The sequence below is a fragment of the Frankia sp. AgB1.9 genome, from assembly GCF_016786355.1.
Lineage (GTDB): Bacteria > Actinomycetota > Actinomycetes > Frankiales > Frankiaceae > Pseudofrankia.
The window spans coordinates 7,084-64,754 of record NZ_JADWYX010000050.1 but is presented as its reverse complement, the minus strand read 5'-3'; the positions used below and the strand labels follow the sequence as shown (position 1 = coordinate 64,754).

47 protein-coding genes (1 of these 47 running past the window's edge) are annotated in these 57,671 nt (G+C 73.1%); 21 read left to right on the top strand and 26 right to left on the bottom strand.

Annotated elements, in window-relative coordinates:
- Positions 1–680, bottom strand: the 5' portion of a protein-coding gene (locus I6A60_RS20970; protein ID WP_203021543.1) for a L,D-transpeptidase. It extends 115 nt beyond the left edge of the window; 680 of the gene's 795 nt are visible here — the first part of the coding sequence; its start codon is at positions 678–680; the stop codon falls past the left edge of the window.
- A 65-nt stretch (positions 681–745) separates the two neighbouring features.
- Positions 746–1,207 carry a hypothetical protein gene (locus tag I6A60_RS20965; RefSeq protein WP_203021542.1) on the bottom strand — a complete coding sequence of 154 codons (462 nt, stop codon included), beginning with the start codon at positions 1,205–1,207 and terminating at the stop codon, positions 746–748.
- Positions 1,208–1,441: 234 nt separating this feature from the next.
- Here I6A60_RS20965 and I6A60_RS20960 point away from each other — a divergent pair, with 234 nt between their 5' ends.
- The 3 genes from I6A60_RS20960 (at position 1,442) to I6A60_RS20950 (ending at position 4,243) form a co-directional block, all read left to right on the top strand.
- Positions 1,442–1,942: a VOC family protein gene (locus I6A60_RS20960; RefSeq protein WP_203021541.1), complete on the top strand. Its 501-nt coding sequence runs from the start codon at positions 1,442–1,444 to the stop codon at positions 1,940–1,942.
- 98 nt (positions 1,943–2,040) lie between these two features.
- Positions 2,041–3,684, top strand: a complete 1,644-nt coding sequence (locus I6A60_RS20955) for a PqqD family protein (RefSeq protein WP_307873786.1) — start codon at positions 2,041–2,043, stop codon at positions 3,682–3,684.
- Positions 3,685–3,733: 49 nt separating this feature from the next.
- Positions 3,734–4,243 (top strand): hypothetical protein, encoded by a 510-nt coding sequence (locus I6A60_RS20950; RefSeq protein ID WP_203042768.1) that lies wholly within the window; start codon positions 3,734–3,736, stop codon positions 4,241–4,243.
- A gap of 116 nt (positions 4,244–4,359) precedes the next feature.
- Here the strand turns inward: I6A60_RS20950 and I6A60_RS44110 are convergent, their stop codons facing one another.
- The 5 genes from I6A60_RS44110 to I6A60_RS20925 all read right to left on the bottom strand — a co-directional run bounded on the left by I6A60_RS44110 (position 4,360) and on the right by I6A60_RS20925 (position 9,255).
- Complete coding sequence (locus tag I6A60_RS44110) at positions 4,360–4,734, bottom strand: ClpX C4-type zinc finger protein (RefSeq protein ID WP_049806831.1); 375 nt, start codon at positions 4,732–4,734, stop codon at positions 4,360–4,362.
- Positions 4,735–4,859: 125 nt separating this feature from the next.
- The gene (locus I6A60_RS20940) at positions 4,860–5,675 is read right to left on the bottom strand and encodes an SDR family oxidoreductase (RefSeq protein WP_203021539.1); all 816 of its coding nucleotides are present in this window, start codon (positions 5,673–5,675) and stop codon (positions 4,860–4,862) included.
- A gap of 34 nt (positions 5,676–5,709) precedes the next feature.
- The gene (locus tag I6A60_RS20935) at positions 5,710–6,861 is read right to left on the bottom strand and encodes an acetyl-CoA C-acetyltransferase (RefSeq protein ID WP_203021538.1); all 1,152 of its coding nucleotides are present in this window, start codon (positions 6,859–6,861) and stop codon (positions 5,710–5,712) included.
- Between the two features lie 64 nt (positions 6,862–6,925).
- A complete protein-coding gene (locus tag I6A60_RS20930) occupies positions 6,926–7,621 on the bottom strand; it encodes a response regulator (RefSeq protein WP_238435878.1) in 696 nt (231 codons plus the stop codon).
- Entirely contained in the window at positions 7,621–9,255 is a 1,635-nt protein-coding gene (locus I6A60_RS20925) for a sensor histidine kinase (protein ID WP_238435877.1), read from the bottom strand. The genes I6A60_RS20930 and I6A60_RS20925 overlap by 1 nt, the downstream gene beginning before the upstream one ends.
- A gap of 214 nt (positions 9,256–9,469) precedes the next feature.
- Between I6A60_RS20925 and I6A60_RS20920 the strand changes: the two genes are divergently transcribed.
- The 11 genes from I6A60_RS20920 to I6A60_RS20870 all read left to right on the top strand — a co-directional run bounded on the left by I6A60_RS20920 (position 9,470) and on the right by I6A60_RS20870 (position 20,399).
- Entirely contained in the window at positions 9,470–10,324 is an 855-nt protein-coding gene (locus tag I6A60_RS20920; protein ID WP_203021545.1) for an ABC transporter ATP-binding protein, read from the top strand.
- Positions 10,321–11,199, top strand: coding sequence for an ABC transporter permease (locus tag I6A60_RS41880; protein ID WP_203021535.1), 879 nt, complete (start codon positions 10,321–10,323; stop codon positions 11,197–11,199). The genes I6A60_RS20920 and I6A60_RS41880 overlap by 4 nt, the downstream gene beginning before the upstream one ends.
- A gap of 178 nt (positions 11,200–11,377) precedes the next feature.
- Positions 11,378–12,337 (top strand): ABC transporter substrate-binding protein, encoded by a 960-nt coding sequence (locus I6A60_RS20910; RefSeq protein ID WP_238435875.1) that lies wholly within the window; start codon positions 11,378–11,380, stop codon positions 12,335–12,337.
- A gap of 216 nt (positions 12,338–12,553) precedes the next feature.
- Positions 12,554–14,002 carry a 2-hydroxymuconic semialdehyde dehydrogenase gene (locus I6A60_RS20905; RefSeq protein ID WP_203021544.1) on the top strand — a complete coding sequence of 483 codons (1,449 nt, stop codon included), beginning with the start codon at positions 12,554–12,556 and terminating at the stop codon, positions 14,000–14,002.
- Positions 14,003–14,097: 95 nt separating this feature from the next.
- A complete protein-coding gene (locus I6A60_RS20900; RefSeq protein WP_203021533.1) occupies positions 14,098–14,901 on the top strand; it encodes a 2-keto-4-pentenoate hydratase in 804 nt (267 codons plus the stop codon).
- Positions 14,894–15,331 (top strand): RidA family protein, encoded by a 438-nt coding sequence (locus I6A60_RS20895; RefSeq protein ID WP_203021532.1) that lies wholly within the window; start codon positions 14,894–14,896, stop codon positions 15,329–15,331. The genes I6A60_RS20900 and I6A60_RS20895 overlap by 8 nt, the downstream gene beginning before the upstream one ends.
- On the top strand, positions 15,328–15,849 hold the full coding sequence (locus I6A60_RS20890; protein ID WP_203021531.1) for a 3-hydroxyanthranilate 3,4-dioxygenase: 522 nt from the start codon (positions 15,328–15,330) through the stop codon (positions 15,847–15,849). The genes I6A60_RS20895 and I6A60_RS20890 overlap by 4 nt, the downstream gene beginning before the upstream one ends.
- Before the next feature lie 9 nt (positions 15,850–15,858).
- The gene (locus tag I6A60_RS20885) at positions 15,859–16,941 is read left to right on the top strand and encodes an amidohydrolase family protein (RefSeq protein ID WP_203021530.1); all 1,083 of its coding nucleotides are present in this window, start codon (positions 15,859–15,861) and stop codon (positions 16,939–16,941) included.
- Positions 16,938–18,224, top strand: a complete 1,287-nt coding sequence (kynU, locus tag I6A60_RS20880; protein ID WP_203021529.1) for a kynureninase — start codon at positions 16,938–16,940, stop codon at positions 18,222–18,224. Before I6A60_RS20885 ends, kynU begins: the two co-directional genes overlap by 4 nt.
- Positions 18,217–19,611 (top strand): NAD(P)/FAD-dependent oxidoreductase, encoded by a 1,395-nt coding sequence (locus I6A60_RS20875; protein WP_203021528.1) that lies wholly within the window; start codon positions 18,217–18,219, stop codon positions 19,609–19,611. Before kynU ends, I6A60_RS20875 begins: the two co-directional genes overlap by 8 nt.
- Positions 19,608–20,399 (top strand): tryptophan 2,3-dioxygenase, encoded by a 792-nt coding sequence (locus I6A60_RS20870; RefSeq protein WP_203021527.1) that lies wholly within the window; start codon positions 19,608–19,610, stop codon positions 20,397–20,399. The genes I6A60_RS20875 and I6A60_RS20870 overlap by 4 nt, the downstream gene beginning before the upstream one ends.
- Before the next feature lie 18 nt (positions 20,400–20,417).
- Here the strand turns inward: I6A60_RS20870 and I6A60_RS20865 are convergent, their stop codons facing one another.
- Both I6A60_RS20865 and I6A60_RS20860 read right to left on the bottom strand, forming a co-directional pair.
- A complete protein-coding gene (locus tag I6A60_RS20865; protein ID WP_203021526.1) occupies positions 20,418–21,275 on the bottom strand; it encodes a patatin-like phospholipase family protein in 858 nt (285 codons plus the stop codon).
- A gap of 92 nt (positions 21,276–21,367) precedes the next feature.
- Complete coding sequence (locus tag I6A60_RS20860) at positions 21,368–22,699, bottom strand: hypothetical protein (RefSeq protein ID WP_203021525.1); 1,332 nt, start codon at positions 22,697–22,699, stop codon at positions 21,368–21,370.
- A gap of 198 nt (positions 22,700–22,897) precedes the next feature.
- Here I6A60_RS20860 and I6A60_RS20855 point away from each other — a divergent pair, with 198 nt between their 5' ends.
- Complete coding sequence (locus I6A60_RS20855; protein WP_203021524.1) at positions 22,898–23,656, top strand: S9 family peptidase; 759 nt, start codon at positions 22,898–22,900, stop codon at positions 23,654–23,656.
- 37 nt (positions 23,657–23,693) lie between these two features.
- Here I6A60_RS20855 and I6A60_RS20850 read toward each other — a convergent pair whose 3' ends face one another.
- Both I6A60_RS20850 and I6A60_RS20845 read right to left on the bottom strand, forming a co-directional pair.
- On the bottom strand, positions 23,694–24,332 hold the full coding sequence (locus I6A60_RS20850) for a LysE family translocator (protein ID WP_203021523.1): 639 nt from the start codon (positions 24,330–24,332) through the stop codon (positions 23,694–23,696).
- A gap of 2 nt (positions 24,333–24,334) precedes the next feature.
- Entirely contained in the window at positions 24,335–25,000 is a 666-nt protein-coding gene (locus I6A60_RS20845; RefSeq protein WP_203021522.1) for a TM2 domain-containing protein, read from the bottom strand.
- Positions 25,001–25,218: 218 nt separating this feature from the next.
- Here I6A60_RS20845 and I6A60_RS20840 point away from each other — a divergent pair, with 218 nt between their 5' ends.
- Entirely contained in the window at positions 25,219–26,601 is a 1,383-nt protein-coding gene (locus I6A60_RS20840; RefSeq protein WP_203021521.1) for a hypothetical protein, read from the top strand.
- A 25-nt stretch (positions 26,602–26,626) separates the two neighbouring features.
- Here I6A60_RS20840 and I6A60_RS20835 read toward each other — a convergent pair whose 3' ends face one another.
- Together I6A60_RS20835 and I6A60_RS44105 are read right to left on the bottom strand one after the other, a co-directional pair.
- Positions 26,627–27,307 carry a response regulator transcription factor gene (locus tag I6A60_RS20835; RefSeq protein ID WP_203021520.1) on the bottom strand — a complete coding sequence of 227 codons (681 nt, stop codon included), beginning with the start codon at positions 27,305–27,307 and terminating at the stop codon, positions 26,627–26,629.
- Positions 27,304–27,999 carry a sensor histidine kinase gene (locus I6A60_RS44105; protein WP_238435884.1) on the bottom strand — a complete coding sequence of 232 codons (696 nt, stop codon included), beginning with the start codon at positions 27,997–27,999 and terminating at the stop codon, positions 27,304–27,306. The genes I6A60_RS20835 and I6A60_RS44105 overlap by 4 nt, the downstream gene beginning before the upstream one ends.
- Before the next feature lie 736 nt (positions 28,000–28,735).
- Between I6A60_RS44105 and I6A60_RS20825 the strand changes: the two genes are divergently transcribed.
- Complete coding sequence (locus I6A60_RS20825) at positions 28,736–29,587, top strand: CPBP family intramembrane glutamic endopeptidase (protein WP_203021518.1); 852 nt, start codon at positions 28,736–28,738, stop codon at positions 29,585–29,587.
- Between the two features lie 38 nt (positions 29,588–29,625).
- Here the strand turns inward: I6A60_RS20825 and I6A60_RS20820 are convergent, their stop codons facing one another.
- Positions 29,626–30,744, bottom strand: a complete 1,119-nt coding sequence (locus tag I6A60_RS20820) for an acyl-CoA dehydrogenase family protein (protein ID WP_203021517.1) — start codon at positions 30,742–30,744, stop codon at positions 29,626–29,628.
- A 13-nt stretch (positions 30,745–30,757) separates the two neighbouring features.
- Positions 30,758–31,930 carry an acyl-CoA dehydrogenase family protein gene (locus I6A60_RS20815; protein WP_203021516.1) on the bottom strand — a complete coding sequence of 391 codons (1,173 nt, stop codon included), beginning with the start codon at positions 31,928–31,930 and terminating at the stop codon, positions 30,758–30,760.
- Between the two features lie 335 nt (positions 31,931–32,265).
- Between I6A60_RS20815 and I6A60_RS20810 the strand changes: the two genes are divergently transcribed.
- The 3 genes from I6A60_RS20810 to I6A60_RS20800 all read left to right on the top strand — a co-directional run bounded on the left by I6A60_RS20810 (position 32,266) and on the right by I6A60_RS20800 (position 36,552).
- Entirely contained in the window at positions 32,266–34,335 is a 2,070-nt protein-coding gene (locus tag I6A60_RS20810; RefSeq protein WP_203021515.1) for a glycerol-3-phosphate dehydrogenase/oxidase, read from the top strand.
- 136 nt (positions 34,336–34,471) lie between these two features.
- Positions 34,472–36,013: an NAD(P)/FAD-dependent oxidoreductase gene (locus I6A60_RS20805; RefSeq protein ID WP_203055672.1), complete on the top strand. Its 1,542-nt coding sequence runs from the start codon at positions 34,472–34,474 to the stop codon at positions 36,011–36,013.
- 29 nt (positions 36,014–36,042) lie between these two features.
- Positions 36,043–36,552, top strand: a complete 510-nt coding sequence (locus I6A60_RS20800; RefSeq protein ID WP_203019542.1) for an NUDIX domain-containing protein — start codon at positions 36,043–36,045, stop codon at positions 36,550–36,552.
- A gap of 114 nt (positions 36,553–36,666) precedes the next feature.
- Here the strand turns inward: I6A60_RS20800 and I6A60_RS20795 are convergent, their stop codons facing one another.
- The 3 genes from I6A60_RS20795 to I6A60_RS20785 form a co-directional block, all read right to left on the bottom strand.
- The gene (locus I6A60_RS20795) at positions 36,667–38,262 is read right to left on the bottom strand and encodes a serine/threonine-protein kinase (protein ID WP_203019540.1); all 1,596 of its coding nucleotides are present in this window, start codon (positions 38,260–38,262) and stop codon (positions 36,667–36,669) included.
- 183 nt (positions 38,263–38,445) lie between these two features.
- The gene (gene dhaL, locus I6A60_RS20790; protein ID WP_203019536.1) at positions 38,446–39,165 is read right to left on the bottom strand and encodes a dihydroxyacetone kinase subunit DhaL; all 720 of its coding nucleotides are present in this window, start codon (positions 39,163–39,165) and stop codon (positions 38,446–38,448) included.
- Positions 39,166–39,242: 77 nt separating this feature from the next.
- Complete coding sequence (locus I6A60_RS20785; RefSeq protein ID WP_203019533.1) at positions 39,243–40,289, bottom strand: dihydroxyacetone kinase subunit DhaK; 1,047 nt, start codon at positions 40,287–40,289, stop codon at positions 39,243–39,245.
- A 312-nt stretch (positions 40,290–40,601) separates the two neighbouring features.
- Between I6A60_RS20785 and gnd the strand changes: the two genes are divergently transcribed.
- Positions 40,602–41,621, top strand: coding sequence for a phosphogluconate dehydrogenase (NAD(+)-dependent, decarboxylating) (gene gnd, locus I6A60_RS20780; RefSeq protein WP_203019531.1), 1,020 nt, complete (start codon positions 40,602–40,604; stop codon positions 41,619–41,621).
- Positions 41,622–41,835: 214 nt separating this feature from the next.
- On the opposite strand, the gene I6A60_RS20775 is transcribed toward gnd, so the two are convergent.
- From I6A60_RS20775 to I6A60_RS41870, 8 genes are all read right to left on the bottom strand, one after another.
- The gene (locus tag I6A60_RS20775; RefSeq protein WP_203019546.1) at positions 41,836–43,098 is read right to left on the bottom strand and encodes an ABC transporter substrate-binding protein; all 1,263 of its coding nucleotides are present in this window, start codon (positions 43,096–43,098) and stop codon (positions 41,836–41,838) included.
- 223 nt (positions 43,099–43,321) lie between these two features.
- Complete coding sequence (locus tag I6A60_RS20770; protein WP_203019529.1) at positions 43,322–44,635, bottom strand: type IV toxin-antitoxin system AbiEi family antitoxin domain-containing protein; 1,314 nt, start codon at positions 44,633–44,635, stop codon at positions 43,322–43,324.
- 127 nt (positions 44,636–44,762) lie between these two features.
- Positions 44,763–46,643: a class I SAM-dependent methyltransferase gene (locus tag I6A60_RS20765; RefSeq protein ID WP_203019527.1), complete on the bottom strand. Its 1,881-nt coding sequence runs from the start codon at positions 46,641–46,643 to the stop codon at positions 44,763–44,765.
- A gap of 10 nt (positions 46,644–46,653) precedes the next feature.
- Entirely contained in the window at positions 46,654–47,856 is a 1,203-nt protein-coding gene (locus I6A60_RS20760; RefSeq protein WP_203019525.1) for a glycosyltransferase, read from the bottom strand.
- 46 nt (positions 47,857–47,902) lie between these two features.
- Positions 47,903–48,874 carry an alpha/beta fold hydrolase gene (locus I6A60_RS20755; protein ID WP_203019523.1) on the bottom strand — a complete coding sequence of 324 codons (972 nt, stop codon included), beginning with the start codon at positions 48,872–48,874 and terminating at the stop codon, positions 47,903–47,905.
- Between the two features lie 108 nt (positions 48,875–48,982).
- On the bottom strand, positions 48,983–49,318 hold the full coding sequence (locus tag I6A60_RS20750) for a phosphopantetheine-binding protein (RefSeq protein WP_013422409.1): 336 nt from the start codon (positions 49,316–49,318) through the stop codon (positions 48,983–48,985).
- 84 nt (positions 49,319–49,402) lie between these two features.
- Positions 49,403–54,922 carry a type I polyketide synthase gene (locus I6A60_RS20745; protein WP_203019521.1) on the bottom strand — a complete coding sequence of 1,840 codons (5,520 nt, stop codon included), beginning with the start codon at positions 54,920–54,922 and terminating at the stop codon, positions 49,403–49,405.
- Positions 54,915–57,671: SDR family NAD(P)-dependent oxidoreductase (locus I6A60_RS41870; RefSeq protein WP_238435872.1), on the bottom strand; the 2,757-nt coding region annotated here is incomplete at its 5' end. The genes I6A60_RS20745 and I6A60_RS41870, both read right to left, overlap by 8 nt.

Below are 57,671 nucleotides of genomic sequence, written 5' to 3'. Positions count from 1 at the left end.
GTGCCGATCGCCGAGTCGGCGCCGAGCGGGCCGTGGATGCCGACGATGGCGTCCCCGGAGTTGGCCCAGTCCGTGATCTTCGTCGAGTGCGCGGACGTGACGAGGATGAAGTCGCCGTACCCGGGCCCGGGCGGGGGCGCGAACAGCGCGAGGAAGAACTCGCCCGTCGGCGTCGGGTCATCCGGAGTGCCGACGCCGGCCGGGGCGTCCAGCGCGAGCCTGTCGTTCTGGTAGAGCCGCAGATGCCGGTCGCGGACGGAGACGACGATCCGGTAGGAGGTGCTCACCAGCCGCGCATCGGCCGTCCGGATCCACGCCGTCGAGAAGTTCGGGCGCTGCGCCAGCCGGACGCGGAGCCAGCCGGGCCGCAGGTCGATCACCGGCAACGCCGTCGGCGAACCCAGCCACGCCCCGGGCACCACGCCCGCCGCCTTCTTCGAGTCGGGCGTCCCGTACCGCGGGATGTCGTGGGACAGCTGCGCGATCAGCGTGACGCCCGGTGGCAGCCGGGGCTTGGCCGGTTCGGTGGCCGCCGGCGCCGGCGGGGTCGAACCGGACTGTCCCCCCACTGCGCCCACGATCAGGACGACCGCCGTGACCAGGCCCGCGACGGTCGCGAGCGCGCCGACCACCCGCCCCCACCGCCGCGCGAGCCACCGACCCAGCTCCGCCCCGCCCACGACGTTCTCCTTCTCCTACGAGCCGCGCGTCAGCACGGCGCGGGGTGAAGCGGACGGCGAGGCTGTCAGCCGAACTGGACGTCGCGCAGCACGCAGCGCAGGGTGTCCTTGCCGCGGCCGGCGGCGCCGGCGACGGAGAACGGGGCCGACGCACCCGGCTCGACGCCGGGCACCTTGACGACCCGGGTGTCGATGACGGTGCTGCCCCTGTCGGTGACGAAGTCGACGACGATCGAGTACGACCGCTTGCTCTTCGCCGTGTTGCGCACGGTGCCCGCGAGCGACCAGCCGCCGTCCTTGTCCGGGCCGCAGGTGCCGGCCGTGGCATCCGGGCGGGCGCCCTTCGCGGGGTCGTAGCTCGGCACGGAGACCGGTACCGACGGGCCCGCCGCCGCGGCCGGGCGCGCGGACCCACCCGTGGAGCAGGCGGCCAGACCACCGGTCAGCACGACGGCCAGCCCGGCCGCGACCGTAGTCCTGGCCCGCGCGGGGCGCCGCCAGGTGGCCGGTCTCGGTCTCATCACCATGTCGCGACTCCTCCAGGCCCGCGTCCGCCAGCCGATAGAGCAAGTCTCACCTAGTAGTCACCTGAACACCATTAGCGACACTCAAGGTCCCATCACGTCGGGGACGCCGCGTGTGACGGCCCTGCGCCGTGGGACCGCGACCTGGCGGAGGTGCGCCCGCGCCGGCCCACCGGGTACGAACAGCCGAGAACCCGGTGCGACCACGGCACCGGCAGCGCAGAAGGAGGGACGCCGGTGACCACCGACAGGACGCGGACACCCGCCGCTACGACGGGACCCGGCGACTCCGCGCTCAGCCAGCCCCGCTGGACTCACATCGCGCTGCCGTCCGGGGATCTGGACGCCTCGATCGCGTTCTACACGTCGATGACGCCGCTGGTCGTCGTCGCGACCCGGGAGGACCCCGACGGCCGCAACGCCTGGCTGTCCAACCCGGGCCAATGGGAGACGCCGTTCGTCCTGGTCCTGACTGCCTTCAACGCGGCGAAGGGCACGCGGCAGGGCATCCTGAAACCGTTCGCGCACCTCGGCATCGAGGTCCCGCGACGCTCGGACATCGACGCGATCGCCGCGAAGGCCCGGGTGGACGGCAGCCTGTGGTGGGAGCCCCGGGACATGCCGGACCCGGTCGGCTACATCTGCGCGGTGCATGACCCGGATGGCAACGTCGTCGAGTTCAGCCACAACCAGAAGGTGTATGCGACCGTGCGGGAGCTATGGGGGCCAGACCGCTGAGGCACCATAGCTCCCGGACCTGTGTCGACGTGATTCAGCCGACCTGCCAAAGCTGACCAGGACCGCTCGTCCACGCATCGACGGTAGGATTTCGGTTCGTGCCAGACGAACGGGGGCGGGCGCTGCCACGGCTTTGCGTGGGTATGGCGACGTACGACGACTTCGATGGGGTCTGGTTCACGATCCAGGCGATTCGGCTCTACAAGTCCGAGGTATCGGCGGAGCTGTCGTTCGTGGTCATCGACAACCACCCCGAGGGAGCCGCCGCGGAGGCCCTGCGGGCCTTGGCGGACTGGATTCCCGGCTATCGGTACGTCCCCTTCGCCGGCTATCGCGGCACGGCCGTGCGTGACCTGGTCTTTCGCGAGACCGAGGCGGACATCGTCTGCTGCGTCGATTCACACGTGCTGCTGCGGCCCGGTGCGCTCACCCACCTCGTGAACTGGTTCGACGCCCATCCCGAAAGCCGGGACCTGCTGCAGGGGCCGTTGTTGTACGACAGCCTCGGTGAGCCGGCCGCGACGCATCTGGAGCCGACCTGGGGTGCCGGCATGTTCGGGCAGTGGGGGCGCGACCCGCGGGTCGACGACCCGAGCGGTGAGCCGTTCGAGATCGCGATGCAGGGACTCGGTCTGTTCGCCTGCCGCCGGGAGGCGTGGCCCGGGCTGAATCCCAGGCTGCGCGGTTTCGGCGCGGAGGAGGGCTACCTGCACGAGAAGTTCCGGCAGCGGGGCGCACGGGTGCTCTGCCATCCCGGGCTGGGCTGGCTGCACCGCTTCCCACGGCCCGCCGGCACCGGGTACGCGAACCGGTGGGAGGACCGGATTCGCAACTACCAGGTGGCCTGGTCGGAGGTCGGCTGGGATCACGCTCCGATCGAGGAGCATTTCCGGGAGCTGCTCGGCCCGGACGTCGACGCCGACGCGGTGTTCGGGCAGGCCCGTGCCCAGTCCGAGCACCCGCTGGCCGTCTTCGACGCTGTTCTGTGCGTGGCCGGCGACGACGAGGCCTGTGCCGCCCACACGCATCCGGCCGACGTCGCCTGGCGGGTGGAACGGGTCACGGGGGACGCCGAGCCGGCGGCGGACCCGGAGTGGCGGCGGCTGTCCCGGTGGCGGGCCGCCATCACGGCGGCGGCGCGGCGCGGCTACGGCCATGTACTCGTGGTCGACGACCCGGCCGGCCCGGTGGTACCAACCTGGCCGGATCACCGGGACCAGCTCGCGGTGGTCGCGGACGAGAACTGGGACGTGTGCCTGCTACCGGCCCCCGCGCCCCGCGGCGGCGGGAGCGCGCCCGTCACCGTGGCGGTACATCAAAGGGCCTACGAACGCCTCCTGGCGGATTTTCCACACGACGCACCCGCTTTTATGGAATTCCGTAAGACCTGGGGCGACCCGCGTCGGTACCTTCGTGAACGTATTGCCGACGGGTTTCTCACCGCGGTCGACCTATCACACGACTGGTCGGATGACGACCGGCCCGTGCTCGCGCCGGGGAACGAGGTGATACAGCTCACGGATGGCTTCCTGGTCCGCCAGTTTTCTCCGCCACGCGAACACCGCCTGAACAACACCGCCGCGGTCATCCTGGAGCTCTGCGACGGCGACCGCACCGTCGCGCAGATCGCCGAGTCACTCGCTGAGGCATTCGCGCTGGCCCCGGCCCCGTCCGCCGAGGTGGCCAACTGCGTCGCGCAGCTCCGCGAAATCGAGGTTCTGGCGGAATCCGGGATCGCCTAACCTTGATGCGATATCTTGGCGCCCTCAGTGGTGATGTGTAGGGGGGACCATGGAGGAGCGCCCGCGGGACGATTCGGCGGACGGCCCGATCGACGAGGACAGCCTTCCCGGTAGCACCGGGCGGCGGTCCTTCCTCAAGCAGATGGTCGCGCTCGGTTTCAGCGTTCCCACCGTCAACACCCTCGGCAACTGGTGCGGCCCGCGGCCTGGGCACACCACTCGTCCGCCGCACACGACGCACCCACCGCGGACGACGACCAAGCCGCCGGTCACGTCGACGACGACCACCGCGCCGCCGTCCACCACCACCAGCGTGGCGCCGACGACCACACTCGTGCCCACGACGACCCTCGCACCCACCACGACGCTCGTGCCGACGACGACAGAGGCACCCACCACCACGCTGGTGCCCACGACGACGCCCGCACCGACGACGACGCTCGTGCCGACGACCACGCCGGCACCCACGACCACAATCGCGCCCACCACGACGCTGGCACCGCCCATCACCACCACCACACTCGCGCCGGCAACCACCACGACGCTGGTGCCTTTCTAAGGCTCTCGGCCGGTCCCACGGTCGCCAACCGCCGCGACGCTAGGTCGTTGAGCGGTCGCTCGACAGGGCGACCGGGCCGCCGCTGCGCGTTCCGCGGAACGCGCCGCCGCCGCGGGCTAGTCCTCGCCGGAGAAGCGCTCCCACGCTGCCTGCTTCGTCACGCCGAGGGTCTCGCCGATGCGGGTCCAGCTGATTCCTCGGCGACGCAGTGCGTCCACGTGATGGTGGACGGCGGCGTCGACCTGGGAGACCACGGCCTGAATCCGGGCCAGGCTGGCGAGTAGCTCGTCATCGGACTGTTCATCCCAGGATCCGAGCTCGGGCGCCGGGAGCGGGATGATCTGGTTGCAGAGGTCGACGCAGACGTTGCAGATGTAGACGCCAGGACCGGCGACAAGCTTGGCGACCGAGTTCTGGTCCTTGCCGCAGAACGAGCAGCGGGCGAGCGCCGGCTCGCTGGTCGTCACTGTGGACGCTCCCGAAGTAGCCATGCCGTCAAGGTAGCCCTGACGCCTAAGGCCGTCAAGAACACCTTGACGCACCCCGGCGGGGCGGCAGGCGGCGGGACAGAGCGCGGCGACGGGTCATCGGGCCGCAGCCACGAGACCGGCCGGCGTCAGGCGTTCTTGTTGGTGGCCACGTAGAAGCCGGGGAGCTCGCCGCCGCCGTGAACCTCCAGGTCGGCGCCGGTGACGTAGCCGGCGAGCGGGGAGGCCAGGTAGAGGCAGGCGGCGGCGACGTCGGCGGGCAGGGCGGCCCGGCCCATCGGGACGACGGCGTCGATCGCGGCGGTCGCCTCGCCGTAGAAGCCGCCGGCGTCGACGGCGGTGTTCGCGAGCCCGACCGTCACGTGGTTGACCCGCACCTTCGGCGCCCACTCCAGCGCGAGGGACGAGGTGAGCGCGACCAGGCCGGCCTTGGCCGCCGCGTAGGCGGCCGAGCCCGGCGCCGGTCGGCGGCCGGAGACGCTGCCGATGTTCACGATCGCGCCGCCGCCGGACTGGGTCTGCATGACCGCGTTGGCGGGCTGGCTGACGTAGAAGGCGGCGTGCAGGTTGAGGGCGACGACCCGTTCGAAGAACCGGGGCGAGGCCGTCGCCGCGTCGGCGACCGGGCCGCCACCGGCGTTGTTCACCAGGACGTCGAGGCGGCCGAACCGGTCAGCCGCCGCGGTGACGAGCCCCTTCGCCTCGGCCGCGTCCCGGATGTCGGCGGCGACGAAGCTGGCCTCCCGGCCGGCGACGGCCGGCAGTGTCTCCGGTCGTGACCGGCCGCAGACGAGCACGTCGGCGCCGGCCGCGAGGAACGCCAGGGCGATCGACCGGCCGATCCCCCGGGTCCCGCCCGTCACGATCACCGCCTGGCCGTCGTACCGGGCGGCGTTGCCGGCCACGGCGACCGCCGCCGCGATCTCGCCCTCGCCCTGTGTCATCAGACCGACCCCGCTCCCGCGCCTCGTCGCCGGCTCAGCCCAGCCGTTCCAGGATGGTGACGTTGGCCTGGCCGCCGCCCTCGCACATGGTCTGCAGGCCGAAACGGCCGCCGGTGCGCTCCAGCTCGTGCAGCAGGGTGGTCATCAGGCGGGCGCCGGTGGCACCGAGCGGGTGGCCCAGCGCGATCGCGCCGCCGTTGACGTTCACCTTCTCCGGATCGGCGCCGGTCTCGGCGGCCCAGGCGAGCACCACGGAGGCGAAGGCCTCGTTGATCTCGACGAGGTCGATGTCGTCGAGCGTGCGGCCGGCCTTCGCCAGCGCGTGCGCGGTCGCCGGGATCGGCGCGGTGAGCATCCAGACCGGGTCCGCGCCGCGGACCGAGATGTGGTCGATGCGGGCGCGGGGCGTCAGTCCGTGGGTCCGGACCGCGGCCTCGCTGGCGATCAGCAGCGCGGCCGAGCCGTCCGAGATCTGGCTGGCGGTGGCCGCCGTGACCCGGCCGCCGGGCGTCAACGTCGGCAGAGAGCGGATCTTCGCCCAGTTCGGCTCGCGCGGGCCCTCGTCGGCGGCGAGGCCGAACGCGGGCACGATCTCCCGGTCGAACCGGCCCTCGGCGCGGGCCGCGATCGCCCGCTCGTGCGAGTGGACCGCGAACTGCTCCATCACGTCCCGGCTCAGCGACCACTTCTCGGCGATCATCTCGGCCGAGCGGAACTGGGAGACCTCGCCGTCGCCGTACCGCGCCCGCCAGCCCGGCGAGCCGGAGAACGGGTCGGCGAAGCCGAGCGCCTGGCCGGCGGTCATGGCGTAGGAGATCGGGATCGCGCTCATGTTCTGCACGCCGCCGGCGACGACCAGGTCGGCCGTGCCGGAGAGCACCGCCTGCGCAGCGAAGTGCACGGCCTGTTGGGAGGAGCCGCACTGCCGGTCGACGGTGGTGCCCGGCACGTGGTCGGGCAGTCCGGCCACCAGCCAGCAGGTGCGGGCGATGTCACCGGCCTGCGGGCCGACCGCGTCGACGCACCCGAAGATGACGTCCTCGACCGCGCCCGGGTCGACGCCCGAACGCTCCATCAGGGCGTTGATCGCGGCAGCCCCCAGGTCGGCGGGATGTACCCCCGACAGCGCGCCGCCGCGCCGACCAACCGGAGTCCGGACCGCTTCAACGATGTAGGCCGCTGGCACGACAGGTCACGCTACCAAGCGTTTGCTTGGTACACCACCGATTCCGGTCGCCAGAGGCTCAACCTCAGGTGGCGGGGAAGTAGCGGTGCTCGGGGCGTCCGGTCGCGCCGTACCGCAGCTGTAGACGAAGGAGGCCATGGTCGGCCAGGTAGCGCAGGTAGCGCTGCGCGGTGGCGCGGCTGATTCCGACCGCGGCGGCGACGTCGACAGCCGAGACCTCGCCGGGCGCGGCCGCGACGGCGTTGCGGACCAGCTCCAGGGTGGGCGCCGAATGTCCCTTCGCCGGTACCGGGATCTTCGGGACAGTCCGGCGACGCAGCATTCCGAACAGCTCGTCGACGTCCTCCTGCCTGGCGTCTCCGATCTCGAGGGTGGCGATCCGCCGGCGCAGGTCAGCGTAGGAGAGCAGGCGGTCGCGCAGGTCGGCGAAACGGAATGGCTTGACCAGATAGTGGACAGCACCGAGCTGCATGGCCGTACGCACGGTACTCACGTCGCGGGCCGCGGTGATGGCGATGAAGTCGGGCGGGTCGCTCCGCTCGGCGAGGGCGCGCATGAGGGAGAGGCCGTCGCGATCTGGCAGGTATACGTCCAGAAGGATCACGTCGGGCCGCAGCCTGTTGACCAGGTCCAGCGCGGTCGCGGCGCTGTTCGCGGCGCCGATCGCGACGAATCCGTCCACCCTGCCGACAAACGCGGCGTGAATCCCGGCAACGCGGTAGTCGTCATCGACGATCAGCACCCGGATGGGACCGTTCATCACGCCACGAGCACCCCTCCCGCGGACATGGCCTCGCCGGACCTCGGGAGCCGGACGTCGAAGGTCGCGCCAGGGCCCTCGGATACGTCGATGTGTCCACCGACGCGCTGGACCAGGCGGTGGACGAGCGCGAGCCCGAGTCCACGGCGAAGGCTTCCCCGCGCGGGCTTGGTAGAGAAACCGTCGAGGAAGACCGACCGGCCGATGCCCTCGGGTATCCCCGGCCCATTGTCGACCACCCGTACCCGCACGTCGTCCTCGTCCTCGAACAGGTCCACCGTGACCCCTGGGCCGACAACCGCCGGGTCCGCGCTGGACAACGCCTCGAACGCGTTGTCGATCAGGTTTCCGATGATCGTTACCAGCGGGTCACCAAGGTCCGGCACCTCGCCGAGCCAGGTCTCCTCACCGATCGACAGGGCGATGCCCCGTTCGCTGGCCTGGGCGGCCTTCCCGACGAGCAGCCCGACGATCAGTGGTGAGCCGATGCGAGCTGCCAGGGCGTCCCCGAACCGGCTCTCGCGGGCATGCAGCTCCGTGAGGTAGCCGAGAGCCTCGTCGGCATGGCCCAGTTCCAGCAGCCCGGCGACGGTGTGCATGCGGTTGGAGAACTCGTGCTGCTGGGCGCGCAGGGACTCGGTCAGGCCACGGACGTTGTCGAGCTCCCGCAGCAGCCCCGCCATCTCGGTGCGGTCCCGCAACGTGACCACCGCGCCGTGTGGCCGGCCGTAAAGGGTGACGGGCATCCGGTTGACCGTGAGGCAGTAGTCGTCCGTCAGCACCACCTCGTCGGGACCGGCGATCTGACCGGTCAGCACGGCGGCCAACCGCCCCGGCTCGACCAGCTCGTCGAGACGTCTGCCCACGCCGGCGGTTCCGATGCCGAGCAGCCGCCTGGCCTCATCGTTGATCATCGAGACCCGCCCAGCCGGGTCGAGCGCGATCATGCCCTCTCGGATGCCGTGCAGGGTCGCCTCTCGCTCCTGGAGCAGCAGCGAGATCTCCTCCAGCTCCAGGCCGAACGTCTGACGCTTCAGGCGCCGCGCAAGCAGCCATGAGGCGACCGCGCCGCACGCGAGCGCCACGGCGAACCAGAGTGCATAGACCGGCAGCGACCGCCACAGCGCCAGCGAGACAGAGCTCTCGCGAATGCCGGCCGACACCTCGCCGACCAGCTGCCCCCGACCGCCGGAGATCGGCGCCTTGCCGTTGGCGGAACGCCCGGTGCTCCCGTTGTCGATGCCGGTGTGCGTCTGGCCGTCCGTCGTCGCGATCGGCTCACTGACCTGCTGACCGATCAGGGCGGCAATCGGGTGCGAATGCCGGACGCGGTTCATGTCGATGACGACGACGTACGAGGCCCCCGTCTCTCGACGGATCCGCTCCGCGATCATCTCCACCCGTGTCGAGCAGGCCGGCTTCGGGGCCTCCAGGCACCCGATGACGTCGGGCACGCCCGCGGTGGTCTGCGCGATGGCCGCGGCGCGCTGCTCGTACTGCCCGTCCAGCTGGCCACGCTCGACGCGAGCGAACAGCACGAAACCGATGAGAACCGTCGCGCCGAGAATCATCAACTGGTTGATCAGGATTCGGGTGGACAGCTTCCGGTTCATCCCGCGCGACACGGACGTCATTGTGCGGTGGATCACAGGGTCCGGCAAGTTGACCGACGGACCCATTCATGAGCAGAACGCGCAAAACCCCGAGATGCGCGCGAAACCGTGACGTCACCGTGGTGTCACTTTACGTTCGGCCAACCACAGCTTCCGACCGTGTCCGACGACACGGCGACCGAGGAGGTGAGCCGACACGATGGCCAGCAAACCGACCATGGCCAGCCAACCCAACATGGCCAGCCAACCCAACGCCACCGCGGGCGTCACGCCCGCGGCCCTCGGAGGGGCCGGGATCGAACTCGACGGGGTGACCAAGCGGTTCCTCGACCCCGCGGGACGCGCGTTCACCGCGATCAGAGGCGTGACGTTCCGGGTCGAGCCCGGGCGTTTCTGCGCCGTCGTCGGACCCACCGGTTGCGGTAAGTCCACCACCCTCGGCCTGGTCAGCGGGCTGGAGAAGCCCAGCGACGGCACGATCACCGTCGACGGCCGTCCGGTACGCGGGCTGACCGACGGCGTCAGCTTCATGTTCCAGGCGGATGCCCTCCTGCCGTGGAAGACCGTACTTGGCAACGTCGCGCTCGGGCCGGTCCTCAACGGCCGCGGCCGGCGGCAGGCCGAGGCCACGGCGCGCGACTGGCTGCGCCGGGTCGGCCTGAGTGGCTTCGAGGACCACCACCCGCACCAGCTCTCCGGCGGCATGCGCAAACGGGTCGCCATGGCCGCGGCGCTGATCAATGAGCCCCGCATCCTGCTGATGGACGAGCCGTTCGGCGCGCTGGACGTCCAGACCAAGGCGATCATGCAGACCGAGCTGATCACTCTGTGGGAGCAGTTGCGGCCCACCGTCGTGTTCATCACGCACGACCTGGACGAGGCCGTCGCTCTGGCCGACCAGGTCGTCGTCATGACGTCGGGCCCCGGCTCGGTCAAGACCTCCTACGACGTCGACCTGCCGCGCCCGCGTGGCGCCGTCCAGGACCTCCGGTTCGACCGGCAGTTCCTGGACGTTCAGCAGCAGATCTGGAGCTCGCTGCGGGACGAGGTCGAGGCCGCGTACGCGCGCACCGCGGCGGCGAGCGCGTGAGCACCATCGCCACATCCGCCGCGGCCGTCCCCGCCGACGCCACGGTGGACCGAGCCTCGGCCCTGGCCCGCCGGGCACGTCGGCGCCGCCGGCTGGCCGTGTGGGGCGCGCGCCTGCTCTTCGCCGTGATCGTCCTCGGTGGCTGGCAGCTGTTCACCAGCCTGAAGATCGTTGACCCGTTCTTCTACGGCCAGCCGACCGGGATCTGGCGGCGGACGCTCGACCTGTTCGAGCACGGCACGGAGTTCGGGTCGTTCTGGACGGACATCGCCACCACGCTCAAGGAGGCCGTGTTCGGCTTCGTGATCGGCGCCCTCGCCGGGATCGTCCTCGGCGTCAGCCTCGGGCAGAACCATTTCCTGGCCGACGTCCTCGGGCCCTATATCAAGGTCGTCAACGCGATCCCGCGCATCGTCCTCGGTTCGATCTTCATCGTCGCGTTCGGTGTTGGGACGACCCCCAAGGTGCTGCTCGCGGCCGTGCTGGTCTTCTTCGTGGTCTTCTTCAACGCCTTCCAGGGCGTGCGCGAGGTCGACCGGACCATCCTGTCCAACGTCCGGGTGCTCGGCGCGTCGACATTGCAGATCGTCCGCCACGTGACGCTCCCGTCCGCGCTGACGTGGATCATCGCGAGCCTTCACACGGCCTTCGGCTTCGCGATCGTCGGGGCGCTCGTCGGCGAGGTGCTGGGCGCCCAGCACGGTGTCGGCCTGGTGATCCGCACCTCCCAGGGCAACCTCGACCCGAACGGCGTCTTCGCCGGAATGCTCGTCGTCGCCGTCATCACCCTGGTCGCCGAGTACCTGATCACTCTGCTGGAGCACCGGGTCCTGTCCTGGCGCCCCCCGAGCCCGACGGAGAGCGCGGCCATCTGACCCGCCGCCCTCCGCACGTTCTCCCTGCCCATTTTCGAAAGGAAGCTGACTCGCCATGCGCAGATCCGTGGCCGCCATCGCAGTCGTCGGTGCTCTCACCTTAGGAACCGTCGCCTGTTCAGGCGGCTCAGGTTCTTCCAAATCCGGCTCGGGAACGAGCACGCCGACCGTGCGCCTCATGGTCGGTGGGATCGACAAGCAGATCTACCTGCCGTACAAGCTCGCCGACCAGCTCGGCTTCTACAAGAAGTACGGCGTGAACGTCGTGCTGAGCACCGAGTCCAACGGCGGCACCGGCGCCGAGGACGCGATGGCTTCCGGCCAGGTCGACATGGCCGGAGCCTGGTACAACCACACGATCGACTTCCAGGTGAAGGGCAAGGCCGTCGAGGACGTCGTGCAGCTGTCCGGCGCGCCCGGCGAACGCGAGATGTGCGGCACGAACAGCGGCGTGCACTCGGCGGCTGACTTCACCGGAAAGACGCTCGGAGTCACCGATCTCGGCTCCGGCACTGATTCGCTCACGAAATTCCTGGCGGCGCAGAAGGGCCTCAAGTCCGCGGACTTCCACCGTCTCGCCGTGGGCGCCGGATCCACCGCTATCGCCGCGATCAAGGGTGGCTCCGCCGCCTGTGTCATGACCACCCAGCCGACGGTCACCGCCATGCAGAAGCTGGGGATCGCCTACTCGGCGATCGACCTCGCGACGACCTCCGGCGCGACCACCGCACTCGGTGGCGCCTGGCCCGCCGCGGGTGTCATCGCCCTCACCAGCTGGGTCAACAGCCACAAGGACGCGACGCAGCGGGTCGTCGACGCACTCGTAGCGACCATGCACTGGATCAACACCCACACCGCGACCGACATCGCCAACGCCCTGCCACCGACCTACGTGCAGAACAGTGTCATCTCCAAGGCGGACTACATCAGCGCGCTGAGCCAGGACAAGGGCCAGTTCCTGCCGGACGGGATCATGCCAGCGGGCGGCCCGAAGACGGTGCTGGCGATGGAGGAGCTGATCGGGTCGGCGACGTCGTCGGTCGACCTGTCGACGACGTTCACCAACGACTTCGCGATCCAGGCGAACAAGGTGGGGGGCTTCAGCACGACCACCACGCCCGCGGGCGCCCAGGGCTGAGCCCGTCCCAGGAGACCCGCGGCGGCTCCGGATCTGATCCGGAGCCGCCGCGCGGCTGTGCGCATCGGCGTGCGGCAGCCTGCTCGGTATTTGCGGAACATATGGAGCCGCCCGACACTGGTGGGCGTGGCTTCCGCGACCGTCCCCGTCGGCCCGACGACGGCCGGGCGAGCCGCACCCCGGAGCACTGCCGGGGCAGGCGGCGCGGACCCGCCCATCTTGCGCGCCTTCGTAGCCGGTTGTCCGGTCGACGGGGGCCCGAGCTGGGACAACGTCGACCCGGTCGACGGCTCGGTCCGCTCCCGGGTGCAGGAGTCCGGCAAGGATCTCGTCGACCGGGCGGTCCTGGCGGCCCGGGCCGCGCTCGACGGTCCGTGGGGCGCGCTGTCGGTGGCCCAGCGGACCGCGCTCATGCGCGGGGTCGCGGACCGGATCGAGGCCCGGTTCGAGGAGTTCGTGCTGGCCGAGAGCGGAGACACCGGCAAGCCGCTGGCGCAGGCCCGCGAGCTGGACGTGGCCCGCGCGGTCGCGAACTTCCGGGCGTTCGCCGACATCGTCGCCGCCGCCGGGGCGCCGAGCTTCCTGACCGACCTTCCGGGCGGGAAGCAGGCGCTGAACTACGCCGTCCGCAAGCCGCTCGGGGTCGTCGCCGTGATCGTCCCGTGGAACCTGCCGCTGCTGCTGCTGACCTGGAAGGTCGCGCCGGCACTGGCCTGCGGGAACGCCGTCGTCGTCAAGCCGAGCGAGTGGACGCCGACGACGGCGACGCTGCTGGCCGAGGTGCTCGCCGAAGCGGGCGTGCCGGACGGCGTCTACAACGTGGTGCACGGCTTCGGGCCGGGGTCGGCGGGGCAGTTCCTAACCGAGCATCCTGGCGTCGACGGCGTGACGTTCACCGGCTCGTCGGCGACCGGGTCGGCGATCATGCGGACGGTCGCTCCGCGGGTGCGGCCGGTGTCGTTCGAGCTGGGCGGCAAGAACGCGGCGGTCGTGTTCGCCGACGCCGACCTGGAGCTGACGCTCGCCGGGCTGGCCCGCTCGGTGTTCGCGAACACCGGCCAGGTCTGCCTGTGCACGGAGCGGGTCTACGTCGAGCGGCCCGTCTTCGACGACGTCGTGGCCGGGCTGGTCAAACAGGCGGAGGCCCTGCGGCTCGGCCGACCGGACGACCCGGCGACCACCACCGGACCGCTGATCTCCACCGAGCACCGGGAGAAGGTGCTGAGCTACTACCGGCTCGCCGAGGAGCAGGGGGCCCGGGTGCTGGTCGGCGGCGGGGTGCCGGCGCTGGGTGACGGCCTGGACGACGGGTCGTGGATCTCCCCGACGCTGTGGACCGGGCTGACGAACGCGGACACGCCGCTGCGGGAGGAGATCTTCGGGCCGTGCGCGGCCATCGTCCCGTTCGACACCGAGGACGAGGCGGTCCGGCTCGCCAACGACACCGACTACGGGCTGGCCTCAGCGGTATGGACGACGAACCTGTCGCGCGGGCACCGGGTGGCGCAGCGGATGCGGGTCGGGCTGTCGTGGGTGAACACCTGGTTCCTGCGGGACCTGCGCTCGCCCTTCGGCGGCGTCGGCCTGTCCGGGATCGGCCGCGAGGGCGGCGAGCACTCCTTGGACTTCTACACGGAGCTGACCAACGTGTGCGTGGCCCTGTGAGCGCGGGAGCGAGTCCGCGGAGTGGTCGTCCGAGGGACGAGGACGGCCGCGGAGCGGACTCGCGACGGAGCGAACCAGAGACACAGCGCGCGCCTTTGGGTCACCAGCCGATCGAACCCACGGCCGAGTACCTCGACGGCGCGCGGCTGCGGGTCACGGCGGTGCCCCAGCTGCCGGCGGGGCTGGGACTGGCGGACGCCTACGCGATCCAGCGAGCCGTCGTCGGGCGGCGGCTGGCGCGTGGTGAGCGGCTGGTCGGCACGAAGCTCGGGATGACGAGCCGGGCGAAGATGGAGCAGATGGGGATCTCCGAGATCATCTGCGGCCAGCTCACCGACGCGATGGCGGTCCCCGACGGCGGCGCGGTGGATCTGACGAAGCTGATCCATCCGAGGGTGGAGCCCGAGGTGGCCTTCCGGCTGGCCCGGGACGTCGACCTGAGCGACCCGGACGTGGACATCGTGGCCTGCACCGGCGGGGTCGCGGCGGCGCTGGAGATCATCGACTCGCGGTACGCGGACTTCCGGTTCAGCCTGCCGGACGTCGTCGCGGACAACACCTCGGCGGCGTTCTTCGTCCTCGGGACGTGGCGCCCGCCGATGTACGAGTCGTGGCGGCAGACGCTCGGCACGCTGCCGGTCCAGCTGTTCGCCGACGGCGAGATCGTCGAGGCGGGGTCCACGAGGGAGATCCTCGGACATCCGCTGAACGCGTTGCGGGCGCTGGTCCCGCTCGCCCGTCAGCACGGGCTCCCGCTGCGTGCCGGGCAGGTGATCCTCGCCGGCGCGGCGACGGCGGCCGTGCCGTTGCGGCCCGGCCCGGTGCGGGTCGAGATCTTCGGCCTCGGCACCGCGAGCGTGCGGGCCGAGGCCGGCGGCGGGGCCGGCGCCGATGGCTGAGACCTCCGGCTCGGCCAGGGTGGTCCCCGGGAAGGCGGCGCCACGCGGGCGGTTCCCGCACGTGAAGCTGGCGGGCGACTTCGTCTACCTGTCCGGGACGTCCTCGCGGCGGCCCGACAACACGTTCGTCGGCGCGGCGGTCGACCCGCAGGGAACGACGTCGCTGGACATCCGGGCCCAGACCAGAGCCGTGATCGAGAACCTGGGCGCGCTGCTCGCCGACGTCGGGGCCGGACTGGCCGATCTCGTGGACGTCACGGCCTACCTGGTCAGCATGAACGACTTCGGCGGCTACAACGAGGTCTGGGCCGAGTTCTTCGACGAGACCGGGCCGACCCGGACGACCGTCGCCGTCCACCAGCTCCCGCACCCGCTGTTGCTGATCGAGATGCAGGCCGTCGCGTACGTCCCGAGAAAGGCCGAGCCATGAGCCTCTCCCAGCCGATCAACCTCGGCGCCTGGATCGAGGAGAACCAGCACCTGCTCAAGCCGCCGGTCGGCAACAAGACGCTGGTGGTCGGGGACGACTACATCGTCCAGGTCGTCGGTGGGCCGAACGCCCGCACCGACTACCACGTCGACCCGTACGAGGAGTGGTTCCACCAGCTGCGGGGCTCGATGCACGTCAACGTCATCGACGAGGACGGCAGCCCGCGGCGCATCGACATCCGGGCCGGCGAGACCTGGCTGCTGCCCCGAGGCGTCCCGCACTCGCCGCAGCGGCCGGAGGCGGGCTCCGTCGGGCTGGTCGTCGAGCGGATCCGGGAGGAGGGACTGCTGGAGAAGTTCCAGTGGTACTGCCCGGAATGCGCGGCCCTGGTGCACGAGACGGAGCTGCAGGTGCGCGACATCGTCAAGGATCTGCCACCGGTGTTCAGCGCCTTCTACGCCGACGAAACCGCTCGGACCTGCCCCAAGTGCGGCACCGTGCACCCGGGCAGGGGCTGACGCCGGCCCATGCGACCCGCCGAGTCCCCGGCCCCGGGCGTCGAGGTGATCGACGTCCACACCCACTACGTGCCGCACGGCTGGCCGGACCTCGGCCCGGACACGCCGACCGCCCGGTTCGAGACCGAGGCCGAGGTCATGATCATGCTGGGCGGCCGGGAGTTCCGCCGGGTCGCCTCGGACTGCTGGGACGCTGAGATCCGGCTGGCCGACATGGACGCCGACGGGGTGGCACAGCAGGTCGTCTCCCCCACCCCGGTCTTCTTCTCCTACGCCCACGACGTCGCCCAGGCCACGAAGATCGCGCACATCCTCAACGACCTGGCGCTGGAGATCTGCGCGCCGGCGCCAGGTCGGCTGCTGCCGATGTGCCAGGTCCCGCTGCAGGACCCGGACGCGGCCTGCGCCGAGCTGGAGCGCTGCCTGGCCGCCGGCCACGTCGGCGTCGAGATCGGCAACCACGTCGGCGACCACGACCTCGACAACGAGGGTGTCGTGACGTTCCTGCAGCACGCCGCGGCGCTCGGCGCGCCGGTCTTCGTGCACCCGTGGGACATGCCGACCTCGCCGCGGCTCGACCGGTGGATGGCGCAGTGGCTGGTCGGGATGCCGTCCGAGACGCACCTGTCGATCCTGGCGATGATCCTCGGCGGGGTGTTCGACCGGGTCGACGAGGGCTTGCGGATCTGCTTCGCCCACGGCGGCGGCTCGTTCGCCTTCTGGCTCGGCCGCCTCGGCAACGCCTGGCACCGGCGGGGCGACGTGATCGGCACGTCCGAGCTGCACCCCGAGCGTTACCTCGGCCGGTTCTACGTCGACTCGGTGGTCTTCGACGCCGGCGCGCTGCGGCTGCTCGTCGACACGATCGGCGCCGACCGGGTCGTCGTCGGCAGCGACTACCCCTACCCGCTCGGCGAGCGCCCCGCCGGCTCCGTCGTCCACGGGGCCGACTTCCTCGACCCCGCCACCCGCGCCAGGCTGCTCGCCGGCAACGCGCGCGGCTTCCTGGGGCTCGCCGCACCCACCGCCACGCCACTCGCCGCACCCGCCGCCGCGGTCGTGGTCGCGGGCCGGGTTGAGGGGCTCGGGTGACGGGCCCGCTCGCGCTGGTCGGCCGGGAACGCCACGCGTTGGAGCTCGACGCGGACGATCCGCTGCCGACCCGCCGGGACGAGTTCCACCTGCCGCCCCACGCGGGCGGGGCGGCGGCCTACTTCGCCGGGAACTCGCTCGGGCTGCAGCCGAAGGCGCTGCGGGCCCGGCTCGGCGAGGAGCTGGACGACTGGGCGCGGCTCGGCGTCGAGGGGCATCTGGAGGCCCGCCGGCCGTGGCTGCCCTACCACGAGCTGGCCCGGGACCCGGCCGCGCGCCTGGTCGGGGCGCTGCCGCGCGAGGTCGTCGTGATGAACTCGCTGACCGTCAACCTGCACCTGCTCATGGTCAGCTTCTACCGGCCAACCCCAGAGCGGCACCGGATCGTCATCGAGGACAGCGCGTTCCCGTCGGACAGCTACGCGGTCCGGTCGCAGGCCGCGTTCCACGGCCACGACCCGGACGAGGCGATCGTCCGGCTGGCACCGCGGACCGGCGAGGCGGCGCTGCGCTCGGAGGACGTCGTCGCCTACCTGGCCGAGCAGGGGGCGGGCGTCGCGCTCGTGCTGCTCGGTGCCGTCAACTACTACAGCGGCGAGCTCCTCGACGTCGCCGCGATCTCCGCCGCCGCCCACGCGGCGGGCGCCGTCGCCGGCTGGGACCTCGCGCATGCCGCCGGCAACGTCGAGCTGCGGCTGCACGACGCGGGCGCAGACTGGGCCGCCTGGTGCTCGTACAAGTACCTCAACGCGGGGCCTGGCTCGCTCGCCGGCGCCTTCGTCCACGAGCGGCACCTGGCCGACCGGTCACTGCCGAAGCTCGCTGGCTGGTGGTCGACCGACCCCGCGAGTCGTTTCCAGATGGCGCCGACGGTCACGCCCGTGGACTCGGCCGACTCCTGGCAGCTGTCCAACCCGCCGATCCTCGCGCTGGCCCCGGTGCTGCTCTCACTCGAGATGTTCGACCAGACCGGCCTGCCTGCGCTGCGGGCCAAGAGCGTGCGGCTGACGGCCTACCTGGAGTCGCTGCTCGACGAGGTCTGCGCGTCGCGGGACGCCGAGATCATCACCCCGCGCGAGCCGGAACGCCGGGGCGCCCAGCTCTCGGTCCGCGTCCACGGCCACGACGTCGGCCCGCTGACCGAGCGGCTGCGCCACGACCACGGCGTCCTGGCCGACGCCCGGCGCCCCGACGTGATCCGGCTGGCCCCCGCGCCGCTGTACTGCACCTTCCACGACTGCTGGCGGGCCGCCGGCGCGCTCGCGGCGGTGCTCGATGCCTGAGTGGGCCCGCTCCGACGAGCCGGCGGACCAGCGGCGCGTCGTGATCATCGGAGCCGGCCTGGCCGGCTGCCTGCTGGCGACCCTGCTCGGTCGCCGCGGCCTCGATGTGATCGTCTACGAGCGGCGTGAGGATCCCCGCACCGCGCCACCGGAACGCGGGCGCTCGATCAACCTGGCCATCTCCGCGCGCGGGCTGGCCGCGCTCGACCACGTCGGGCTACGGGAGCAGGCCCTGTCCCGGGCGCTGCCCATGCACGGGCGGATGGTGCACGACCCGGCCGGCGGGCGCAGCTTCCGCCCGTACAGCGCCGACGGCCGACGGGCGATCAACTCGATCAGCCGCGCCGAGCTGAACCTCGCGCTGCTCGACGTCGCGGCGAAGACCCCCGGGGTGAACGTGTCGTTCGGCTGCCGGCTCACCCACCTGGACCTCGACACCGGCGAGCTGCGGTTCGAGACCGACGAGGGGCCGCGGCTGGCTCGGGCGGACCTCGTGCTGGCCTGCGACGGCGCCTTCAGCGCGGCCCGGCGCGCGGTCACGTTCCGCGCCGGCTTCACGTTCGGCCAGGACTATCTCGACCATCGGTACAAGGAGCTGACGATCCCGGCCCGGGACGGCGAGTTCGCGCTGGACCCGGACGCGCTGCATATCTGGCCGCGTGGGGAGTCGATGATGATCGCCCTGCCGAACCTGGACCGGTCCTTCACCTGCACCCTGTTCTGGACAGCGGATCAGTTCGCGGCGCTGCGGACCCGCGCGCAGATCGTCAGCCACTTCCGCGCGCACTATCCCGACGTCGTCGGGCTGGCACCGGACCTGGTCGAGGACTACCTGCGCAACCCGCTCGGCTCGCTGGCGACGATCCGCGCCTGGCCGTGGGTGCACCGCGGTTCGAGCGTGGGCGCGGGTACGAGCGTGGGCGCGGGCACGGCCACGACGCTCGCACTCGTCGGCGACGCCGCGCACGCCATCGTGCCGTTCTTCGGCCAGGGCGCGAACTGCGCGTTCGAGGACTGCGTCGAGATCGACCGCTGCCTGGCCGAGTCCGGCGACGACTGGCCCGCGGCGCTGGCCGCGTACGAACGCCGCCGCAAGGCGAACTGCGACGCGATCGCCGAGATGGCCCTGGACAACTTCGTCGAGATGCGCGACCGGGTGAGCTCGAGGACGTTCCAGGCGCGGGTCGCCGCCGAGCACTGGCTGGAACGCCGGCTGCCCGGCCGGTTCGTCTCCCGCTACGAGCTGGTCAGCTTCACCACGATGCCCTACGCCGAGATCCCGGACCGGATGCGCCGCCAGACGCGGCTCACGGCGCTCGCCGCCGCCGGAATCGCGGGCCTGGGGGCCGCCGCCGTCGCCGGCGCCACCCGCGGCGGGCGCCGATGACCGGGCCGGGCGTGTCCAGCCAGGAGGCGGACGAGCTCACCTACGGCACCTACCTGCACCTCGACGAGCTGCTCGCGGCCCAGCACCCGCGGACCGAGGAACACGACGAGCTGCTGTTCGTGGTGATCCACCAGGTGTACGAGCTGTGGTTCAAGCAGATCCTGCACGAGCTGGCCCTGCTGCAGCGCCGGTTGGAAGCCGGCGACGGCGTCGGCTCGATGCACACCGCCGGGCGCGTCGCGAAGATCCTCAAGACGGTCGTCGGGCAGCTGGACGTCCTGGAGACGATGACCCCACGCCAGTTCGCCAGCTTCCGCCCCGAGCTCGGCTCGTCCAGTGGGTTCCAGTCGTCCCAGTTCCGCTGGATCGAGGCGACGCTCGGCCGCCGCGACTTCCCCCACCCCAGCGGTGACGCCACCCTCGACGCGATCGTGGGCCGCCGGTCGGTCTTCGACTCGCTGCTGCGCTACCTGGCCACCGCCGGCTGGCAGCTCCCCGCGGAGATCCTGGACCGGGATCCGGCCGAGGCCTGGCCGGGCGACGACGCGGTCCAGGCCGCGCTCCTGGAGGTCTACCAGGACGAACGCGCCGCCCCCGCCGGTGTCTGCGAGGCCCTCGTCGACATCGACGAGGGAATCCAGGAATGGCGCTACCGCCACGTCAAGATGGTCGAACGGATCATCGGCGCCCGGGCCGGCACCGGCGGCTCGGCCGGCAGCGCGTACCTGCGCTCGACCCTCTTTCGCCCCAGCTTCCCCGACCTGTGGCAGGTCCGGTCCCGGCCCTGACCGGCTACACGTCGCCGACTACGGAGCAGTGTCGGCCCAGAAGGCGCGGACGGTGGAGGCGAGGTAGCGGCCCTGGCGGCGCCCGGCGCGGGCCGAGGCCGGGCGGACGCTCGGGTCCAGCGGGTTCACGCCGAAGGCGGACTGGGCCGCGTCGTCGGTGCTGATCACCATCACCCGGCTGCCGGCCGACTCCAGCTCGTGCACCTCGTCGTCGATGCCGAGGAACGGGCCCCGGGCCGGCATCGTCATCGCCGCGACGACGAGGACGACGTCGTGGCCGGCGGCGAGCGTCGCGTTCGTCGGCGAGCCGGAGCCGCCGTCGATGTAGCGCCGGCCGCCGATCGTCACCGGCGGCCAGACCCCGGGAACGGCGCAGCTGGCCGCCACGGCGTCGACCAGGGGCACGCCCGAGTCCTTGTCGAAGACGAGCAGCGCGCCGCGCTCGGCGTCGATCGCAGTGACGAGCAGCCGGGCCGCGGGCCAGGCGTGGCTGGGCAGCCGGGACTCGATGACCCGACGGCGCTCGGCCTCGGCGACGGTCGGCGTGGCCAGCGCCATCGCGCCGATCCGGGACAGCGCGGACTCCAGGTCACGGGCGCCGCTGACCGCCTCGCCGAACATGGTCCACAGCAGCTCCGGGTCGAGCTTGACCGACAGCTCGGTTCCCGCCTCGTGCGCCGCCAGCTGGAAGGCGAGCGACGGCTGGAGGCTCGGCTCGGTCCGCAGCAGCGCGCCGGCCACCGAGCCGGCCGACGATCCGATCACCGTGTCGGCCGCGGCCAGGTCCGAGCCGCCGCTGGCCAGCTCGGCAAGCAGCCCGATCTCCCACGCCAACCCGGCGAGCCCGCCGCCACCGAGCACCAGCGCCCGCGACATGCGCCCCAGCCCTCCTGCCCCGGCCTACCGACTCCTACGCCGGCCTACCGGCCTTGTCCGCGTCGAACACTGCCACGACTGCGTGCCACGGGCTAGACCAGCTGGTCGCGCAGGGTGGCGGCCGCGGCGCGCACCTCGTCGTCGAACGCGTGCCGCAGCTGCTCGCGCCGGATGCGGCGGGCCGCGGCGACGGTCTCGGCGGTCGGCGCCACGGCGCTCGCGGCGGCCGGCTCCGGCGGGCGCGGGACCGTGGGCGGATCGGCGAACTCGCGGTACAGCAGCCAGCAGCCGTGGATCCCGGCGAGCAGGTCCTCGAGCAGGTCGACGGCCGGGCGGCGCGGGTCCAGCGGAGTGAGCCGGTCCGGCAGCACGACGGTCTCGCCGATCTCCTCGTCGTCGTCGTCATCGTCGGCGAGGCCGAGCGGGTCGTCGGAGTGGTCGTCGTCGGAGCCGTCGTCGAGACCGCCGCGGATCTGGATCGCCAGGCCGTCGACCGGCGTCGGCGGACGGGTCAGCAGCCGCGGCAGCGGGCCGTCGTCGTCGCCGTCGGCGTCCCGAGGGCCGCCGTCCTCGACGATCTCGGCGACCCATTCGAAGATGTCGTCCAGGTCCGGGTTACGCCCCTCCGCGACGACCATCGCGTGCGAGATCAGGTCGAGCACGGCCTCGCGGGGCGAGTCGCCCGCCTCCACCTGGTGTAGCACCAGGGTCGGTGTCCGGTGCGGCAGCGGCTCGATCGCGTCCGCCTCGGCGACGACCTGGGTGACGTCGAGGTCGGCGTGCTGGGCGGCGACGATCGCAGCCGCGTGCAGCCAGTGCGCGGCGGCGATCGCGGCGGCGGTCGGCTCGACGTCGGTGAACAGCGCCCGCGAGCCCAACGGGTCGCCCCGTAGCAGCAGGTCGGCCGCGGCGATCTGCAGCGGCGAGGCGTCGGCCCGGCTCAACGTGACCGCCTGGCGGGCCCGGCCGGACAGCTCACCCAGCTCGGCGCTCTCGACGGCGGCCAGCTCGGCGCGCACGTCGGCGGCGACCTGGTTGGTCAGCTCGGTGTCGGCGATCGTGTGCAGCGCCCGGCCGACCCGGTGCGCGGCCTCCTCCACGACGACCACGGCCTGCTGGATCAGCCCCTCGCGCGGCAGGTGCGGGCTCTCGATCGCCGCGACCACCTTGCCGAACACCTCGCGGCCGCGGCCGCTGAGGTTGTCGTCCCCGGTCGGCAGCGCCTGCAGCGCGGCCTCCTCGGGGTGCGTATACGTGCGCCAGGCCGCCGCGGACAGGAACGTCAGCGTGCGGGCCAGCTGAAGGGCGTCCGACTCGTCCACCGTGGTCGGGAAATGGGCGACCCGCGCGGCCACGTCGCCGAGCCCGGTGTCCCAGGACACCACCAGCGCGTGGTCGTGGACGTCCACCGCATACCGGCTCATCGGCGACCACCTCCCCGTGCGCCCGGGCACGGCCTGAGGGCATGATGCCCTCCAGACGCGGACGGAAGCGTGATCACGCCCCGTCCCCTGGGGGGCGCAGCACGTCCCCCGTGATCAGGCTACGTCGAGTGGCGCCCGCCGGCAGGGCCAGTCGACGGCTGCGCGGAAATGTTCTCTCTGTACCGGCGGGAGTGGGCCGTGCGACCGACCGTGCACCGGTATGGCCGGGATGGCGACCAGTTCGGCGAGCTGTGGCTGCCGGCCGACGGGACGGGAGCCGCGCGCGGCACCGTGGTCCTGCTCCACGGCGGGTTCTGGCGGGCCCGGTACAGCTCGACGCTGGCCAGGCCGCTGGCCCGCGACCTGGCCGGGCGTGGCTACGCGGCCTGGAACCTGGAGTACCGGCGGGTCGGGCGCGGTGGCGGCTGGCCGGCCACGTTCGCCGACGTCGCCGCGGGGATCGACCTGCTGGCGACGCTGCCGGTCGACACCGCCCGGCTCGTCGCCGTCGGGCACAGCGCGGGCGGGCACCTCGCCGTCTGGGCCGCCGGGCGCTCCAGGCTGCCCGCGGGCGCGCCCGGCGCCCGACCGGGCGTCGAGCTGACCGGCGTCGTCTCCCAGGCCGGCGCGGTGTGGCTGGCGGACTGCGCCCGCGACGGCGTCGGCGGCACGGCGGCCGTCGACCTCATGGGCGGGACCCCGGCGGGGCTTCCGGAGGCCTATCGCCTGGCGGATCCGGGCGCGGCGATCCCGCTCGACGTTCCGGTGCTGTGCGCGCACGCCCGCGCCGACGACGAGGTCCCGTTCGCCCAGAGCGTCCGCTACGTCGAGGTCGCCACCGCCGCCGGCGCCCCCGCGCGCCTGCTGGAGACCCCGGGCGATCACTACACGCTGATCGACCCGGCCGCCCCGGACTGGGAGCTGATCGTCGACGCCCTCCCTGAGCTGCTCGGCTGACGCCCGCGGGGCAGGCGTGGCTCGGGCCGCGCCGGGCTCAGCCGCGGCGGCCGGTGAGGGCGACGGTCAGGCCGACGCCGATCATCGCCAGGCCACCCGCGCCGCCGACGGCCGCGAGCCGGCGGGTGTCGTGGGTGAACCACGACCGGACCGCGCTCGCGGTCATCGCCCACACGCTGTCCGAGACCAGGCCGATGCAGATCGCGACCAGCGACATCAGCAGCATCTGGGCTGGAACGTGCCCCGCGTCCCGGCTGACGAACGGCGGGAGCACCGCGCCGAACATGATCAGCGCCTTGGGGTTGGTGAGGCCGACGACGAAGCCCTGCCGCGCCGTCCGCCACCGGGACGTCGCCGCGACCCGGGTCTGGGCCACCTCGGCCAGCGCCCGCCGATGGCGGAACGCCTGGACCCCCAGCCAGACGAGGTACAGCCCGCCCACCAGCTTGATGACCAGGAACGCGAGCTCGGAACGCTCCACCAGCGTGCCGAGCCCGAAGGCGACCAGCACCGCGACGACGTAGTTGCCCAGCGCGCTGCCGACGACGCTCGCGATCGCGGCGCCCCGCCCCAGCGACAGCGCCCGCCCCACCACGAACAGCACGCTCGGGCCTGGAATCACGATCAGCACGAACGCCGCGACGGCGAAGCCCGCCAGCTGCTCCCCGGAGATCATGATCAGTCCCGCAGGGGGCGGCCCTGCTTGTCCCGGACGCTGCCCGTCAACATCATGATGCCGTCGATCAACGACCAGATGTGCAGGCCACCGCAGGTGAGCAGCTGGGCGGTCGCGATGCCGTAGTCGCCCAGGTACCACCGGCCGGCGCCACACCAGCCGAGGAAGATCTCCAGCAGGCCGGCGGTCAGCTTGTCCTTGTCGGAGAGCGGCTCACCCGTCATCTGGTGCCGCCCGAACGGCGCCGCCGGGTCCGCGCCCCAGACGGCGGGCAGGCCGTAGCCGGGCTGTGGGTAGCCGGGCTGTGGGTAGCCGAAGCCCGGGTCGCCGGGCGCCGGGGTGTAGCCCGGGCCGGGCGGGTAACCCGGGCCAGGCGGGTAGCCGGGCTGGCCGTAGTAGGGCGCGTTCGGGTCGCCGGCCGGCGGGTAGCCGCCGCCTGGCGGGGTGCCGTACTGGGCGTTCGGGTCCCCGGGCGGGTAGCCGCCGGGCGGGTAGCCGTACCCGGCGTTCGGGTCACCGGCGCCAGGCGCGTAGCCCCCGGAGTACGGCGCGGCCGGGTCACCGTAAGGCCCGGGAGCCGGTGGGTAGGCCGGCCCGCCGGGCGGGGTCTGCTGCGGCCCGGGCTTGGCGAACGGGTCCGGCGACTGGCCAGGAGCTGGGGTCGACATGGCGGCACTCCAAGGGTCTGAATCGGGCCGAAACGTACCAGCAGCGATCCAGGAGGTAGGCGCGCTCGTCCCCGACCCGACACCGTGCTGCCGGCAGGCTAGCGGCATCTGTCGGGACACAGGAGGCCCACAGGTGCACCCGGCGCGTCTCCGTGCGGGAACTCGACTTGGAGTGACATCTTCACCACGAAGAGGGGTCGACACCCGGGAGTTCACACATGGACAACCTCTCGGTGGTGACGACCACGCGGGACGACGCCAGCCCACCGGCTCCGGTCGACCCGCCGCCCCCTGAGCCCCCGACGACGCCGACGGTCGCCGAAACGACCCCGCCGGGCTCGACGGTCGCTGGTGCTCGGACGGCTGCGCTGTACCGGACGCCCGCCGAGCGGCGCCCGGCACGGGCTGGTCTCGCGCGGATTCCCGGTATGCGCGCGGCCTCATGGGCCAGGTGGATCGCCCGCGCGGCCCTTCAGACGGCCCGCGCGGCGGCCTGGATCATGCGAGTGACGGCGACGCACACCGGTCTGGCCCTGCGCTGGTCGGTACGTCGCCTGGTCCGGCTGGCCGGCCTCGTGACGGCAGGCGTCGCCGGTCCGGCCCGGCTCGCGCGGCGCCGCACCCGGGTGACACGAACCGCACTGGCTCGAATCGGCCGCCGGATCGAACGCGGTCTCGACCGCCGGCTCGGCGTCACGCTGCGGTCGCCCGGGCTTGGTGGGCGGATCTTCCTGACCACGACGGGCGGCGCCGTCCTGCTGATCGCGTTCGGCTCGGTGGTGCTCGGCGTGATGGGCGGCGGGCCGGCGGCCCTGCGTCCGCTGTTGCCCACCCCCAGCGCCTCCCCGGTGGTCGTGGCCGCGACCACCCCGGCCCCGCCCCCGGTCACCGAGTTCCCCGGCGTCCCGATCGCGGCGACCCGGACGTTCCTGCTGAGCGCGTTCGCGGCCGGCAGCGGCCACCCGACCGCGGTCACCACCGCCTCGGGCGGGCTTCCGGTCGGCCGGATGTACCGGCACGTGCCGCGCCGCGGCGACGACCACCTGCTCACCGGTGAGCTCGTCTTCCCGCTGCTACCCGCGCCGCTGGCCTGCGTGGCCCAGGTTCAGCTGCGGCTGACCATGCTGGCGGCCGAGGGCACGGTCGGCGACGAGGGCCCCTACCCGCTCGGCGTCTATCCGTCGGCGCTGACGGGCCTGGCCCGCGGCCTGATGCCGGCCAGGGTGCCCACGCTCGACCTGGTGGCGAACCGGCCGCGCGGCGACTTCGACTGGACGCCGTACAGCCCGCCGAACCCCGCCGGCGACGGCGACTCCGTCGCGCTCGCCGCCGCGGGCCAGCCCGGCGCCGCCGGCCAGCCGGCCGCGACGGCGACCACGCCTCGCGAGATCACCGCCGACGTCACCGACCTCTACACGCGCTGGGTCGAGGGCATGCCGACGGCGAAGGGCCGGCCCGGCATCCGCCCCGACACTCCCCTGGTGCTCGCCGTCCGCCCCGAGCAGACGAACGCCATCGGCAACTGGCAGCACACCTACGGCGGCAGCGACACCGCAACCCCGCCGGTCCTGCTCTGGACCCGGCGCGTGCACTGCCGCTGACCTCGCGGGCTGGTCAGCGGGCCGGTCAGCGGGTGACGTCCGCCCCATGACCTGGACGAACCACCCCTGTCTCATAGGCGAGAATCGTCAGCTGGACGCGGTCTCGCGCACCGAGTTTCTCGAGCAGGTGGCTGACGTGGGTCTTCGTCGTCGCCATGCTGATGAACAGCTGCTGGGAGATCTCGGCGTTCGACAGGCCCTGGGCCACGGCGACGAGCAGCTCCCGTTCCCGGGGCGTGAGCCGGGATACGAGCTCAAGACTGCCCGCGGACGGCACCGGCGTCTCGGTGAAGTGGGCGATGAGCCGGCGGGTGATGCGTGGCGCCAGCAGCGCCTCGCCGGCCGCGACGACGTGCACCGCCGTCAGCAGATCGGCCGCGGTGACGTCCTTGAGCAGGAACCCGCTCGCGCCCGCCCGCAGCGCGTCGTGCACGTAACGATCGGCGTCGAAGGTGGTCAGGATCAGCACGCGGGTCCGTGCGGTCACCGGTTCCGCGACGATGCGTCGGGTCGCTTCCACGCCGTCGAGGTGGGGCATCCGAATGTCCATGAGTAGCACGTCAGGCCGGTACCGGCGGGCAAGGTCCACTCCCGCCAGCCCGTCGGCCGCCTCGGCCACGACCTCGATGTCGTCGGCGGAGTTCAACAGGGCGACGAAGCCGCTGCGGACCAGTTCCTGGTCCTCGGCTATACCGACCCTGATCACTGAGGCTCCCCGTCGGGCAGTTCGGCGCGGACCTGGAAGCCACCGCCGGCACGCGGAGCCGCGGCGAAGGTACCGCCGAACAGGGTGGTGCGTTCCCGCATCCCGGTGATTCCATGACCCGCGCGCGGCGGCGCGACCGTCTTGCCATCGCCGTCATCCGTGACGGTCAGGACGAGGGCATCGGGCTGGTAGGCGAGGACCACCTCAGCCGTCGCGTCCCGGGCGTGCCTGATGACGTTGGTGAGGGCTTCCTGAAGAATCCGGTACGCGCAGACCTCGGCCGCCGACGACAACGCCCGAGGTATTCCCTCGGTACGGAACCGCACCGTCAGTCCCGAATCCTCGACTCGGCGGATGAGTTGTTCCACGTCGGCCAGCGTGTGCGCGGGGACGGTCGCCTCAGGGTCCGGATTCCCCTCGTCGCGTAGGACCGCGAGCAGCCGACGCAGCTCCCCGAGCGCGCCGCGACTGGTCGCTCCGATGATTCCCAGGGAACGGCGGGCGGCGGCCGGGTCGGTCTGGGCGAGATGATCGCCGACGGTTGCCTGCACGGCGATGACGCTGACGGTGTGGGAGAGGATGTCGTGCAGCTCCCGCGCGATCCGCAGCTTTTCCGCCGACACCAGGAGAGCCACCCGGTCCGCCTCGGCGGCCGCGCGTTGTTCGGCGGTCTCGGCTCGGGCCACCAGCATTGCCCGCCGGTCCCGCAGCAGCCGGCCAGTCAGGTAGGACGCCCCGATGATGCCGAACGTCCAGCCGACGTTGTCGCGGCCCAGACCCGGTGGATGGCACAGCACGACGATCGTGAAGCCGACCACGGCGACGCCGAGACCAGCCGCCGAGAACCGCGGGGCACGGTGGTAGGCGAGCGACAGCAGCAGGGCGCACGCGACGAACGGCAAGGCATCAGTGACGTCGTTTCCCCGCGCCGTAATGATCACGATGGCCGTCGTGCAGACCGTGACCGCGATCAGCGGAAACGTCCGCCGCCACGCCATCATCGAGGTCGCCGCGACCGAGAGCGCGACCGTCAGGGCGTCGGGCTTGCCGAAACCGGTCTGGCGCCAGGCCACGTGCGCGACCGCATAAGCAATCAGCACGGTGACGACGACCGCGATCGGTCCGTCCCATCCGCGCGGGCGAAGCGACCTGAGCGCCGCCCCGGCTCTCGCGCGGGTCGTGGACACCCCCGAGTCGGCCCGCACCCGGACGGGTTCCACAACAGTCGGTACGGCCACGGCCGGAGCGTATGCGCGGGTACCCACCGGCCGAATCGTTCGCGAGGATGATGTCGCCGCCACGGAGGTCATCCCACGGGTGACCGAGCGGGCGACCCGCGCCCGATGTGCCGGGTGGGCCGGGACGGTGATCCTTTGGGCAGTCGGTCGACGCCTGATCCTCAGGTCGACCCCGAGCCCGGAGAGAATCATGATTCCCCGCTCCGTCGCGGCCCGTCAGGCCGCGCTCTTCACAGGTCTCGTCTTCGCCGCCGAAGTAGTCCTCGCGCTGCTGTTCCCGGGTCGGGACGGGCCGGCGCCACTACTGTCGATCCTCGTTCCGACCCTCGCGGTGGTTGTGATCACCTTCGGGTTCACGCGGCGCGGCCACCGACGCGAGATCTGGGCCGGCGTCGGCTTCAACCGGCCAGGCTGGCGGTTGTGGCCGGCGGCCCTCGCGCTCCCCGCCGCCGTCGTCCTGATCCCCTACCTGGTCGCCTGGGCCGCGGGACTGGTCAGGTTCCACGAACTCGCCCTCACACTGCCCGATCTGTTCCTCGAGGCTGTCGTGTTCACCGTCGTCATCCTCGGTGAGGAGATCGGCTGGCGCGGGTTCCTGCTGCCGCGGTTGCAGTCCCTGCTGCCGCGCCGGCGAGCCGCCCTGGCCACCGGGTTCCTGCACGGCCTCTTCCACGTCCCGATCCTGACCCTCACCGCCAGCTACGACACCGACGGCAGCCGTTGGGTGGTCACTCCGGTCGTCGTACTCGCGATCACCTTCGCCGGCGTGTTCTACGCGTGGCTGCGGGACGCCAGCGCGAGCATCTGGCCGGTCGCGGTCGCCCACAACATGGTCAACACCGCTCTCGACTATCTGTCGACCACGGCCGTGACCGCGTCACCGGTCGCGCTCGCGTACATCGCCGGCGAGTCCGGTCTCGTCACCCTCGCGGCCATCGCCGCCGTCGCCGCCTGGCTCCTGGTCGGCCCCTATCGCCGCAAGGCGACCGCCACCACCGTGCCGCGCGCCGTCGAGCCGACCGGGCAGGTCCTCACGGCCTGAAGACCGACTCGGCCCTCGCGGGCGGCTCCGCTCGGCTCCTAGGCCTCTGCCGCCCCATCGAGGCTGAGCGCGGCGACGCGATCCAGGTGCTGGCCCGTGTCGCCGAAGGTGCCGACGAGGCGCTTGGCCCGCTTGTAGAAGAAGTGGGCCTCGTGCTCCCAGGTGAAGCCGATGCCGCCGTGGTACTGGATCATCGCGGCGGTCGCGGTGCTGGCGGCGTCGTTGGCCTTGGCCTTGGCGACCGCGACCGCGAGCTCGGCGTCGGGCAGGGCCTCGTCGAGCGCGTGCGCGGCGTACAGCGAGGCGTGCTCGGCCATCAGGACCGCGACGTGCAGGTCGGCAAGGGTGTGCTTGATCGCCTGGAAGCTACCGACCGCCTTGCCGAACTGGACCCGGGTCTTGTCGTACTCCACGGTCCGGGTGATCGCGGCCCGCGCGGACCCGACGAGGTCGGCGGCGGTGAGCACCGCGCCGCGCCGGTTCAGGTCGGCGAGCACCTCGGCGCTGGAGCCCGCCAGCCGCTCGCCGGCGGCCGCGGCGAACGTCAGGCCGCCGAGCCTCGTCGTGGCGTCGTAGCTGGCGTGCGGGGCGACGGTCACCCCCGGCGCGGTCGGTTCTACGAGGTAGAGGCCGACCCCACCGTCAGGCTCCGTGGCCGCGACGACCGCGAGGCGCGCGACCGCCGGGTACTCGACCGGCGAGGCCGTCCCGGTCAGCCGCCCGTCGGCGTCGGCGGTGACGCCCACACCGGACACGTCGAACGCCCTGCCGGGAGCGCGCAGCGCGACCGTCGCGACCAGTTCACCGGCGGCGAGCGGGCCGAGCAGGGCGGCGCGCTGCTCGGCGGAGCCGGCGAGCCGGACCGCCTCGCCGGCGAGCACAGTCGCCAGCCACGGCCCGGGCACCGCGCCGGCCCCGAGCGCGCGGGCGATGACCTGCGCGTCCAGCAGGCCGAGGCCCAGCCCGTCGTTCTCCTCGGGCACGAGCACCGCGAGCCAGCCCTGCTCGCCGAACGCCTTCCACAGGTCGGCCGGGTGGCCGTCACCGGCGGCGTCCTCGAAGACGGCCCGGACGGCCGTCAGGTCGAACCGGTCCGCGAGGTAGTCGCGGACGGTCTCGGCGAGCGCCCGCTGCTCATCGGTCAGCGCGAAGAACACGGTGACACTCCCCTTACCGCGGCAGGCCGAGCACGCGCTCGGCGACGATGTTGCGCTGGACCTGCGACGAGCCACCCCAGATCGTCACCGACCGGGTCCAGAACGCCTCGTGCTGTAGGGCGCTCAGGTCCAGGCCCTCGACCGGCGAGGTGAGGACGCCGTCGACGCCGAGCAGACGGTCGAACGTCTCGAACAGCTTCTGGTAGGTCTCCGACCACTGCAGCTTGGTGATCGAGGACTCGGAGCCGAGGTCATGGCCCTGCTCGACCTGGGTGAGCACGTGCATCGCGTGGTAGCGCAGGCACTCCAGCTCGACGAGCCGGCTGGCGAGCTCGCGGCGCAGCGTCGGGTCGGTGTCCCGGCCGAGCACACGGGCGGCGGCGACGATCTCGTCGTAGCCGCGCCGGAACTGGGCGTACTGGGAGATGCCGGAGGCGCCGCGCTCGAAGGAAAGCAGCATCATCGCGGTCTTCCAGCCGTTGCCGACTCCGCCGACGCAGTCGGACACCTTGACCCGGGCGTCGGTGAAGAACACCTCGCCGAACTCGGATGCCCCGCTGATCTGCTTGAGCGGACGAGCCTCGACACCCTCCTGGTGCATGTCGATGAGCAGCATCGAGATGCCACGGTGGGACTGGCTACCGGGCTCGGTCCGCACCAGGGTGAACAGCTTGTCGCCGTGCATGGCGTTGGTGGTCCAGATCTTCTGGCCGTTGACGACGAACTCGTCGCCCTCCAGCCGGCCGGAGGTGCGCAGCGCGGCAAGGTCCGAGCCGGCGCCCGGCTCGGAGAAGCCCTGGCACCAGATCACCTCGTTGCGCAGCATCGGGCCGATGATGTCCCGCTTCTGCTCATCGGAGCCGACCGCCATGACCGTCGGCGCGAGGAACGTCAGGCCCAGCGCGTTGGCCGACTCCGGCGCGCTGGCGAGCGCCATCTCCTCGTCGTAGATCGCCTTCATCCCGGGCGTGCCACCGCGGCCGCCGTACTCGGTGGGCCAGGCGATGCCGGCGAACCCGGCCGCGGCCTTGCGCCGCTCCCAGTCACGGCGCAGCTCGAAGCCCTCGTCCGCGGGGATCCGCTCCCAGAAGACGGGTTCGCGCCACTCCGGAGGAATGTTGGCCTCGAGCCAGCTCCGCAGCTCCGAACGGAACTGCTCCTCCTGCGGGGTGAACGTCAGATCCATGGGTGCTCGCTCCCGGGTGCGCGGCACCGCCGCCGGGCGGTGCCGGGGCGTCGGCCGGCGGGTCATAGGTTACCCATAAGTAACAGATGACGCGACGGCTGGCTGGCCGACACCGCGATCATCCACCGGAAGGGCGCAAGATGCAGGCGCTGAAGGGCTCGGTTCGGCCGGTTGGTTACCAGGTCCGGGACACCAGCCCAACAGCGGCGTACATCACCGCGTCTCCGATCCGCCGCGGGGGCAGTTGTCACACCCGCCCGGCACGATGGTGGCTGGCGGGGACCACGCCCCGAACCCGCTCTCGGCCGCACAGGTATCCGTAGGAGGTACCCCCGATGCCCGGCACGGACCCTTCGGACGGCTTCGTCCCCGACGCCGCCGCCGTCCCGCCGATCGCCACGGCCGGCGGTCGGCTCGGGCCGGCGCAGCGCGCCGAGGCGCTGCGGCGCCTCGCCACCGAGACGTTCGACGTGCTCGTCATCGGCGGCGGCGTCACCGGCGCCGGCACCGCGCTGGACGCGGCGGCCCGCGGCCTGTCCGTCGCCCTCGTCGAGGCCCGCGACCTCGCGGCGGGCACGTCCAGCCGGTCCAGCAAGCTGATCCACGGCGGGCTGCGCTACCTGGAGCAGCTCAACGGCGCGCTGGTCCGCGAGGCGTTGCGGGAGCGGACCCTGCTGCTGGAGACGCTGGCCCCGCACCTGGTCCGCCCGGTGCCGTTCCTGCTGCCGCTGACGCACCACGGCTGGGAGCGGGCCTACATCGGCAGCGGCGTGCTGCTCTACGACACCCTGGGCCAGGGCCTTGCCCGGATCAGCCCAGCTCCCGGCACACAGCACTCCGGCGGCCTGCCGATGCACCGGCATCTGACCCGCAAGGCGGCGTTGCGCGAGTTCCCGGCGCTGCGGTCGGACGCCCTGGTCGGCGCGATCCAGTACTGGGACGGGCAGGTCGACGACGCCCGGCACACGATGTTCGTCGGCCGCACCGCGGCCAGGTACGGCGCCGCGGTCGTGACGTCCGCGCCGGTCGTCGGGCTGCTGCGGGAGGAGGACCGGGTGACCGGCGCGGTCGTGCGCGACCTGGAGTCGCCGGACGGCGCCGAGATCCGGGTCAGGGCCCGCCAGACGATCGGCGCCACCGGGGTCTGGACCGACGACCTGCACGCGCTGCTCGGCGGCGGCCGGGGCGCCCGGGGAACGGTCTCCGTGCGAGCGTCGAAGGGCGTGCACCTGGTCGTCCCGCGCGACCGGCTGCAGGGCACCACCGGGCTGATCCTGCGGACCGAGCGCAGCGTGCTGTTCGTCATCCCCTGGGGCACCCACTGGATCATCGGCACCACCGACACCGACTGGGAGCTCGACCTCGCCCACCCGGCGGCGACCCGGGCCGACATCGACTATCTGCTCGACCAGCTCAACCGGGTGCTGCGCAGCCCGCTCACCCGGGACGACATCGTCGGCGTCTACGCCGGCCTGCGCCCGCTGCTGGCCGGCGAGTCCGAGGACACCGCGCAGCTGTCCCGCGAGCACGCCGTCATCGCCGCCGCGCCGGGGCTGACGACGGTCGCCGGCGGGAAGTACACGACGTACCGGGTGATGGCCGAGGACGCGGTGGACGCGGCGGTCGCCGGGCTGACCCGGGTGGTGCCGCCGTCGTGCACCGACAAGACCCCGCTGCTCGGCGCCGACGGGTACCAGGCGCTGTGGAACGCCCGCGAGCGGCTCGCGGAGCGCGCCGGCCTGCACGTCGCCCGGATCGAGCACCTGCTGCGCCGGTACGGGACGCTGACCGAGGAGCTCGTCGACCTGGTCGTCGCCGAGCCGAGCCTCGGCGCGGCGCTGCCCGGCGCGGAGGCGTACCTCGCCGTCGAGGCGCTGTACGCGGTGACGCACGAGGGCGCGCTGCGGCTGGAGGACGTGCTGACCCGCCGCACCCGCATCTCCTTCGAGGCGGCGGACCGGGGCCTGGCCGCCGCCGGCCCGGTCGCGGAGCTGGTCGCCCCGGTGCTCGGCTGGGACGAGGCGCGAATCCGCGCCGAGATCGAGCTGTACGAGGCCCGCGTCGCCGCCGAGCGCGCGTCCCAGGAGGAAGCCGACGACGCCACGGCGGACGTGACCCGGCGCGCGGCGCCGGATGCCCGCCGGCTGCCGTCCGTGCGCGCCACCGCCCGCCCGCAGCCGGCGACGCCCGTTCCCGCCGACGTCGACCTGGACGACACGGTTCCCATCACCGGCGTCACCGTCGCCTCGGCCGCGACCTCGGCGGCGGCCACCGCCGCGGCGAGCCTGCGCGCCGCCCGCCGCGCCGTCGTCAGCTCGATCACCCGGGTGTCCAGCAACGGCGCCGCCGGCCCGTCCCACCCCGACGGCGCCGCACCAGGCACCATGACCGACCTGGCCTCCTGACCGGGCGGCCAGCCGGACGGTCGTCGCGCCACCTGACGAGGCTCCGGGCAGCCTGCGCCGCCGCGGCGCGCCCAGGCCTTACGGTCACGGTCGTGGAACGGTCGATCTCGGCAACAGCCAGGGCGAACGGGGTGACATGAGCGCAGTCGCGAACGGGCCAGACCCGGAGGTCTTCGACCTCATCGTGATCGGGGCCGGGCCGGCGGGTGAGGTGGTCGCCGGCCGCGCGGCCGAGGCCGGGCTGTCGGTGGCCGTCGTCGAGCGGGAGCGCGTCGGCGGTGAGTGCTCCTACTGGGGGTGCATCCCGAGCAAGACGCTGCTGCGGCCGGGAGACGTGATCGCGGCGGCGCGCCGGGTGCCCGGCGCCGCGAGCGCGGTGACCGGCGAGATCGACACCCCGGCCGCGTTCGCCAGGCGGGACGAGATGGTCGGCGGCTACTCGGACGAGGGCGCGGTGCCGTGGCTGCTCGACCGCGGAGTCACGCTGGTGCGCGGCCGCGGCCGGCTGGCCGGCCCGCTGCGGGTGGACGTCGACACCGCCGACGTGATCCAGCCGGACGAGGGCGCGCCGGCCGGGACGATCCGGCGGCTCGCGGCCCGCAAGGCGGTAGTGCTGGCGACCGGGACGAAGGCGTTCATGCCGCCGATTCCCGGCCTCGCCGACGTCGAGCCGTGGGACAACCGGAGTGCCACCGGGGCGACCATCGTTCCGCGCCGGCTGGTGGTGCTGGGCGGTGGGGCGGTCGGTACCGAGCTCGCTCAGGGGTTCCGCCGGCTCGGTACGGCCGAGGTGAGCATCATCGAGGGCCAGCCCCGGCTGCTCGCGCGTGAGGAGCCGTTCGCCGGCGACGAGGTCGGCGCCGCGTTCGAGGCCGAAGGCATCACCGTGCGCACCGGCTGCCGCGTCACCGCCGTCCGGCGGGCCGATGCCGCCGGGTCGGGGGCCGCCTCTTCCAGCGAGCATCGGCGGCCGCCCGTCGTGGTGACCCTCGACAACGGCGACGAGCTGACGGCCGACGAGATCCTGGTCGCCGTCGGCCGCCGGCCCGCCACCGAGGATCTGGGCCTGGAGACCGTCGGCCTGACTCCCGGCCGCCCGGTCACCGTCGACAACAGCCTGCGCGCGGTCGGCGCGCAGCCGGCCACCGACGCGGACGGCCCGACAGAACAGGGCGGCCAGAGCTGGCTGTACGCGATCGGCGACGTGAACGGCCGGGCGCTGCTGACCCATATGGGCAAGTACCAGGGCCGGCTGGTCGCCGACCTCGTCGCCGGCCGCCGGGACGCGGCGGGCGCCGTGCCCGTCGAGGTCGCGGGCGAGCGCCTCATCCCTCGCGTCACGTTCACCGACCCGCAGGTCGCGGCCGTCGGGCTGACCGAGCAGGCCGCCCGCGAGGCCGGCCTGCCGGTCCGGGCCGTCTCGGTGCCGACCAGCGGCGTCGCCGGTTCCTCGGTCCGGGGGGTCGGCCTGGTCGGCACCTCCCAGCTGGTCGTCGACGAGGAACGCCGCGTGCTCGTCGGCGCCACCTTCACCGGTCAGGACGTCCAGGAGCTCCTGCACTCGGCGACGATCGCGATCGTGGGCGAGGTGCCGCTGGAGCGGCTCTGGCACGCCGTCCCCTCGTTCCCCACGGTCAGCGAGGTCTGGCTTCGACTGCTGGAGACCTACGGCCTGTGAGCGAAGCGACGGAGCGAACCAGAGACTCTGTGAGCGGCGGTGGGGCCGGCAGGGGTCGGGTTGTCAGCGCCGGGCTGCTGCTGTTCCGGGTTGTCGACGGTGGCCCGGAGGTGCTGATCGGCCACATGGGTGGGCCGTTCTGGGCGCGCAAGGACGCGGGGGCCTGGTCGATCCCGAAGGGCGAGACCGAGCCCGGCGAGGACCTGCGGCTGGCCGCCGCGCGGGAGTTCGCCGAGGAGCTCGGCTCGCCGCCACCGGCGGGTGCGTGGCTGGAGCTCGGTGAGGCCCGCCAGTCCACCGGCAAGATCGTGACGGCGTTCGCGGTGCGCGGCGAGTTCGACCCGGCGACGGCCGTCAGCAACACCTTCGAGCTGGAGTGGCCGCGCGGCTCGGGCCGGGTCCAAGCCTTTCCCGAGATCGACCGGGTCGCCTGGTTCGACGTGGCGACCGCCCGGACCAAGCTCGTCCGGGGCCAGGTCACGTTCCTCGACCGCCTGCTCGGGATGCTGAACCCCTCCGGCGAGGCCCAGCAGGCCTGACCGGCCGCCGGCCGCGCGTCAGCCAGGTCGTCTCGCGAGCCAGCCGGAAGCTCAGGCGGCCGCGACCAGCGGCGCGATCGCGAGGTCGACGGCCGTCTCCAGATAGCCGATGGGCTACCCGGCCGCCGTGATCTTGATGCCGCAGCCGGGCTCGGCCAGGTAGACCTCGGTCGGGGCGCCGGGGTCCAGCGTGACCGGGCCGTCGCCCTTGTGGGCCGTGGTGAAGTCGAGCGTCCGGCCGTCGACCGCCCGCAGGGTGAGGTCGCAGCTGTCGGCGTCGCCGAAGTCGATGGGGTCGACCGAGATCGGGCCCTGCGCCTGGAAGGACGGCGTGTCGCCCTCGTAGGCCTGCTGGGCGAAGGGCAGTGGCACGTCGCCCGCGCCCTTCTCGGGGGTCACGACGCAGGCGTCGTTGTTGACCGTCCAGTGGAACGCTCCGAGCACGGAGACCTGGTAGGTCTTGCGCCCGTAGATCCCGTCGAGCTTCCCGCGCTCCACGCCGTCGCCGTCCAGGACGGTCACCACGCAGCCCTCGGGGTCGTTGCCGTTGATCTGGTCGTCGATCGTGATCCGCCAGGGCGCGTCCGCCGTGAAGTCGGCCGAGGTGTCGGCGCTGGCCGGCGTGCCACCATCACCACCACCACCCCGGGTCGCCACGAGGCCCACGATGGTGCCGGCCGCGGCGAGCAGAAGCACGCCACCGACCACGAACGCCGCGATCAGCTTGCGCGACCGGCGCGGCCGGGGAGACCCGGGTGCACCCTGGCCCGCAGCCACGGTCGCCGACCAGGGGGGTGTCGGCGCCACGGCGACGGGGGTGGCGGGGGGCGTGTCCCCCGGCTTGGACACCAGGACCCGGGTCACCGGGAGGTTGACGTCACTCGGTACCGGGCCGATCAGGGCGGCATACAGGTCCGCGGCGGTCGGCCGGGCCGAAGGATCCCGGGCCATGGCACTGGCCACCGGCTCGCGCAGGGCCGGCGCGAGCAGCTCGCGGTCGACGATCGGTTCGGCCGCCGCGACCCGGTGCAGCACCAGCTCCGGCGTGCCGCTGCCGAACGGCGGCTTCCCGGTCGCGGCATAGCAGAGCAGTCCGCCCCAGGCGAAGATGTCCGCCGCGCCGGTGACCTCCTGGCCGGAGACCTGCTCAGGCGAGTGCCAGCCGGGCGTGCCGACGAAATGCCCGGTCGAGGTCAGACCGGCCGCGTCGGCCGCCGCGGCGATACCGAAATCAATGACCTTGGGACCGTGCGCCGTCCACAACACGTTCGACGGTTTGAAGTCACGGTGGATCAGGCCGGTGGCGTGAATCGAGAGCAACGCCTCGGCGAGCCCGGCGCCCAGCAGAAGCTGTTCGTCGGCGCTTAGCGGGCCATGCTCGCGCACGTGCTCGGCAAGATTGAGCGCGTCGACGAACTCGGTCGCGAGCCAGGGACGGGCCGCGGCCAGCTCGAAGTCGACCAGGCGGACCGTTCGCGTACCCCCGACCCGGAAACAGGCCTGGACCTCGCGCTGGAACCGGCGCCGGAAGTCCGGGTCGTCGGCGAGGTCCTCGCGGATGAGCTTGACCGCCACCTGCCCGAACGGGCCTTCGGCCAGGTAGACGACTCCCATGCCACCGGCACCGAGCCGGCCCAGGATCCGGTGGCGGCCCAGCATCTCCGGGTCGCCCGGACGCCGCTCCTGCAGGGGAACACCGGTGTCGGTCATCGTCGGTGGTGCCCCCCAGCAGTGCGGACTCACAAGATCAGGCGGCGCGGAGCGACCGCGCACGGCTGAATATGCCACGCGCCGCACGGTGCTGGACAACCGGTCAGAAAACCGACCTTCCGCCCTCGCGACCAGCCCGGGCCGGCAATTCAGCGCGGGCCCGGGAAAGGGCTAGTGCTAGGGCTAGCCGCGACAGGAGTCGAAGAACAGCGCCACGGTGAGGGCGCCCGGGTCGAGCACACCACGGGCGACATCTCCGACGTACGAGGCCCGGCCACGGCGGGCGCGCAGCGACTCGGTGGCCAGCGCGCCGCCGCGGGCGGCCTCGGCGGCGAGCGCGACGCCGTCGGGAAGATCCAGCCCGTCCGCGACGGCCGCGGCGAGCGCGCCCACGGCGGGAACCATCGCGTCGACCATGGTCTTGTCGCCGGGACGCGCCTTGCCGAGGCGCTGGACCGTCGCGGTGCCGGCCTCGACGCCGGCCGCCAGCTGCGCGAGCGTCAGCACGGGTCCGTCCGTGACCCGGCCGATGCCGCGAAACCACAGCCCGAACAGCGGGCCGGACGTACCACCGGTGTTCAGGAACCCGTGCGAGACGCCGAGGAACACAGCGCCGGGTGTCGTCGGCTGCGTCTGTTCGAGCCGGGCCCGGACCCGCCGCAGCGCGGCCAGGATGTTGTTCCCGAAGTCCCCGTCACCGGCTCGGCGGTCGAGATCGCCGAGTTCGGCGGCGTCGGCCGAGAATCGCCGGTGGAACGCCTCCACCCACGCCCACGCACTCACCACGTCCAGGCCACCGGGCTGGTCTTCGGCGCGCCGTTCATCGGCCACTGGACCTTCGCCCGTCACGCCCGTCACGCCTTGGTCTGGGCCTTCGTTCGTGTCCACCGCTGTTCCGTCCACTTCGCCTCCTCCGGCGCACCGCCTGTCACCAGCAGCGCCGCTCCGCCACCCTGGGTCCAGCGCCTGGCCGGCCGGGGTCACCAGCTCAACGCGATCGTGCGGACCGGGGCGTCCCACAGCGCGATCAGCTCGTCGTCGGCTCTCGTCAACGTCACCGAACAGCCGGCCATGTCCAGCGACGTGACGTACGGGCCGACGAGCGCCCGTTCGATCGTGATGCCGGCCGCCGCGAGGATCGTCGCGACCCGCCGATGAATGACCGCAAGCTCCAGGTTGGTCGTCGATCCCAGGCCGTTGGTGATCGCGATAACCCGGTCGCCACGACCGATCGCGAGATCGGCGACCAGCGGCCGGACCAGCAGGTCGGCCAGCTCGTCGGCCGAAGCGAAGGCGCGCCGGCCGACCCCCCGCTCCCCGTGGATCCCGACGCCGAACTCGACCTCGTCGCGCGGCAGCTCGAACGACGGCCGCGGGTCACCCGGATGGGCACCGGCCGCGAGCGCGACGGCCATCGACCGTGACGTCGCGGCGACCCGCTGCCCGAGCGCCGCGACCCGGGCCAGGTCAGCCCCAGCGGCGGCCGCCGCACCCGCGATCTTCTCTACGACCACGGTCGCGGCGGTTCCGCGCCGGCCCGGCCCGTCGCCGGTGGCGGACGTCGTCGCCAGGTCGTCGTCGACCAGCACCTGGCGCACCTCGATCCCGTCGTCGGCGGCGACCTCGGCGGCGATCTCGAAGTTCAGCACGTCGCCGGTGTAGTTCTTCACGACGTGCACCACCCCGGCCCCGCCCGCCACCGCCTGGGTGGCGGCCAGGATCTGCCCGGCCGTCGGGCTCGCGAACACCGCGCCCGGGACGGCGGCGTCGAGCATCCCCGCGCCGACCATCCCGACGTGCAGCGGCTCGTGCCCGGACCCGCCGCCCGAGAGGACTGCCACCTGCCCGGCGGGCGCCGGCGTGGCCCTGGCGACGAAGCTGGGATCACGGTTCCACCGGATCAGGCGTGGATAGGCCGCTTCCAGGCCTTCCAACGCCTCCTCCACGATGGCATCGGGATCGTTGACGAACTGCCGCCGCGGCGCCTCGACGCTTGGCTGGGCGGAGATCGAGTCCTGCGCGGTCATCGTCGGCCACACTGCCGGCCACGCTCTGGCGCTCTCATAGCCCGGGGTCTACACCCGCCCAGCCCATCGGATCAAGAACCGAGCGCCTCCGGCGGGGCCGGTTGGCGGGGTCTGGCGGTGGAGGGGCACAGTGGTGCGGGACGTGCCGAGGCTGGCACCGTTTGTCGCGGCACCATCTGTGGCAGCACAGCGTGGCAGCACGGTTTGTGGCGATCGTGACGGCAGCACCGGCTTGGAGCCGGTCGTCGGTGGTGGTAGGTCCGTAGGCGGCGGACTCGGGTGGGTACACGCGCGACGAGCGGAGAGACGAACATGCAGCTGGGGATGATCGGCCTGGGCCGGATGGGCGCCAACCTGGTGCGCCGGCTGCAGCGGGCCGGGCACGAATGCGTCGTCTACGACGTCAACAAGGACGCCGTCGCCGCGCTCGCGGCCGAGGGCGCCACCGGTACCACCACGCTGGAGGAGTTCGCCGCGGCGCTGAGCACCCCGCGGGCGGCCTGGGTGATGGTCCCGGCCGGGCTGACCGGCGACACCGTCTTCAGGCTGGCCGACCTGTTCGAGCCAGGCGACATCATCATCGACGGCGGAAACTCCTACTACCGGGACGACGTCGACCGGGCCAAGGCGCTGCACGCCAAGGGCCTGCACTACGTCGACGTCGGCACCTCGGGCGGCGTCTTCGGCCTGGAGCGCGGCTTCTGCCTGATGATCGGCGGCGAGCCCGAGGTCGTCTCGCACCTGGAGCCGCTCTTCGCGACCATCGCGCCCGGCATCGGCACCGCGGAGCGCACTCCCGGCCGGTCCGGCGAGCCGACCCCGGCCGAACAGGGCTACCTGCACTGCGGCCCGCCCGGCGCCGGCCACTTCGTGAAGATGGTCCACAACGGCATCGAGTACGGCATGATGGCCGCGTTCGCCGAGGGCCTGGGCGTGCTGAACAAGGCCAACATCGGCAAGGCGCTGGCCGGCGAGCACGACGCCGAGACCAGCCCGCTCACGCACCCCGAGTACTACCAGTACGACCTCGACCTGCCGGCGATCACCGAGGTTTGGCGGCGCGGGAGCGTCGTCGCGTCCTGGCTGCTGGACCTGACCGCCGCCGCGCTGGTCGACGACCCGGAGCTGGCCCAGTTCGGCGGCCGGGTCTCCGACTCCGGCGAGGGCCGCTGGACCGTGCTGGCCGCCGTCGAGGAGGGCGTCCCCGCCCACGTGCTGACGGCTTCTCTCTACGAACGCTTCAGCTCCCGCGGCGAGGCCCTCTACTCCGACAAGATCCTCTCGGCCATGCGCAAGCAGTTCGGCGGCCACAGCGAGAAGCCGGCCGGCTGAGCAGGCCGCGCCTCGCACGCGCTCGTTGTCGCCCAGCCGGTCCGATCGAGCCAGGCTGATCGCCAGCCTGAGTCGCGTGGTGGTTGCCCCGCCGGGCAACCACCACGCCTGGCGGGTGGACGAAGATGGGTGGCGCATCGTCCGACCAGTCAGGCGGCCCGCGGGGCCGCGCGCGTTCGCCGCTTCTGAAGTTCGGCGCTACTGAAGTTCGGCGCTACTGGAGTGGCACGCCGCACCAGTAGCCGTCGTGGTTGAGCGCGGCGGGTGGCTGTACCAGGACGAGGCTCTTGCCCGACCGGTCGACGTTGACGAAGTTCTCGCAGAGTGTCGGCAGCTTCGGTTGGGAGAGATCGATAGGCGCCATCAGGCCGCCAGCCGTGAAGTTGGTCATCTCGCGGAGGTTGCGGATGAACGCCTCGCGAGTGGGGCAGGAACCGGCACGCCGCAGGCCCTCGATCATCTCGTCGGCGATGGTGTAACCGCCGATGGCGATCTGGTCGCCCTGGTCCGTCACCTCCGGAGCGTAGGTGCTCATCACGTGCTGGTAGGCGATCATCGCCGGGCTGCCCTGCGCGGCGGTCGTGGATGGGAATGTCATTCCGGGCATGTCGCTGCCGCGGCGCGCAAGCAGGACGGGGCTGACGGCGCTGGTGTCCAGTGCGACGGTGATGTTCGCTCCGAGCGCCCTGGCCTGCGCATAGATGTCGATGAAGGCATCGGACTGGGCAGCGCCGACGAGCGTGTCCGCGCCGGATTTCTTCACCTGTTCTGCGACGCGAGCGGCGCTGCCGGCCCCCTGGGTGTAGGCCACCTGGCCGAGGACCTGGATTCCGCGACTTTGCAGACTGGCGGCGGACTGGGCGACGAGGCCCTGGGAGCTCGCGACGTTCGGGTCGACGAGGATCAGTGCCTTCGTCCCGCCCCGCGCCTTGACGAAGTCACCCAACAGGGAGGAGCCGCCGGAGTTGTATCGGTTACCGGTATGAAAAAGGTTGGAGTAGTCGCTCCAGATGGCGCTCGTGGCGAATCCGGTGATCGGAACGTTTTCCTTCGCGAGCCAGTCGGCCGACTTGTCCAGCACGATCGACGAACTGATGAGGCCGAAGACCTGCTGAGCATGGACCATGTCGCCCGCGACCAGCGAGAAGGTCGCCGGGTCAGACCGGTCGTCGCCCCACACAAGGTCGAGCTTGCGGCCGTTGACGCCACCCTGCGCATTCTGCTGGTCGACGCGGGCCTCGACACCGCTGCGGGCCGCCTTGAAGACGGAGACGATCTCGGTGGGCCCGCTGTCGGGATAGATGAACCCGACCTTGATCGAGGTAGCGGTCACGCCCGGTGTCTGTGTCGGGCAGGCATCCGCTCGATTGGAGGTCGAGCTCAACGTCCCGCAGGCCGCGACCGCGATGGGTAACCAGGCCAGCACAGCGGCGAACGCCGCGGTCCTGGCCCGCGCATGCCGACGCCGAAAAATCATGAGACCGGCCCCCCTGCTCGTGACGTTCGTCACCTACCTGATTTGTAGGCAGACCCTAGTGCGGCGGCCAACGACGAGCGCAGAGGGCCCCCTACCTGCCACGAGGCGAAGTGGCGCAGTTGCCTCGTCGATCAGGGCCAGCCATGGTGGTCAGTCGTCATGCCTGGTGGTCGCTGGCTCGGCGGAGCGGCCACCAGGCATGAGTCGCCAAGGTCATCAGGGCTTAGACGCCGGGCCCGGAACGAGGCCCGGGCACGCCGCCGAGCGACGCACCGAGGGTCGGGCCGAGGGCCTGGTCCAGGGCCGGGTCGAGGGCGTCGCCCAGCGGCGCCGCGCCCCAGGCCGCCGTGGGCCGGCGGATGGGGCGGCGCGCGGACCAGCCACGATTGCGCAGCGTGGTCGCGACGGCGATGCCAACGCGCTCGGGTTCTTCCATCAGCAACCGACTCGGGACCCGCAGCACGAGCCAGCCGGCGCGTTGGGCGGCCAGGTGAGGGCCTGCGGCGCGCGGCCACGGGCCGGCCGCCCCGAACCCGGCGTACCCGCGCGGTCCAAGACCACCGACCGACCCGGCGCCTGGCGCCGCGAGCTCCGTCGCGGTGCGGATTCCGGGTGCCGCGACGGCCCCGATCTCGACGCGGACCTGCCATGCCTCGTAGCTCAGGTCGAGCCGTCCGGAGCTGCGCGGGCCGGACCGGCCGGGTGCGGCGGGTGGCAGGCCATGGCGGGTCTCCAACCGGCGGTAGAGGAGTTCGGGAACCCAGGGCGCGTCGCCGTCGAGGTCGTCTAGGGCATCGCCGATCAGCTGCCGGCGCGCGATCGGGCCGCGCCGGGCCAGTGCGGCGCGGACCTCGTCGGACTCGACGATGCCGCTGGCCACGGCGAGGGCCAGCAGGGTGCGGGCCTCGTCGTGGCTGGCTGACCATTCGGCCATGTCGACCAGCGAGCGCGGGAGCGTGGTGCGCGGTGGCCAGCCGTCCTGATGCAGGTCCTCGTCGGCGAGCCGGGCGGTCGCGCGCAGCTTCACCCCGGGACGTGGCGTGACCCGCCGGCCGGAGGCGAGGATCACCGTCAGCCAGGGCTCCGCGCAGCCGCGCAGGCCGCCGAGCGCCGCCGCCGAGGCACCGCCGAGCAGCGCGTCCGGGCCGATCGACACCAGGGCGCACCACAGCCGCTGGATCAACGTCAGCGGGCCGGCCTGGGTGACCAGGACGTCGCCGGAGTAGAGCTGCCACCGGCCGCTGTCGACCCGACGGCGGATCTCGACCCGGGAGAAGCCGGCGGCGACCGCCTCCTTCATGGTCAGCACGCCGTCGCGCTGGGGGGCAAGCCACGCGGGTTGCTGGTCGACGGTAGCCGCGGGCTGCTGGACGGCGGCCGTCGCCGGATGGTCACCGTCACGCGGCGCGGGCACCGGCGGACCGGCGTCGTCGGGCCTGAACCCGTCGAACCCGGGCCGGCCGGGCGAGAGGAGGTCGGCGACGAGGGTCGCGCCGGACCGGGAGGCGGAACCAGGCGAGGCGGGCTGCGATCTCATGGGAATCACAATGAACGCCGCAGATCGGACATTCAATGCTCAATCGCATCACTGTGGATGAGTGACGGACAAACAACACATACCCAACCAAACTGCTGGCACCATCGGTGGCAGCGGCGGTCGGACGTCAGCCTTCCATGCGCGCCACGACACGATACGTGTTGGAGCGATCGCCCTTACGCATATACGAGACCAGCGCGGCACCGGCCGTACCGGCCAGCACCCCCGGCACGATCGACGCCGTCAGCGCCGTGCCACGAGCGATCCACCGCAGTGGCGACGACGGTGAGCCGGGCAGCCACGGCAGCGTCGGGCTCGGCGCGACCGCCTGGATCATCAGGCCCACGGCGGCGACCAGGTCGCCCGGCTGGTGGGCCGCGCCGAACTGGACCATGACGGTCCGCATCCCCCGGTCCTCCAGCGCGGCGACCAGGTTGTCAACCGGGATCAGCTGCCGCACCCCGGGGACCCCCCAGCCCGGCCAGTACCGGCCCAGCCGCCGCGCGCCCAGGCCGGCCGGGTTCGGCAGCTCGGCGACCAGGAGGCCGCCGGGGCCGAGCGCCTTGGCCAGAGCGTCGAGGTCCTCGGACGGGTCGCGGCTGCGCTCCAGGTAGCCGAACATGCTGATCACGTCGTAGTGGCCGGTGATCGCCTCGGCGATGTCGGCGAAGCTCGCCGGATAGGCCCGGTCCACCCAGCCGCGCCGCCGCGCCTCGCCGATGGACTCCGCCGGCCCGACCCCGTCGAACACGGTGCGCGGCCAGACCGAGCGGGCCGCGTTGCAGAACGAGCCGACACCGGCGCCGACGTCCAGCCAGGCCCGCGGCCGCAGAAACGGCCGGACCACCTCGGCCCTGGCCCGCAGCTGCGCGGCGCGGGCGACGACGGCGACCTCGGCCTTCGCCGCGTTCATCCCGTCCTGGCGGTCGCGTTCGTAGAGCACCCGGCCGGCCGGGGTCAGCCGCGGGTTCTGGAACAGGTGACCGCAGACGAGGCACTCGTCGAGCTGGAACCGGCCCGGCTTGCGCAGCTCCAGGTCGGGCGAGACGAGCCGGATTCGCAGCTCGGTCGACGCGCACCACGGGCAGTCCGGCCAGGGACGGGCGAAGAACATCTCCGGGCCTTCGGAGAAGGCCCGCTGGTAGCGCGCCCGCCGGTCCGCCGACTCGGCCTTGGTCTTCGCCTTGACCGGGTCGGCCGGAAGCCCGGCCGCCTTCGCCTCGGAGGCGGCGCGCTGCTGGCGCCGCCAGGCCCGGACCGTGCTGATCGAGTACTCCACGCCAGCCGTGATCCGCACGATCGGGCTGCGGATCAGGTCGCGGGGCGCGACGGGCACCCGCCCGGCGCAGACGAAGAACGGCTGGCACCAGAACAGCGCCGTCGCCGCCAGCCCCCAGGGCCGGTTCAGGTGCACCCCGACGACCGTCGCGACGTCCCGCAGCGTCGGGAGGATGGTGTTCATCGGGCGCAGGACCGACCAGCACCGCCGTTGCACCCGCACCCGGGTCGCGCCGTCGTCGCGCGCGGCGCGCAGCCCGGGCAGCACCGCCAGGTCGGTGCTGGCCGGCGCGTGCCGCTTCAGCTTCTCGGTGACCTCGACCAGCTCGACCGGGGTGTAGTCGTCGCGCACCTCGACGCCGGCCCGGTGGGCGACCTCGGCGCGTACCAGCAGCGCCTGGAAGGCTCCGCGGCCAGGGGCGAGCCGGTCGGCGCGGTAGGTACGGGTGTCGACCATCCGAGCGACGTCCAGCGCCCGCTCGATCGTCAGGTCGGCCGGGATCAGGTCGAGGACGTCGAGCCGCTCGCGGCTGGCGTGGTAGCTGGCCGAACGCTTCGCGGCCTCGGTCAGCTGGACGCCGGCGGCGCAGATGAACAGGTGATCCGGATCGGTCGGCCGGCCCGACGCGGGCAGCGTGTCCAGCCGGCGCAGCCGTCCGCGCAGCCGTACCCCGTTGACCAGCAGCCCCAGGACAACAAAGATCGGCGTCCAGGAAAGTAAGGTCACCACGGCGACGAGCTCAGCCCAGCAGCTTCTCGATGTGCGCCGCGGCGGCGGTCACCCCGCCGGCCGCCGCGAACTCGGCGCGCAACCGGTCCGCGGACGCCCGGATCTCCGGGTCGTCGAGAACAGACCCGACCGCCGCGGCGACGCCGGCCGCGTTCACCCGGCCGAACCGGACCCGCACGCCGGCGCCGGCCCGGGTGACCTGCTCGGAGATCACCGGCTGGTCGTCGCGGACCGGAGCGACCACCAGCGGCACGCCCTGCGACAGCGCCTCGCAGACGGTGTTGTTGCCGGCATGGCAGACGACGGCCGCGAGCCGGCCCATCAGCTCCAGCTGCGGCACGGAGGCGCGCACGAGCACGTCGGCGGGCGCGGCGGCGGCCAGGTCGTCGACGATGCCGGGCGGCGCGACGACGATGGTCTGCGCCCGGTCCGCCATCCCGGCGAGCGCCTCGGTCGCCACCCGCAGGAAGCGGCCGCCGGCCTCCCGGGTGACGGTGCCGAGTGAGACGAGCACCTGGGCGCGCGCCGGGTCCAGCCAGGTCCACGGGAAGTCGGTCGCCGGCTGGCGCAGCCCGGCGGCCGAGCCGATGAACTCCGTGTGCGGCGGCAGCGCCGCGACCGCGTCCGGAGTACGCAGCAGCCCGGTGACCGAGCAGACCAGGGTGAGCTGGTCGGAGAACCGGAGGTCACCGTGGGCGGCCTCCTCGGCGGGGACGCCGGCGGCCACCTGGAACTCGCGCAGGCGGTCGACGACCCACTGGCCGACCGCGGCGATGATCCCGTAGGGGTTGTCGAACTCGGCCGACGTGGTCGCGAGCGTCACCCACCGCAGGCCCTGCCGGCGCGCGAGCAGCGCGCCACCGACCGCCTGCTGGTCCACGACGACGACGTCGGGGCGCCACTTCTCGACAATCGGCTCAAGGTCCCGGGCCATCGCGGCGCCCAGCGGGAGCAGGAAGTCCTCCCACAGGAACTTGAACGAGCTCGTGCCGCGCTGCCGTCGCGACTTCTCCTCGACCTCGGCCCGGGCCTCGGCGGTGAGGTCCTCGGGCAGCTCGACCAGCCGCAGCGGTCCGGGCACCAGCGACCGCACGACGCTCGCGTGACCGGCGACCGCGACCTCGTGGCCACGTTCCGCAAGCTCGCCGGCGACTCCGACGGCCGGGTACACATGCCCGGCCAGCGGCGGGACGACGAACAGGATGCGAGCCACTCCTGATCACTCCCCGAGGATTCGGTCTTGGCCTGGACGCCCAAACCTATTGTTCGTGCTGGGTCGACCCGGCCGCGGCCCGGGGCTCCTGTCGTGACGCGCCGGCCGCCGCCGAGGTTGCGCCGGCGGCCCGGCGGTCGGCGTTGAGGTCCGCCGGGATGGTCCGCGAGAGCACCCAGTCGGCCAGCTCGAACTTCTTGGCCCCGTGTAGCTGGTAGGCCGGCATCTGCTCGTCGCGGCGCAGCACCCACCAGCGCAGCAGCTCGCGCAGGTAGTCGGCGGCCTCGCGCAGCACCATGTGGGTGTGGTTTTCGAGCACCACCAACGTGGAGTCGGGGACGAGCCGGGCCAGGCCGTCGCCCTGCTCGATGATCTCTGAGTTCCCACCGTAGATGGCGAGCACCGGCGCCGGGAGGGCGCTGAGCCGCTCCGGCGAGAAGGGCTTCGTCGCCAGCATGTCCTCGGCGACCGTGGTCTCGCGCAGCAGCGCCTGCGCCGACCGCATGATCCGCCCGACCGCCCGCCCCGCGCTGAACTGCAGCCACTCCTCGACCTCGTCGTCGGAGATGGCGGCCAGCACCTGGGTCAGCGAGCGAGCCATCTCCTCGCCGAGGCCCTCGATGCGGAACGGCGGCTCGATCAGCGTGAGGCTCGCGACCCGGTCGGGGTGCTCGACGCCGTAGGTCAGCGCGAGCGTGGCGCCGTAGCTGTTGCCGACCAGGTGGACCGGCCGGTCGATGCCGAGCTCGCCGAGCACCGCCGTCAGGTCGGCCATCGCGGTGGCGATGCCGTAGCCACTCGGGGTGCGCTCGCTCTTGCCGTGCCCGCGCAGGTCGTAACAGACGACCTCGCAGCCGGCGTCGGCCATCGCGTTGCCGAGCGAGAAGTAGAAGCTCGCCAGGTTGTCGATCACCATGCCGTGCAGCATGACCACGACGGGCGCATCGGGTCGCGCGCCGCCCGTGGGCGCCAGCCGCTGGACGTGCAGGCGCACGCCGTTCGCGATGATCTCAGCCACGGTTGGACTCCTTTCTCGACATGCCATCCCGGCACGTCGACGTCGCCAGCCCCACCAGCCCTACTGGTATTACCAGGCCCGTCGACGCCGCCGGCAGGCGGTCCATGATCACGCGCCGACGCCGGCCCGCAGCGAGTCGGCGATGAACCGGACGACCTCACCAACCTGCATGTTGATGACCTTGTCGACGTCCATCTCGGCGAGGAAGCCGACGAAGTCGACCTTGTCGCCGTACGTCACGCGCATCCGGTCAGCGAGGGTCACGAACTCGATGCTCTCCAGCTCGAGGTCCTCGTTGAAGGAGGTGTCCATGGCGATCTCCATGTCCACCACGTACTCCTCGCCGATCACCTCCCGCAGCATCTCGGCAACCTCACCGAGAATCCGCGTGTCGAGGGCATCCAGCGCCGGGTCGGCCGGACGGAGGGTGTCCTGCATGGTCATGTCGTCTGCGCTCCTTCGTCAGGGGTGCTCAGGTCTTCCGGGTTCAGGGGATCGGCGGCTGTGTTCGCTGGAGGTTCGGTCCGGCTACTCGTCGCCGACGTGGTGGCCGGGCTCGATGGCCTGGTCCGCCGGGACCAGCTCGGATAAGGCTCGCGGCAGGCGGGCCCGGCCGGCTCGCTCGACGGAGGGCGACGTCCAGGCCACGATGTGGTCACCGATCCGGACGGCGTCGCCGCCGCCGGTCTCCCGCCGCACCCGGCCCATACCGTCGACGGTACGCAGCGCCACCCACCGTCGGCGCAGGTAGCCGGTCACAGTCCCCGCCCCGGCGGGGACCCCGGTCACAGTCCCCGCCCCGGCGGGGACTGCGGTCACAGTCCCCGCCGCCTCGGCGCCGGCGGCGGACTCGGTCGGCACCGGGTCGGCGAGCACGGTGACCCTCAGCAGCAGTGGCGGTTCGGCGTGTGCCGACTCGGCGGGACGCGGCGGCGGCGACTTGATGCCGTCGGCGGTCACCTGGTCCGGCCCGACAATCTCCGGACTTCCGACGTCCAGACCGAGCTCGACGGCCAGGTCGGCGCCGGAGTCGCTCACGCCGGCGCCGACGGGGACGACCAGATCCACCACGAACCGGCGTGGCCGGCCCAGCAGCCCGGTGCCGTCCGCCTTGGCGACCGCCTCCTTGGCCGCCCAGATCCGGGCGAACCAGGCGGCCGCGGCCAGCTGGCCGGCCTCGTCCTCGCCGCCTGGGACGGTCTCGGCCAGGTCAGCCTGGGCTGCCTCGGTGGGAGGCCGGACGGCGTCGGCGTTGTGCTTCGGGTCGGCGGCACCCGCGACCAGCGCGGCGTGCAGCTGGCGCTCGGCCGGGGTGAGCCCGGCCGCGTAGGCGCCGGGGGTGCGCACCGCCACGGTCTCCAGGTCGATGCCGACGTCGCCCTCGGAGTCGACCAGCGCGACGGCCAGGTCGACCTTGTGCGCGATCGAGAGGTTGGGCAGCGGCCCGGCCGGGATGCCCGGCCGCTCCGGGACCTTGGTGATCACCGGGCGGCCGCTCGCGTCGTTGTCGACGGTGATCTCGATGCCCCACACCGGCCCGGCGCCGCGGGCCCACAGCCAGCGGCGGACGGCGTCGGACGCCGCGATCCGGCCGAGCAGCCATTCGCGGGCCGCGCGCGGGTTCTTCCCGGTCAGCACCTGGCGGCGCCCGGCGTCCAGGAAGTGCCGGACGACCAGCTCACGGGAGGCGATGTCGCGCCAGTAGTCGGGGACGACGACCCAGCCGTCCGGGCGCGGCTCGGCGACGGTGTTGCGCTCCGGGTCTCGCATCAGCAGCCACAGCCAGGCGTTCGCGGTGAACCGTCGGTCGGTCCAGCCGGTGACCTCGCACCAGACCGTGCCGTCCGCCGCCCGGACCTCCAGGTCGGCCGTGACGGTCTTGGCGGCGATGTCACGGATGCGGGTCACGCAGGTCATCCGGTCGCCGGGGGCCGGGTCGGGGCCGTAGAAGCGCATCTCGGTGACGGCCTGCGGCAACAGCAGCGAGTCGACGTCGAGGTACTGGGTGGCCCAGTAGCCGTAGAGCTGCCCGATCGTGTCGAGCAGCGCGCCCGGCGCGCCGGTGACGACCAGCTGGCCGCGGGCGCCCAGCGGCGCGATCGCGTCCACGTGGGTGATGCCCTGGTAGCTGGGGCCGTGGAACATCCACCGGCCGCCGTAGAGCTCCGCCGCCTGATGCGGCGACGGGACCTCGTCGGCCAGCCGCCCGTCAGGGGGCAGGTCGACGCTGGACGACGTGTGCGCGGGGGCCGCGGGGAAGGCGTCACCGAACACGACGGTCACCCGGGCGTAGCCGTCCATCGAGACCCGGACCGCGCCGTCGGGCAGCTCGGTGCAGGCGATGGTCACCTCGACCGCCGGCTCGATGGCGACCCAGCGCAGCGCCCGGACGTCCCGGACGGCGACGACCACCCGCCCGGGGGCGAGCGCCTGCGCCTCGTCGATCATCATCTGCAGCACGGCGGTCATCGGCATGACCGGGAAGCGGTCGGACAGGTCCTTCCAGCCGGGTGGTTGCCGGTAGAAGCAGTGGTCGATGACGTGCGGCAGCTCCGGCAGCGAGAGCGTCCGGCGCACCGTCCTCGTGATCGGGCCCGGCCCGCCGACGGCGACCGGCGCGGCGCGCGGCGGCACGGGCGGTACCGGCGGCACGGGCGGTACCGGCGGCGCGGGTGACGCCGCTGGTACCGGCGGCACGGGCGGTACCGGCGGCGCGGGTGACGCCGCTGGTACCGGCGGCACGGCCGGACCGGCAGGACCAGCCGGGGCGGCCCGTGGCCTGGTCAGCACCGAACCGGGTGACCAGGAGGACGCGGCCGGCACCGCGGCCCGGCGCCGGTCCCAGCTGGCCTGGACGTCCGCGAGCACCGAGGCCGTCTCCGCCAGCGCCAGCCCGAGCTCCGCGAGCACCGGATGGTCGGCCGCCCCGGCCGCGGTGAGCTCGCGGTCGTTTCGATTGGCGGTGACGGCCCGCTCGGTCCGCGCGGCGGCGGGAAGGGGACCGTGGGCAGGCACGGCGGTGGGCCGGCCCACGGAGGCGTGGTCGCCGAGCAGCGCCGGGGCGTCCGGCCCGAGCCGGACCATCGGCGAGCCCAGCCGCAGCAGCGTCGGGCGCCCGCCGCGCCGCGCCGGCGGGGCCGCCGGCGGCGCGGTCTCGGTCGCCGTGCGGACGGCTGGCTCGGCCACGGCCGGCGCCGCCGACGGGCGGTGGCGGCAGGGCAGCAGATCCAGCCGGGGCGCGCCACCCTCCGCCCAGACGGCGGCCGCGACCCGGCGCAGCTGGTCTAGTCCGGACCGCTTGGGACTGTTGGACACGACGGTCACGTGATCCGAAGCAGGCGCCTCGCCCGGCGCGGCCGCGTCGGCCCGAGCGGTCACGGCCAGCGTGTCGTCGACGAAGCCGGCGACGCTGCCGACACCGACCTGGACGAACATCCGGACGCCGTCGGCGTGCAGCCGCTCGGTGAGCTGGCGGAACCGCACCGGCTCCACCAGGTGACGCACGGCCAGCTCACGGATCGCCTCGGCGCCGACCGGGTAGGGCTCGACCGTGGTCGCCGACCAGACCGGGACGTCCGGGCTGGCCAGCGGCATCGCGGCGATCGGCGAGCGCGCGAGGTCCAGGTAGGGCCGCAGGAACGGCGAGTGGAACCCGGAGCGGAACGGCAGCACCTGGCCGAGGACGCCCTGGGCCCGCAGCCGGGCCAGCGCCTCGGTGACGCTCGCCTCCTTGCCGCAGATCACCGACTGGTGCGGGCAGTTGTCGTGCGACACGACGACGTCCGGCAGGCCGGCGATCGCCTCGGCGACCAGCTCCACGCCGCAGCCGACCGCGCCGAAGATGACCCCGGGCACCTCGACCGACCCGGGGTCGAAGCCGCCGATGAACGTGTCGACGAAGTCGTTCGGGACCATGCCCGAGGAGATCATCGCGTTCCACTCGCCGATGCTGTGCCCGCCGACCAGGTCGGGAACGATCCCGAGCCTGCGCAGCGCTAGGTCGAGCACCCGGCCGACCTCGATGCTGGCCCGGCCGTGCCCGCCGAGCACGCCGGTCTCGCCCAGGTCCGGCATCGGCAGGTCGAAGTGCGCGCAGACGTCGTCGATCCGCGGGGCGAACTTGTCCTCGAGCCCGCAGAACAGGAACGCGAGCCGCCCGGCCCGCTCGGTCTCCGGCGAGCGCGGCGCCGGGACAGCCCCCGGGACACCGGCGGCCGGCCGCTCGGCGGCGGGCGGCCAGCCGAGCAGCGGGTTCGGGGTGAACCACAGGTCGTTGCGGCCGCGCCACGGGGTGCCGCGCTTGACGATCGTGCGGGCCAGCGCCAGCCGGCGCGGAGTCGGCGCGACCAGCGCGAGCCGGCAGGGTCCGCCGGTCGGCGGGCTGGCGGCGTCGTCGCGGGCGAGCAGTTCCGCGTCGGGAACGGCGAGCTGGGCGGCGAGCTCGGCGGGTGTCGCGGCGGCGAGCAGGAGCACCGGCTCCGCGGCCGGGTCTGCCGCCAGTGTCACGGCCGGGTCTGCCGCCAGGGCGACGGGGACGGCGACGGGCGCCGGGAAGGTGCCGGCCGGCGACGGGGCCGTCCGGTCGGGCGCCTCCTCTAGGACCGCGTGCGCGTTGATGCCGCCGAAGCCGAAGGCGTTCACACCGGCGCGGCGCGGGCCGCCACCGGCCGGCTCGGCCCACGGCGTCGCGGTCAACACCGGGGCGAACCGGGTGCCGGCGAACGCGGGGTGCGGGTCGTCGCAGTGCAGCGTCGGCGGCAGGGTCCGGTTGCGCAGCGCCAGGGCCGCCTTGATCAGACCGGCGGCGCCCGCGGCGGGCATGGTGTGCCCGATCATCGACTTGACCGAGCCGAGGCCGATCGGTGCCTGGCCCGGCTCCCCCGGGCCGAAGACCTCGGCCATGCTGTCGAGCTCGGCGGCGTCACCGGTCGGGGTGGCGGTGCCGTGCGCCTCGATCAGGCCGACGGCGCCCGGCGCGCGCGGGTCCAGCCCGGCGTCGGCCCAGGCCCGGCGGACGGCGCGGGCCTGGCCCTGCGCCGCGGTGGCCATCAGCGAGGACGTCCGCCCGTCGCTGGCCATCCCGGTGCCGCGCACGACAGCGTGGATCGGGTCGCCGGCGGCCAGGGCGTCGCTGAGCCGGCGCAGCACCACCAGGCCGACGCCCTCGCCGATGAGCACCCCGTCGGCGCCCTTGTCGAACGGTCGGATCCGCTGCGACGGCGAGAGCGCCCGCAGCATCGCGAACGTGGACCAGAAGGTCGGCTCGTGCACGATGTGCGCCCCGCCGACGATCATCGTGTCGGCGCGGCCGAGGCGCAGCTCGCGCACCCCGGCGTCGACGGCGACCAGCGACGAGGCGCAGGCGGCGTCCACGGTGTACGCGGGGCCGCGCAGGTCGAGCCGGTTGGCGATCCGGGACGCGGCCAGGTTCGGGACCAGCCCGATGGCCGCCTCGGGCCGCTCCGGGCCGAGCTTCGCGACGAACGCGTCGTGGACCCGCTCGATCGCCTCGTCCGGCAGGTCCGGCAGCACCTCGCGCAGGGTCACCGCGACCTGGCGAGCGGTCTTGACCCGCTGCTCGATCCGGGCGAACGCCGGGCCGAAGTAGCCGCCGCGGCCGAGCACGACGCCGACCCGGTCACGGTCGGCCAGCCGGTCGGCGCCACCCGCGTCGGAGATCGCCTCGGCGGCGAGCCGCAGCGCGAGCATCTGGTCCGGCTCGGCCCACTCGACCGCGATCGGCATGATGCCGAACTCGGTCGGGTCGAAGGTCGCGAGCTCGTCGACGAACCCGCCGCGGCGGGTGTAGAGCCGGTCGGCGCGGGGCGTCCCGGGAGGCGGGGTGGTGGCCGCCTCGGGCCGGTGGAACTCGTCGTCCCAGCGGCCGGGCGGGGCCTCCCTGATCGCGTCGACCCCACCGACGATGTTCGCCCAGTAACGGTCCAGGTCACCGGCACCCGGGTACAGCGCGGCCATGCCGACGATCGCGATCGGCTCACCGCCGCCGCCGCCGGGACCGAGCTGGCCCGCCCTGGGGTGATCAGCCATGGAGGGCATCCGCCTCGCCGCACAGGTAGACGACCTGTGCCGGGCCCTGCGTCCCCGAGGCATGGGGGCTGGACAGCTCGTGCAGCAGCGCCGCGACGCCCTCGGCGGGCTCGATCAGGCCGATCCCGCGCCGGGCGTACTCACGCTCCAGCTCGGCCGAGACCATGCCACCGCCCTCGGCGCGCCAGGGTCCCCAGTCGACGCTGACGACCCGGCCGGGGGCTCCCGCCGGCTCGGCGGAGCCGGGCAGGGCGGTCTGCCGGTAGGTCCGGAACACCCCGGCGTGCGCGTGGGCGAGCGCGTCGAGGGTGTCGTTGGCCGCGGCGTAGTCGACCTGGCCGCGGTTGCCGAACACACCGGCGACGCTGCCGAACAGGACGACGAACCCGGGCCCGCCCAGGTCGGGACCACCGGGCGCGGCGGAGCCGGTCTCACGCACGCAGCGGTCCCGGCGCAGGGCGCCGAGCAGCGCCCGAGCCCCGTCGACCTTGGTCGAGTACACCCGGGCGAACGACTCGGGCGTCTTGTCCCGGACCAGCCGGTCCTCCAGCACGCCGGCGCCGTGGACGACGCCGTCGAGCCGGCCATGCCGGGCGTAGACGTCGGCGACCACGGCCCGCACGGCGGCGGCGTCGCGGACGTCGACGGCGTGGTAGCGGACGCCGGCCGCGACGCGGTCGAGCTCGGCGAGGGTCGCCCGGACCTCGCGCTCGGCGAGCAGCCGGGCGAGCCGGGCCTCGATCTCGGCCGGCTTGCGCATCCCGGTGGCGATCAGGGCCCGGCGCAACGCTGGGGCGTCGAGGGCGCCCGCGGTCGCCGGGTCCTCGGGGGCGGCCGGCGGCGGGGTGCGGCCGACCAGCTCGACGTGAGCACCGGACCGGCGGGCGATCTCCATGGCCAGCAGGGCGGTGATCCCACGGGCGCCGCCGGTCAGCAGCACCACCGAGTCCGGACCGAGCCCGGCCGTCTCCAGCCCGGCCGTCTCCGGCGCGGCGAGCTCCACCGGGACGACCCGCAGGGCCGCGCGGATGCCGTCGCGGTGGCCGACGACCAGCGGAGCGTCGGAGGCGAGCATCTCGGTGAGCAGCGACTCGGCGATCCGGCGCGGTGCGTCCTTCGGGTCGACGTCGACGACCCGGACGGCGACGTCCGGCAGCTCGTGGGCGAGCGTCCGGGCGAGGCCGGCGAAGCCTGCGCCGGCAGCCGGGCCGGGGTCCACGCCGGCCGCGGCGTGGCGGCCGAAATCACCGCCGAGGCCGCTGGCGAGCACGAGCCGGCGGGTACCGCCGCCGCCACCGGCGGCGCGCGGGCCGAGCACCGCGGCCTTCAGCGCGCCGAACGCGCCGGGCAGCTCGGCGGCCGACCCGGTGCCCGCGTCCAGCGCGGCGACCCACAGGAGCCCGTCGGCCGCGACCCCGCTGGCTACCTGGTCGGCCAGGTCGGGCGCTCCGGCGTCGAGCAGCCGGACCGCGGCGCCCGCCTGCTCCAGCAGGTCGGCGAGCTCCAGGCCGACGCCGAGGCCGCCCTCTACGACGGCGAACCGACCGCCGGCCAGCGGGCCCGTCCCGTCCGGACGGGCGGCGCCCAGCCGAGCGAGCGCCTCGGCCACGCTCGGCGCGGCCGGCAGCGGGACCGGCTCCACGACAAACCTGCGCAGCGGAATCCGTGTGCTAGCGGCGCCGGTGGCGTCCTGCGGGGCCTCGGCCGCATTGGCGGCGGCGCCGCTGGTGTGCGCGACGATCCAGTCGACGATCCCGTCCACCGTCTTGATCGCCGCCAACTCCTCCACCACCGACTCATCCAGCTCGCCACCCTCGGCACCCGCCAGACCCAGCCGACCCGCCAACTCCCCCAAAATCTCCGTCCGCTTGATCGAATCGATCGACAGGTCCGCCTCCAGGTCAAGACCCGGCTCCAGCATCTCCGCCGGATAACCCGTCTGCGAACCGATCACCTCCACCACCGCGTCCAACACCACGCCACGGCCCACCGGCCGCGGGCCGGCGTCCAGCGTCGCGAGTGCCGGCGGCGCGACGGCCCGGGACGGGACGTGCGCCCCGTGCTGGGACGAGCCGCCGCCGGCGAGGCCGTTGCTCGGTGAGCCGTTGTGCGCGGCGCCGTTGTGGGACGAGCCGTTGCCCGACGGCGGGGCCGCCGACGGGCCCGGGCCGGCCTGGAAGGGGGTGCCGAACCTGGCCGGGGTCGGCTGCGCGGGCACCGCGCCGGGCGGCAGGACCCCGGCGGGCGGCGTCACCGCGGCAGCGGTCCCAGCCGCGCCGGCCGAGCCGCCGCCGTGCGCGACGATCCAGTCGACGATCCCATCCACCGTCTTGATCGCCGCCAACTCCTCCACCACCGACTCATCCAGCTCGCCACCCTCGGCACCCGCCAGACCCAGCCGACCCGCCAACTCCCCCAAAATCTCCGTCCGCTTGATCGAATCGATCGACAGGTCCGCCTCCAGGTCAAGACCCGGCTCCAGCATCTCCGCCGGATAACCCGTCTGCGAACCGATCACCTCGATGACGGCGTCCAGCACCACCCCGCGGGCGGGCGGCCCGGCGAGCACCGGCGGCTGGGCCGAGACCGCCGGCACCGCGCCGGCCGGGATCGGGCCGCCAGCGGGCGCGGCGGGCCCGTCGGCGCCGGGCTGGGCGGTCCGGGGCGCGCGGGCGACGATCCAGTCGACGATCCCGTCCACCGTCTTGATCGCCGCCAACTCCTCCACCACCGACTCATCCAGCTCGCC

Bases quoted from the DNA above. Each gene is read 5' to 3' on its own strand.
- I6A60_RS20965 (WP_203021542.1), bottom strand. From the start codon at position 1,207: ATGGTGATGAGACCGAGACCGGCCACCTGGCGGCGCCCCGCGCGGGCC.
- I6A60_RS20950 (WP_203042768.1), top strand. From the start codon at position 3,734: ATGGAGGAGCGCCCGCGGGACGATTCGGCGGACGGCCCGATCGACGAG.
- I6A60_RS44110 (WP_049806831.1), bottom strand. From the start codon at position 4,734: ATGGCTACTTCGGGAGCGTCCACAGTGACGACCAGCGAGCCGGCGCTC.
- I6A60_RS20940 (WP_203021539.1), bottom strand. From the start codon at position 5,675: ATGACACAGGGCGAGGGCGAGATCGCGGCGGCGGTCGCCGTGGCCGGC.
- I6A60_RS20930 (WP_238435878.1), bottom strand. From the start codon at position 7,621: ATGAACGGTCCCATCCGGGTGCTGATCGTCGATGACGACTACCGCGTT.
- I6A60_RS20925 (WP_238435877.1), bottom strand. From the start codon at position 9,255: ATGACGTCCGTGTCGCGCGGGATGAACCGGAAGCTGTCCACCCGAATC.
- I6A60_RS20920 (WP_203021545.1), top strand. From the start codon at position 9,470: ATGGCCAGCCAACCCAACGCCACCGCGGGCGTCACGCCCGCGGCCCTC.
- I6A60_RS20910 (WP_238435875.1), top strand. From the start codon at position 11,378: ATGGTCGGTGGGATCGACAAGCAGATCTACCTGCCGTACAAGCTCGCC.
- I6A60_RS20895 (WP_203021532.1), top strand. From the start codon at position 14,894: ATGGCTGAGACCTCCGGCTCGGCCAGGGTGGTCCCCGGGAAGGCGGCG.
- I6A60_RS20890 (WP_203021531.1), top strand. From the start codon at position 15,328: ATGAGCCTCTCCCAGCCGATCAACCTCGGCGCCTGGATCGAGGAGAAC.
- I6A60_RS20885 (WP_203021530.1), top strand. From the start codon at position 15,859: ATGCGACCCGCCGAGTCCCCGGCCCCGGGCGTCGAGGTGATCGACGTC.
- I6A60_RS20875 (WP_203021528.1), top strand. From the start codon at position 18,217: ATGCCTGAGTGGGCCCGCTCCGACGAGCCGGCGGACCAGCGGCGCGTC.
- I6A60_RS20870 (WP_203021527.1), top strand. From the start codon at position 19,608: ATGACCGGGCCGGGCGTGTCCAGCCAGGAGGCGGACGAGCTCACCTAC.
- I6A60_RS20865 (WP_203021526.1), bottom strand. From the start codon at position 21,275: ATGTCGCGGGCGCTGGTGCTCGGTGGCGGCGGGCTCGCCGGGTTGGCG.
- I6A60_RS20860 (WP_203021525.1), bottom strand. From the start codon at position 22,699: ATGAGCCGGTATGCGGTGGACGTCCACGACCACGCGCTGGTGGTGTCC.
- I6A60_RS20850 (WP_203021523.1), bottom strand. From the start codon at position 24,332: ATGATCTCCGGGGAGCAGCTGGCGGGCTTCGCCGTCGCGGCGTTCGTG.
- I6A60_RS20845 (WP_203021522.1), bottom strand. From the start codon at position 25,000: ATGTCGACCCCAGCTCCTGGCCAGTCGCCGGACCCGTTCGCCAAGCCC.
- I6A60_RS20840 (WP_203021521.1), top strand. From the start codon at position 25,219: ATGGACAACCTCTCGGTGGTGACGACCACGCGGGACGACGCCAGCCCA.
- I6A60_RS44105 (WP_238435884.1), bottom strand. From the start codon at position 27,999: ATGCTGGTGGCCCGAGCCGAGACCGCCGAACAACGCGCGGCCGCCGAG.
- I6A60_RS20825 (WP_203021518.1), top strand. From the start codon at position 28,736: ATGATTCCCCGCTCCGTCGCGGCCCGTCAGGCCGCGCTCTTCACAGGT.
- I6A60_RS20815 (WP_203021516.1), bottom strand. From the start codon at position 31,930: ATGGATCTGACGTTCACCCCGCAGGAGGAGCAGTTCCGTTCGGAGCTG.
- I6A60_RS20810 (WP_203021515.1), top strand. From the start codon at position 32,266: ATGCCCGGCACGGACCCTTCGGACGGCTTCGTCCCCGACGCCGCCGCC.
- I6A60_RS20805 (WP_203055672.1), top strand. From the start codon at position 34,472: ATGAGCGCAGTCGCGAACGGGCCAGACCCGGAGGTCTTCGACCTCATC.
- I6A60_RS20795 (WP_203019540.1), bottom strand. From the start codon at position 38,262: ATGACCGACACCGGTGTTCCCCTGCAGGAGCGGCGTCCGGGCGACCCG.
- I6A60_RS20785 (WP_203019533.1), bottom strand. From the start codon at position 40,289: ATGACCGCGCAGGACTCGATCTCCGCCCAGCCAAGCGTCGAGGCGCCG.
- gnd (WP_203019531.1), top strand. From the start codon at position 40,602: ATGCAGCTGGGGATGATCGGCCTGGGCCGGATGGGCGCCAACCTGGTG.
- I6A60_RS20775 (WP_203019546.1), bottom strand. From the start codon at position 43,098: ATGATTTTTCGGCGTCGGCATGCGCGGGCCAGGACCGCGGCGTTCGCC.
- I6A60_RS20770 (WP_203019529.1), bottom strand. From the start codon at position 44,635: ATGAGATCGCAGCCCGCCTCGCCTGGTTCCGCCTCCCGGTCCGGCGCG.
- I6A60_RS20750 (WP_013422409.1), bottom strand. From the start codon at position 49,318: ATGACCATGCAGGACACCCTCCGTCCGGCCGACCCGGCGCTGGATGCC.
- I6A60_RS20745 (WP_203019521.1), bottom strand. From the start codon at position 54,922: ATGGCTGATCACCCCAGGGCGGGCCAGCTCGGTCCCGGCGGCGGCGGC.